Source organism: Actinosynnema sp. NPDC053489, assembly GCF_044544865.1.
Taxonomy (GTDB): domain Bacteria; phylum Actinomycetota; class Actinomycetes; order Mycobacteriales; family Pseudonocardiaceae; genus Actinosynnema.
The window spans coordinates 115,344-173,014 of record NZ_JBITXT010000007.1 but is presented as its reverse complement, the minus strand read 5'-3'; the positions used below and the strand labels follow the sequence as shown (position 1 = coordinate 173,014).

The 57,671-nt window shown below is 74.5% G+C and carries 48 protein-coding genes (2 of these 48 cut by a window edge); 29 read left to right on the top strand and 19 right to left on the bottom strand.

Features of this window, described 5'->3' with window-relative positions; genetic code table 11:
* Both ACIGNX_RS18035 and ACIGNX_RS18030 read left to right on the top strand, forming a co-directional pair.
* Positions 1-951, top strand: the 3' portion of a protein-coding gene (locus ACIGNX_RS18035) for a serine/threonine-protein kinase (RefSeq protein ID WP_396541360.1). The gene continues 633 nt to the left of window position 1, outside the view; the window shows 951 of its 1,584 coding nt (coding positions 634-1,584); the start codon falls outside the window, past its left edge; the stop codon is at positions 949-951.
* A gap of 117 nt (positions 952-1,068) precedes the next feature.
* Complete coding sequence (locus ACIGNX_RS18030; RefSeq protein WP_396541358.1) at positions 1,069-1,254, top strand: hypothetical protein; 186 nt, start codon at positions 1,069-1,071, stop codon at positions 1,252-1,254.
* A gap of 10 nt (positions 1,255-1,264) precedes the next feature.
* Here the strand turns inward: ACIGNX_RS18030 and ACIGNX_RS18025 are convergent, their stop codons facing one another.
* A complete protein-coding gene (locus tag ACIGNX_RS18025; RefSeq protein WP_396541356.1) occupies positions 1,265-2,206 on the bottom strand; it encodes a GNAT family N-acetyltransferase in 942 nt (313 codons plus the stop codon).
* Between the two features lie 65 nt (positions 2,207-2,271).
* On the opposite strand from ACIGNX_RS18025, the gene ACIGNX_RS18020 reads away from it, so the two are divergent.
* Complete coding sequence (locus ACIGNX_RS18020; protein ID WP_396541354.1) at positions 2,272-4,485, top strand: M20/M25/M40 family metallo-hydrolase; 2,214 nt, start codon at positions 2,272-2,274, stop codon at positions 4,483-4,485.
* 8 nt (positions 4,486-4,493) lie between these two features.
* Here the strand turns inward: ACIGNX_RS18020 and ACIGNX_RS18015 are convergent, their stop codons facing one another.
* Together ACIGNX_RS18015 and manD are read right to left on the bottom strand one after the other, a co-directional pair.
* Positions 4,494-5,078 (bottom strand): dihydrofolate reductase family protein, encoded by a 585-nt coding sequence (locus ACIGNX_RS18015; protein ID WP_396541352.1) that lies wholly within the window; start codon positions 5,076-5,078, stop codon positions 4,494-4,496.
* On the bottom strand, positions 5,075-6,304 hold the full coding sequence (gene manD, locus ACIGNX_RS18010; RefSeq protein WP_396541350.1) for a D-mannonate dehydratase ManD: 1,230 nt from the start codon (positions 6,302-6,304) through the stop codon (positions 5,075-5,077). The genes ACIGNX_RS18015 and manD overlap by 4 nt, the downstream gene beginning before the upstream one ends.
* Positions 6,305-6,413: 109 nt before the next feature.
* On the opposite strand from manD, the gene ACIGNX_RS18005 reads away from it, so the two are divergent.
* A complete protein-coding gene (locus ACIGNX_RS18005) occupies positions 6,414-7,286 on the top strand; it encodes an NAD-dependent protein deacetylase (RefSeq protein WP_396541348.1) in 873 nt (290 codons plus the stop codon).
* A gap of 6 nt (positions 7,287-7,292) precedes the next feature.
* Here ACIGNX_RS18005 and ACIGNX_RS18000 read toward each other — a convergent pair whose 3' ends face one another.
* Positions 7,293-7,916 carry an SAM-dependent methyltransferase gene (locus ACIGNX_RS18000; RefSeq protein WP_396541346.1) on the bottom strand — a complete coding sequence of 208 codons (624 nt, stop codon included), beginning with the start codon at positions 7,914-7,916 and terminating at the stop codon, positions 7,293-7,295.
* Between the two features lie 284 nt (positions 7,917-8,200).
* On the opposite strand from ACIGNX_RS18000, the gene ACIGNX_RS17995 reads away from it, so the two are divergent.
* From ACIGNX_RS17995 to ACIGNX_RS17955, 9 genes are read left to right on the top strand one after another with little or no spacing between them, the layout of a single operon-like run.
* Positions 8,201-9,025 carry a hypothetical protein gene (locus ACIGNX_RS17995; protein WP_396541344.1) on the top strand — a complete coding sequence of 275 codons (825 nt, stop codon included), beginning with the start codon at positions 8,201-8,203 and terminating at the stop codon, positions 9,023-9,025.
* The gene (locus ACIGNX_RS17990) at positions 9,022-9,975 is read left to right on the top strand and encodes a polysaccharide deacetylase family protein (RefSeq protein ID WP_396541342.1); all 954 of its coding nucleotides are present in this window, start codon (positions 9,022-9,024) and stop codon (positions 9,973-9,975) included. Before ACIGNX_RS17995 ends, ACIGNX_RS17990 begins: the two co-directional genes overlap by 4 nt.
* Complete coding sequence (locus ACIGNX_RS17985) at positions 9,972-11,138, top strand: O-antigen ligase family protein (RefSeq protein ID WP_396541340.1); 1,167 nt, start codon at positions 9,972-9,974, stop codon at positions 11,136-11,138. Before ACIGNX_RS17990 ends, ACIGNX_RS17985 begins: the two co-directional genes overlap by 4 nt.
* Position 11,139: 1 nt before the next feature.
* Complete coding sequence (locus ACIGNX_RS17980; protein WP_396541338.1) at positions 11,140-12,183, top strand: glycosyltransferase; 1,044 nt, start codon at positions 11,140-11,142, stop codon at positions 12,181-12,183.
* A gap of 2 nt (positions 12,184-12,185) precedes the next feature.
* Positions 12,186-13,157, top strand: a complete 972-nt coding sequence (locus ACIGNX_RS17975) for a hypothetical protein (RefSeq protein ID WP_396541336.1) — start codon at positions 12,186-12,188, stop codon at positions 13,155-13,157.
* Positions 13,151-14,413: a glycosyltransferase 87 family protein gene (locus ACIGNX_RS17970; RefSeq protein ID WP_396541334.1), complete on the top strand. Its 1,263-nt coding sequence runs from the start codon at positions 13,151-13,153 to the stop codon at positions 14,411-14,413. The genes ACIGNX_RS17975 and ACIGNX_RS17970 overlap by 7 nt, the downstream gene beginning before the upstream one ends.
* Positions 14,410-15,816 (top strand): oligosaccharide flippase family protein, encoded by a 1,407-nt coding sequence (locus ACIGNX_RS17965; RefSeq protein WP_396541332.1) that lies wholly within the window; start codon positions 14,410-14,412, stop codon positions 15,814-15,816. The genes ACIGNX_RS17970 and ACIGNX_RS17965 overlap by 4 nt, the downstream gene beginning before the upstream one ends.
* Before the next feature lie 11 nt (positions 15,817-15,827).
* Positions 15,828-16,901 (top strand): glycosyltransferase, encoded by a 1,074-nt coding sequence (locus ACIGNX_RS17960; protein WP_396541330.1) that lies wholly within the window; start codon positions 15,828-15,830, stop codon positions 16,899-16,901.
* On the top strand, positions 16,898-17,995 hold the full coding sequence (locus tag ACIGNX_RS17955) for a glycosyltransferase family 4 protein (RefSeq protein ID WP_396541328.1): 1,098 nt from the start codon (positions 16,898-16,900) through the stop codon (positions 17,993-17,995). Before ACIGNX_RS17960 ends, ACIGNX_RS17955 begins: the two co-directional genes overlap by 4 nt.
* On the opposite strand, the gene ACIGNX_RS17950 is transcribed toward ACIGNX_RS17955, so the two are convergent.
* On the bottom strand, positions 17,976-19,391 hold the full coding sequence (locus ACIGNX_RS17950; RefSeq protein ID WP_396541326.1) for a putative glycoside hydrolase family 15 protein: 1,416 nt from the start codon (positions 19,389-19,391) through the stop codon (positions 17,976-17,978). The genes ACIGNX_RS17955 and ACIGNX_RS17950 overlap by 20 nt on opposite strands.
* Positions 19,388-20,803, bottom strand: a complete 1,416-nt coding sequence (locus ACIGNX_RS17945) for a sugar transferase (RefSeq protein WP_396541324.1) — start codon at positions 20,801-20,803, stop codon at positions 19,388-19,390. Before ACIGNX_RS17945 ends, ACIGNX_RS17950 begins: the two co-directional genes overlap by 4 nt.
* A gap of 333 nt (positions 20,804-21,136) precedes the next feature.
* Here ACIGNX_RS17945 and ACIGNX_RS17940 point away from each other — a divergent pair, with 333 nt between their 5' ends.
* Positions 21,137-21,964 (top strand): glycosyltransferase, encoded by an 828-nt coding sequence (locus tag ACIGNX_RS17940; protein ID WP_396541322.1) that lies wholly within the window; start codon positions 21,137-21,139, stop codon positions 21,962-21,964.
* Positions 21,964-23,271: an FAD-dependent oxidoreductase gene (locus ACIGNX_RS17935; protein WP_396541320.1), complete on the top strand. Its 1,308-nt coding sequence runs from the start codon at positions 21,964-21,966 to the stop codon at positions 23,269-23,271. The genes ACIGNX_RS17940 and ACIGNX_RS17935 overlap by 1 nt, the downstream gene beginning before the upstream one ends.
* On the opposite strand, the gene wecB is transcribed toward ACIGNX_RS17935, so the two are convergent.
* Complete coding sequence (wecB, locus tag ACIGNX_RS17930; RefSeq protein WP_396541924.1) at positions 23,189-24,361, bottom strand: non-hydrolyzing UDP-N-acetylglucosamine 2-epimerase; 1,173 nt, start codon at positions 24,359-24,361, stop codon at positions 23,189-23,191. The two genes, ACIGNX_RS17935 and wecB, sit on opposite strands and share 83 nt — an antisense overlap.
* Before the next feature lie 210 nt (positions 24,362-24,571).
* Between wecB and ACIGNX_RS17925 the strand changes: the two genes are divergently transcribed.
* Positions 24,572-25,519 carry a lysyl oxidase family protein gene (locus ACIGNX_RS17925; protein WP_396541318.1) on the top strand — a complete coding sequence of 316 codons (948 nt, stop codon included), beginning with the start codon at positions 24,572-24,574 and terminating at the stop codon, positions 25,517-25,519.
* A 148-nt stretch (positions 25,520-25,667) separates the two neighbouring features.
* Positions 25,668-26,516 (top strand): serine/threonine-protein kinase, encoded by an 849-nt coding sequence (locus ACIGNX_RS17920; RefSeq protein WP_396541316.1) that lies wholly within the window; start codon positions 25,668-25,670, stop codon positions 26,514-26,516.
* On the opposite strand, the gene ACIGNX_RS17915 is transcribed toward ACIGNX_RS17920, so the two are convergent.
* Positions 26,513-27,295: an alpha/beta fold hydrolase gene (locus ACIGNX_RS17915; protein ID WP_396541314.1), complete on the bottom strand. Its 783-nt coding sequence runs from the start codon at positions 27,293-27,295 to the stop codon at positions 26,513-26,515. The genes ACIGNX_RS17920 and ACIGNX_RS17915 overlap by 4 nt on opposite strands.
* 95 nt (positions 27,296-27,390) lie before the next feature.
* Here ACIGNX_RS17915 and ACIGNX_RS17910 point away from each other — a divergent pair, with 95 nt between their 5' ends.
* Both ACIGNX_RS17910 and ACIGNX_RS17905 read left to right on the top strand, forming a co-directional pair.
* A complete protein-coding gene (locus ACIGNX_RS17910) occupies positions 27,391-28,701 on the top strand; it encodes a PLP-dependent aminotransferase family protein (RefSeq protein WP_396541312.1) in 1,311 nt (436 codons plus the stop codon).
* 9 nt (positions 28,702-28,710) lie between these two features.
* Positions 28,711-29,682, top strand: coding sequence for a squalene cyclase (locus tag ACIGNX_RS17905; RefSeq protein ID WP_396541310.1), 972 nt, complete (start codon positions 28,711-28,713; stop codon positions 29,680-29,682).
* A gap of 3 nt (positions 29,683-29,685) precedes the next feature.
* Here ACIGNX_RS17905 and ACIGNX_RS17900 read toward each other — a convergent pair whose 3' ends face one another.
* Together ACIGNX_RS17900 and ACIGNX_RS17895 are read right to left on the bottom strand one after the other, a co-directional pair.
* Positions 29,686-32,289, bottom strand: a complete 2,604-nt coding sequence (locus ACIGNX_RS17900) for an ABC transporter substrate-binding protein (RefSeq protein WP_396541308.1) — start codon at positions 32,287-32,289, stop codon at positions 29,686-29,688.
* Between the two features lie 80 nt (positions 32,290-32,369).
* A complete protein-coding gene (locus ACIGNX_RS17895; RefSeq protein ID WP_396541306.1) occupies positions 32,370-32,639 on the bottom strand; it encodes a hypothetical protein in 270 nt (89 codons plus the stop codon).
* A gap of 120 nt (positions 32,640-32,759) precedes the next feature.
* Between ACIGNX_RS17895 and ACIGNX_RS17890 the strand changes: the two genes are divergently transcribed.
* Positions 32,760-33,407, top strand: a complete 648-nt coding sequence (locus ACIGNX_RS17890; RefSeq protein WP_396541304.1) for a dienelactone hydrolase family protein — start codon at positions 32,760-32,762, stop codon at positions 33,405-33,407.
* A gap of 115 nt (positions 33,408-33,522) precedes the next feature.
* On the top strand, positions 33,523-34,722 hold the full coding sequence (locus tag ACIGNX_RS17885; RefSeq protein WP_396541302.1) for a cysteine desulfurase-like protein: 1,200 nt from the start codon (positions 33,523-33,525) through the stop codon (positions 34,720-34,722).
* Here ACIGNX_RS17885 and ACIGNX_RS17880 read toward each other — a convergent pair.
* Positions 34,719-35,336, bottom strand: coding sequence for an acetoacetate decarboxylase family protein (locus ACIGNX_RS17880; RefSeq protein WP_396541300.1), 618 nt, complete (start codon positions 35,334-35,336; stop codon positions 34,719-34,721). The two genes, ACIGNX_RS17885 and ACIGNX_RS17880, sit on opposite strands and share 4 nt — an antisense overlap.
* 153 nt (positions 35,337-35,489) lie before the next feature.
* Between ACIGNX_RS17880 and ACIGNX_RS17875 the strand changes: the two genes are divergently transcribed.
* On the top strand, positions 35,490-37,574 hold the full coding sequence (locus ACIGNX_RS17875; RefSeq protein ID WP_396541298.1) for an acyltransferase family protein: 2,085 nt from the start codon (positions 35,490-35,492) through the stop codon (positions 37,572-37,574).
* 1 nt (position 37,575) lies between these two features.
* On the opposite strand, the gene ACIGNX_RS17870 is transcribed toward ACIGNX_RS17875, so the two are convergent.
* Both ACIGNX_RS17870 and ACIGNX_RS17865 read right to left on the bottom strand, forming a co-directional pair.
* A complete protein-coding gene (locus ACIGNX_RS17870) occupies positions 37,576-41,322 on the bottom strand; it encodes a DEAD/DEAH box helicase (protein ID WP_396541296.1) in 3,747 nt (1,248 codons plus the stop codon).
* A 209-nt stretch (positions 41,323-41,531) separates the two neighbouring features.
* Entirely contained in the window at positions 41,532-41,687 is a 156-nt protein-coding gene (locus ACIGNX_RS17865; protein WP_396541294.1) for a hypothetical protein, read from the bottom strand.
* 47 nt (positions 41,688-41,734) lie between these two features.
* On the opposite strand from ACIGNX_RS17865, the gene ACIGNX_RS17860 reads away from it, so the two are divergent.
* Together ACIGNX_RS17860 and ACIGNX_RS17855 are read left to right on the top strand one after the other, a co-directional pair.
* Positions 41,735-42,241 (top strand): DinB family protein, encoded by a 507-nt coding sequence (locus ACIGNX_RS17860; protein ID WP_396541292.1) that lies wholly within the window; start codon positions 41,735-41,737, stop codon positions 42,239-42,241.
* Positions 42,242-42,298: 57 nt separating this feature from the next.
* Positions 42,299-44,380, top strand: a complete 2,082-nt coding sequence (locus ACIGNX_RS17855; protein ID WP_396541290.1) for an ATP-binding protein — start codon at positions 42,299-42,301, stop codon at positions 44,378-44,380.
* On the opposite strand, the gene ACIGNX_RS17850 is transcribed toward ACIGNX_RS17855, so the two are convergent.
* Positions 44,381-46,732 (bottom strand): HAD-IC family P-type ATPase, encoded by a 2,352-nt coding sequence (locus ACIGNX_RS17850; protein WP_396541288.1) that lies wholly within the window; start codon positions 46,730-46,732, stop codon positions 44,381-44,383.
* 618 nt (positions 46,733-47,350) lie between these two features.
* Here ACIGNX_RS17850 and ACIGNX_RS17845 point away from each other — a divergent pair.
* Positions 47,351-49,684 (top strand): phosphoketolase, encoded by a 2,334-nt coding sequence (locus tag ACIGNX_RS17845; RefSeq protein WP_396541286.1) that lies wholly within the window; start codon positions 47,351-47,353, stop codon positions 49,682-49,684.
* A gap of 1 nt (position 49,685) precedes the next feature.
* Positions 49,686-50,759, top strand: a complete 1,074-nt coding sequence (locus ACIGNX_RS17840; protein ID WP_396541284.1) for an acetate/propionate family kinase — start codon at positions 49,686-49,688, stop codon at positions 50,757-50,759.
* 154 nt (positions 50,760-50,913) lie between these two features.
* Here ACIGNX_RS17840 and ACIGNX_RS17835 read toward each other — a convergent pair whose 3' ends face one another.
* The 3 genes from ACIGNX_RS17835 to ACIGNX_RS17825 form a co-directional block, all read right to left on the bottom strand.
* The gene (locus ACIGNX_RS17835; protein ID WP_396541282.1) at positions 50,914-51,321 is read right to left on the bottom strand and encodes a hypothetical protein; all 408 of its coding nucleotides are present in this window, start codon (positions 51,319-51,321) and stop codon (positions 50,914-50,916) included.
* Positions 51,322-51,837: 516 nt separating this feature from the next.
* Positions 51,838-52,806: a pirin family protein gene (locus tag ACIGNX_RS17830; protein ID WP_396541280.1), complete on the bottom strand. Its 969-nt coding sequence runs from the start codon at positions 52,804-52,806 to the stop codon at positions 51,838-51,840.
* Positions 52,807-52,838: 32 nt separating this feature from the next.
* A complete protein-coding gene (locus tag ACIGNX_RS17825; protein WP_396541278.1) occupies positions 52,839-53,669 on the bottom strand; it encodes a peptidoglycan-binding protein in 831 nt (276 codons plus the stop codon).
* Positions 53,670-53,913: 244 nt separating this feature from the next.
* Here ACIGNX_RS17825 and ACIGNX_RS17820 point away from each other — a divergent pair, with 244 nt between their 5' ends.
* Positions 53,914-54,177, top strand: a complete 264-nt coding sequence (locus tag ACIGNX_RS17820) for a hypothetical protein (RefSeq protein ID WP_396541276.1) — start codon at positions 53,914-53,916, stop codon at positions 54,175-54,177.
* Between the two features lie 106 nt (positions 54,178-54,283).
* Positions 54,284-54,484, top strand: coding sequence for an antitoxin (locus ACIGNX_RS17815; protein ID WP_396541274.1), 201 nt, complete (start codon positions 54,284-54,286; stop codon positions 54,482-54,484).
* 191 nt (positions 54,485-54,675) lie between these two features.
* On the opposite strand, the gene ACIGNX_RS17810 is transcribed toward ACIGNX_RS17815, so the two are convergent.
* Positions 54,676-55,062, bottom strand: coding sequence for an ATP-binding protein (locus ACIGNX_RS17810; protein WP_396541272.1), 387 nt, complete (start codon positions 55,060-55,062; stop codon positions 54,676-54,678).
* A 169-nt stretch (positions 55,063-55,231) separates the two neighbouring features.
* Here ACIGNX_RS17810 and ACIGNX_RS17805 point away from each other — a divergent pair, with 169 nt between their 5' ends.
* A complete protein-coding gene (locus tag ACIGNX_RS17805; RefSeq protein WP_396541270.1) occupies positions 55,232-55,555 on the top strand; it encodes an STAS domain-containing protein in 324 nt (107 codons plus the stop codon).
* Between the two features lie 67 nt (positions 55,556-55,622).
* Here ACIGNX_RS17805 and ACIGNX_RS17800 read toward each other — a convergent pair whose 3' ends face one another.
* Positions 55,623-57,671: the final stretch of a HAMP domain-containing protein gene (locus tag ACIGNX_RS17800; protein ID WP_396541268.1), read on the bottom strand. The gene runs 2,394 nt beyond the window's last position; the window shows 2,049 of its 4,443 coding nt (coding positions 2,395-4,443); the start codon falls outside the window, past its right edge — the gene reads right to left on this strand; its stop codon occupies positions 55,623-55,625.

The following is a 57,671-nucleotide window of genomic DNA, read 5'->3' as shown; positions in this document are numbered from 1 at the left end:
GTGGACGGCAACACCATCGCCCTGCTGCACCGCATCGCCGACGGCCGGTTCCCGCCGCCGCGCAACGCCGGGTCGTTGACGCAGGTCATCATGCGCCTGCTCGACCCGAACCCGGAGACCCGGCCGACCATGGCCGAAGCGGCGGACATGCTGCGCACCGTCCGGCTGGACGGCGCGGCCCCGCCCCCTCCGCCGCCGACGCCCGCGCCGACGGCGATCCTCGCCGCGCCGCCGGCCGCCGACCCCGAACCGGAGCCCGAACCCGAGCCGGTGCGGCGGGAACCGGCGAGGCCGGTCCCGACCCCGGCACCCCAGCCGGCGCGCACACCCCCGACCGGTGAGACGCGCACACCCCCGGGCGACGAGAAGCGGGGCGACCGCAAGGCGCTCGTCGCGCTCGCCGTCGTGGCCCTGATCGCCATCGCCGCCGTGGCCTACCTGCTCACCCGCGGCGACGACGGCTCGCCGTCGGCCGGGACCACCACCGGGACCACCGCCCAGCCGACGTCCGAGACCGCCGCCCAGAACCCGCCGGCCCAAAACCCCCCGGCCCAGACGACGCAGGAAGCGCCGCCCAACGCGACCACCACCACCGAGGCCACGACGACGGAGCCGGCGAACCCCACCCCGCCACCGCCTCCCGCCGACGTGAGCCCGGACCGGGCGGTGAGCGACTACTACGGCCTGCTGCCGAACGACCTGCAGACCGCCTACTCCCGCCTCACCGACCGCTTCAAGGCCACGCGGGCACCCAGCTTCGCCGACTACCAGGCGTTCTGGGGCCAGATGAGCGCGGTCACGGTCGGCAACGTCCGCGCGGTCGGGCCGGAGCAGGTGGCGGCGACCGTGTCGTACACGTTCAAGTCCGGCGGCACGCAGACCGAGCAGCACGTCTACACGTTGGCCAAGGTCAACGGCCAGTGGGCGATCGACAGCCAGCAGAACGGCTAGGGCGCGAGGACCAACCACAACCCGGCAGGTCACGGCTCCACACCGACGTCGACGCCACCGACGTCGACGCCACCGGCCGCGACCGGGGCGCCGAGCCGTGACCCCTCCTCGCGCCCGGTGCGCGTCAGGCCGACGCCGGTCGGACGGGCCGGGAGCCGCGGCACGTCCTCGCCCGACCCCGAGGGCAACGGGTCCTGCCTGCTCGGAGTCGGCCTGCTCGGAGTCGGCCTGCTCGGAGTCGGCCTGCTCGGAGTCGGCCTGCTCGGAGTCGGCCTGCTCAGGGCCGGCCTCGACCCGCTGTGACGCCCGCCGGTCAGGTGAGCCGGGCGCGCCACACGTCGATCACCAGCACCGGGCGCATGCCCACCGACTCGTAGAGGTCCAGCGCGGGCGTCGGGTTATTCGAGTCGACGTGCAGGACCGTGCCCACCCGCCCGGCGGCCGCGTCCCGGTGGAACGCGTACCGCAGCAGGTGCCGGGCCACCCCGCGCCCGCGCGCGCCGGGCAGCACGCCGAGGTGGCCGACGTACCCGCGGTCCTCGTCGGCGAACTGGTCGGTGCACTCCAGGAACCCGGCCGGCCGCCCGTCCAGCTCGGCCAGCCACAGCCCGGTCCAGTCGAAGATCGACTTGCGGTCGAGCGCCTCGTGCCAGTCCTCGAACGCCTTGGGCACGAACCCGAACTGCCCGGCGAACGACGCGTTCCACACCTCGTGCACGACCCGCCGCACGTCCGGGTCCACGCCCTGCCGCAGCACGAGGCCGGGCACCGGCGCGGGCGGCGGCACGTCGCCGTCGTGGTCGACCCGCATCCGGTGGAACGTGGTCGCGACCTCGAAGCCCCGCGCCGCCACCCGCTCCCGCAACGCCGTGTCGTCGCGGTAGACGCCCTGGTCGACGGTCACCCCGTCGTGCCCGCCCTCGCGCCCGATCTCCCGGGCCCGCTCCAGCACCCGGTCGAAGAGCCAGTCCGCGACCACCGGGTCCGCCGACACCACGTCGAGGTCGACCTCGTCGCTGCCGCTCTTGCCGTTCGCCGTCGCGTACCCGACCGGCCCGCCCGCCGGGTCGAGCACCAGCCACGCGTCCCGGTCCAGGTCGAAACCGGGTCGCCGCAGCTCGTCGCACATGTCGTCGAGCGTGTAGTCGGCGAACCCGATCACCTCCGCGGTGTAGGCGTGCACGAGGCCGAGGATCAGCTCGGCGTCCTCCGGTCGCGGCGGTCGGACGGTGTGACCGGCGGGCAGGGCGTTCATGGCGCACATCGTGCGCGGCGGTCCGGGGCCTGTCGACCGGGTTTCCGCCGGCTTAGGGTCTGCGGATGATCGAGGGCTCCCGTCGGCTGGTCGTGCTGCTGCTCGCGGTGATCGCGGGGGTGGGTGCGCTCGCCGTGCTCGCGTTCCGCCCGCCCGCCCCCGCGGCGGACGCGCCGGCGGACGGGTTCGCCGCCGGGCGCGCCGAGCGGCACCTCGCGGCCGTCGCCCAGCGGCCCCACCCGATCGGGTCGGCGGACAACGCGCGGGTCCGCGACTACATCGCCGACACCGCGCGCGACCTGGGCGCGCGGGTGTCGGTCGAGTCGGACGACGTGGTGCTGCCGTGGCGGGGCGTGGTGCGGCTGGCCACCGCGCACAACGTCGTGGCGCGCGTGCCCGGCACGGACCCGTCGGTGAGCGGCGGGAAGGCGTTGCTGCTGGTCGCGCACTACGACTCGGTGCCGACCGGTCCGGGCGCGGCCGACGACGGGGCGGCGGTCGCGGCGATGCTGGAGACCCTGCGCGCGGTGGCGGCCGGCGCGGTCCGCAACGACGTGGTGTTCCTGTTCACCGACGGCGAGGAGGCCGGGACGCTCGGCGCGGAGGCGTACGTGCGGCGCAACGGGGTCGACGGCGTCGGCGCGGTGCTGAACTGGGAGGCGCGGGGCAGCGGCGGACCGGTGTGGATGTTCCAGACCGGTGCCGACAACGCGCCGTTCGTGTCGGCGTTCGGCGGGGCGAGCAGCAGGCCGATCGCGAACTCGTTCGCCTACGAGGTCTACCGGCGGATGCCGAACTACAGCGACTTCACCGTGTTCCAGAGGGCCGGCGCGCGGGGGTTGGACAGCGCGTTCATCGAGGACGTGCGCGACTACCACTCGCCCTACGACGACGTGGCGCGGTTGGACCGGGGGAGCCTGCAGCACCACGGCGAGACGATGGTCGGCCTGGTCCGGGCGCTGGGCGACCGCGACCTGCGGGCGGGTGGCGGGGACGCGGTGTACTTCGACCTGTTCTCCCGCGTGCTGGTCCGCTACCCCACGTGGTCGGCGGTGGTCCTGGCGGTGGTCACGGTGACCGCGCTGGTCGTGCTGCTGGTCCTGGGTGTCCGGCGAGGACGGCTGCGGTGGCGCGGGGTGGCCGCGGTCGCCGGGGTGGCGCTCGGCGCGGTGGTCGTGGCGGGCGCGTCGGCGTTCGGGCTGTGGGCCCTGGTGGCGGCCGTACGGCCCGGGTTGGCGTTCCTGGCGCTGTCCGAGCCCTACGAGCGGGGGTGGTTCGTCGCCGGGTTCTGCGCCCTGGGGCTCGCGGTGCTGCAGGCGGCGGCCCGGGTGGTGCGCCGGTGGTCGTCGGCGGAGGTGGTCGCCGGGGTGCTGGTGGTGACGGCTGTGCTGCTGGTGGCCGCGACGGCGGCGGTGCCGGGTGCCGGGTTCCTGTTCCAGTGGACGTTGCTGCTCGGCCTGCCCGCGCTCGTGACGACCCGGCTCGCGTTCCTCTCGCCGCTGGTCGCGGCGGCGATCTTCCCGCCGCTGGTCGGCACGATGATGGTGGCGCTGGGGATGCCGTTGAGCGCGGTCGCGGTGGTGTTCGGCGTGCTCGCGGGCGTGCTGCTGCTGCCGCTGCTGCCGTCCGGCTCGTGGTGGCCGGCGCTCGGCGCGGCGGCGGTGGCCGTGGCGCTGCTCGCGGTGGGCACCGCGCGGTTCGGCTTCACGGCGGACCAGCCGCGCCCCGACGCGCTGGTCTACGTGCAGGACACGTCGACCGGCCGGGCGAGCTGGCTCTCCGCCGACCCGGCTCCCGACGAGTGGACCTCGCGGGTGCTGGGGGAGACCCCGGAACGGGTGCCGTCGACCGACCTGCACCCCGCGCCCGCGCAGCCGCCGATGCGCGCCGACGCGCCGGACCTGCGCCTGCCGGCGCCCGCCGCCGACCTGGTGTCCGCCACCGACGCCGCCGCGCGGACCGTGACGTTCCGCGTCACCCCGGCGGAGCGGGCGTGGCGGACGCACGTCACCGTGCCGGACCGGGGCGTGCGCGGCTGCCGCTCGGGCGCCCTGCCGCTGCCCGGCGCGGTGCTGGAGCTGTACGGCCCGGCGGCCCGCGAGATCACCTGCGAGCTGGACCCGGGCACCCCGCTGGAGGTCTCGGTGGCCGACCAGTGGGCCGGCCTGCCACCGGAGGCGGAGTCCGTCGTCGGCCCGCGCCCACCGGGCACCATGCCGGTCCAGTCCGGCAACCGCCCCTTCGACGCCGCGATCGTGCGCGCCGCGTTCCGCTTCTGACCGGTGACCTAGCCCTCCGAGCCCCGGACGTCGTAGTGCAGCAGCACGACGCCGTTGCCGAACGCCCTCGTCCCCACCAGCTCCAGGTCCGCCCGGTCGTCCTCCGGCGCGAGCCACGGCCGGCCACGACCCAGCAGCACGGGGTGGACGTAGACGCGGTACGAGTCGAGCAGGCCCAGGCGGCGGAAGGTGGCGGCCAGGTCCGGGCCGCCCAGGGCCAGGTCGCCGGTCGCCGAGGACTTCAGCGCCCGCACCTCCTCCGGCACCACCGAGCGCACCACGGTCGAGTTCCAGCCCGCCGACCCCAACGTCCGCGAGTACACGACCTTCGGCATGTCCCGCCAGATCCCGGCGAACTCCGCGACCGGCGCGGGCGCGTCGGGGTCCTCGTCGGCGGTCGGCCAGTAGTCCGCCATCAGCTCGTACGTGCGCCGGCCCGACAGGAACGCGCCCATCCGCCCCAGCTCGGCGTTGAAGTGCGAGTGCAGCTCCTCGTCCACCCGGTGCCAGTCGATCGCACCGTCCTCCGCCTCGAAGAACCCGTCCAGGGACACCGACAGGGACAGCACGATCTTCGCCATGGTTCCGCTCACCAGTCGTGGAGGGTGCCGTCCGCGAGGCGGTTCACCGGCAGGTAAGCGGCACGGTAGGGGAACGCGGCCGCTGCGTCCACGTCGAGCTCCACGCCCAGCCCCGGCGAGTCGGACGGGTGCAGCAGGCCGTCCGAGAAGCGGTACGACGTCCGGAACACCTCCAGCGCCTCCGCGGTGTGCGGCATGTACTCCTGGATGCCGAAGTTGTGCACGGCCAGGTCCAGGTGCAGCGCGGCGGCCATGCCGACCGGCGAGATGTCCGTCGGCCCGTGGATGCCCGACTTGACGCCGTGCACGGCGGCGTAGTCGAGGATCTTCCGCAACCCCGTCACGCCGCCCGCGTGGGTGACCGCCGAGCGCACGTAGTCGATCAGCCGCTCGCCCAGCAACGCGGTGTAGTCGTGGATCGAGTTGAACACCTCGCCGATCGCCAGCGGCGTGGTGGTGTGCTGCCGGACCAGCCGCAACGCCGCCTGGTCCTCGGCCGGCGTCACGTCCTCCAGCCAGAACAGGTCGTACGGCTCCAGCGCCTTGCCCAACCGCGCCGCCTCGACCGGGGTCATCCGGTGGTGGCCGTCGTGCAGCAGCGGCAGCGACGGGCCGAACTCCGACCGCACCGCCTCGAACACCGAGGGCACGTGCCGCAGGTAGGCGCGCGTGTCCCAGCCCTCCTCCACCGGCAGCGGCGTCGGCCGCGCCGGCTCGTAGTCGTACCGCTCGCCACCGCCGGCCGCCGACGCCGCCACCCCGTACACGCTGCCCAGCCCCGGGATGCCGGTCTGCACCCGGATCGCCCGGAACCCGCGCTCCAGGTGCAGCCGGATCGAGTCGAACAGCTCCGGCAGGTCGCGCCCGGACGCGTGCCCGTACGCCAGGGCGCCGACCCGGCACGCCCCGCCGAGCAGCTGGTACAGCGGCATCCCGGCGGCCCGCGCCTTGACGTCCCACAGCGCCGTGTCGACGGCGGCGATCGCGGCCATCGTCACCGGCCCGCGCCGCCAGTACGCGCCCCGGTACAGGTACTGCCAGGTGTCCTCGACGGCCGAGGCGTCCCGGCCGAGCAGCAGCGGCACGACGTGCTCGCGCAGGTACGCCTCGACCGCCAGCTCGCGCCCGTTGAGCGTCGCGTCGCCCAGCCCGGTGATCCCGTCCTCCGTGATGACCCGGAGCGTGACGAAGTTCCGCCCCGGGCACGTCACCACGACCTCGGCCGCCACGATCCGCACGCCCGCACCTCCGTCCACCGGCCCGACCGGCGTCGAGCCAGGTATAGCGCCCGACCGCCCGCCCGTCGAGGCCCCGGACCACCGCCCGACCGCACGTACAGTGGGTGCCATGCGCACGCGGCCGACGTTGAGCTGGACGCCGACCGGCGCGCCGCTGCCGCGCACCACCAGCCTGGACGAGGTCGTGCCGGTCCTCGCCCGGGGCGGTGTCCTGGTGCTCAGCGGCGCGGGGCTGTCCACCGAGTCCGGCATCCCCGACTACCGCGGCGCGTCCGGCAGCCTGCGCAAGCACACCCCGATGACCTACGACGAGTTCGTCGGCAGCACCGAGGGCAGGCGGCGGTACTGGGCGCGCAGCCACCTCGGCTGGCGCACGATCGCCCGCGCCGCGCCCAACACCGGCCACCGCGCCGTGGCCGAGCTGCACGCCCGCGGGCTCCTCTCGGGCGTCATCACGCAGAACGTCGACGGCCTGCACCAGGCCGCCGGCACGCCCGACGTGGTCGAGCTGCACGGCAGCCTCGACCGGGTGATCTGCCTGGGCTGCGGCGAGGTGAGCGCCCGCGAGGACCTCGACCGCCGCTTCCGCGCCGCCAACCCCGCGTTCGAGGCCACCGCGACCCGGATCAACCCCGACGGCGACGTGGACCTGCCCGACCACGAGGTGCGGTCGTTCCGGCTGGTCGACTGCGCCGGCTGCGGTGACGGGGTGCTCAAGCCGGACGTGGTGTTCTTCGGCGAGAACGTGCCCCGCCCGCGCGTCGAGCGGTGCTACGAACTCGTGGACTCCGCCGACGCGCTGCTCGTGCTCGGCTCGTCGCTCACCGTCATGTCCGGCCTGCGGTTCGTCCGCCGCGCCGCCGCGGCGGGCACGCCGGTCCTCATCGTCAACAAGGGCGAGACCAGGGGCGACGTGCACGCGACCGTCCGCGTCGACCTGCCCCTGGGCCGCGCCCTGACCTCCCTGCTCGACCGCCTCTGACGCGCCCTACCCGCGCCGCAGCCGCAGCACCACGTCGGTGCGGGTGCCGTGCTCGCCCTCCCGGCCGGCCGCGTCGCGCGTCACCGCCTCGTCCACCTCCACCACCCACTCCGGGCCGAGGGGCAGCGAGGCCAGCACGTCGGCGTTGGTGGGGAACCGGTAGTCGAACGGCGGGTGGTCGTGCTGCCACGACGCCCACCCCCCGTGCCCGACGACCAGCAGCACCCCGCCCGGGGCCACCGCACCGGCCGCCCGCGCCAGGATGCCCTCCCGCTCGCCCTCCACCGCCACCTGCGAGTGCAGGAACTGCGCCGAGACCAGGTCGAACTCCCCGGTCGGGAACGAGCGCGCCAGGTCGTGCCGCTGCCAGTCGATCCGCCCGGCCAGTCCCGCCTCGACCGCCCGGGCCGCGCCCCGGGCCAGGGCCGTCTCCGACACGTCGACCGCCGTCACCGACCAGCCCTGCTCGGCGAGCCACAGCGCGTCACCGCCCTCGCCGCAACCCAGGTCGAGCGCGGTGCCGGGGTCCAGGTGCGCGACCTCGCGGACCAGCAGCTCGTTGGGCTTGCCGGTCCACACCTGCCCCCGCTCGCGGTAGAAGTTCTCCCAGTACTCCTCGTTCGCGTCCATGCCCCGATCGTGCGACACCGGTCCGGCGGTTGGCAAAGAAAGTTGCCGGTTCGGCAACACGCCCCGGGAGCGGGGCGACCGAGTGTCCACAGTGGAAGAACGATTACCCGGTCCGGATCGGGCACGCCCGGCCGAAAACCGTTGTGTAGTGAAGAAGTTAACTCGATCAGGTCATCACCTATCGCTCGAACGAGTCGCGAACATTCGGGTTCTACGCTGCCCTTCCGATGTCCGGATCACGCCGACCGCTCCCGCGCGCCGGCTGTCTCAACGGGAAGAGTCGCGTGACTGGTTACCTCGAACTCACCGCCTCGGCGGTGCTGTACGCGCTGGGCATCGTGGCCCAGGCGATCGCCTCCCGGCGCGCCGACGAGGGCGGTGGCGGCCTCGGCCTGCTCGCCCGGCTCGCCCGCGACCGCCTGTACCTGATCGGCTTCGCGGGCCAGGTCGGCGGGTTCGCCCTCGCCTTCCTCGCCCGCGCCCGGCTCCCGCTCTACCTCGTCCAGGCCGGCTCCTCGTGCGCCGTGGGGCTCGCCACCCTGTTCGGCATCGCGGTGCTCGGCTGGCGGGTCCGCGCGGTCGAGGTCGTGGTGCTCGTCGTGATGGCGGCGGGCCTGCTGCTGCTCGTCGCGGCGGCCACCCCGTCGGCCGCGCGCGACGTGCCGCAGGGCCCCGGGATCGTCCTGTTCGGACTCCCCGTCCTCGTGCTCGTCCTGGTGCAGCGACGGGTCCGCGGCGTCGTGCCGCCGGCCGCCGCCGCGGGCCTGGCCTTCGCCGTGGTCGCCATGACCAGCCGCACCCTCGCCGACGAACCGCTGCCCACCCTCCCGCTGTACCCGCTGGCGTGGCTCATGGTCGTCGCCGCGCTCGTCGGCCAGTCCTACCTCGCGCTGGCCCTGCGCCGCGGCTCGGCCACCGCCACCGCGGCCACCATGGACGCCACCACCGTCGTGCTCACCTCGATCGTCGGCATCGCCGCCCTCGGCGACCGGATCGCACCCGGCCGCGAGTGGTGGGTCGCGGTCGGCGTGGCGCTGGTGGTCTGCGGCGTGCTCCTGCTCGGCTACGCCGACCGCTTCGCCCGCGCGGCCGCGGAGGTGACCGGGTGAGCACCGCCAGCGTGTCCCTCGACCTCGACAACCTCTGGGCCTACCTCAAGACCCACGGCGACCCCGGGTGGGAGCGCCTGCCCAGCTACCTGCCCACCGCCGTGCCCCGCCTGCTGGAGGTCTTCGGCGAGCACGGCCTCACCACCACCGTCTTCGTCGTCGGCGCGGACGCCGAGCGCGACGACGGCGCGCGGGCCGTCGCCGACATCGCCGCCGCGGGCCACGAGGTCGCCAACCACTCCTACCACCACGAGCCCTGGCTGCACCGCTACACCCGCGACCGGCTCGAAGCCGAGCTCGCCCGCACCGAGGACGCCATCATCGCCGCGGGCGCGCCCCGGCCGACGGGCTTCCGCGGCCCCGGCTACAGCGTCACCCGCGACCTGCTGGAGCTGCTCGTCGAACGCGGTTACCGCTACGACGCCAGCACGCTGCCCACCTGGATCGGCCCGCTCGCCCGCGCCTACCACAACCGCACCGCGCCGACCGGCGGCGAACGCGACCTGTTCGGCGGCTTCGCCCGCGTCCGCGCGCCCAACGCCGCCTACCGCTGGCGCGTCGGCCCCGGCCTGGTCGAGCTGCCCGTCACCACCATGCCGCTGCTGCGCGTCCCGATCCACGGCTCCTACCTGCTCCAGCTGCACCAGGTGTCACCGCGCCTGGCCCGCGGCTACTTCACCGCCGCGCTGCGGCTGTGCGCGGCCCGGGGCGTGCAGCCGTCCGTGCTGCTGCACCCCACCGACGTGCTCGGCGCGGCCGAGGCACCGGGGCTCGAGTTCTTCCCCGGCATGGGGGTGCCCGGCGCGCGGAAGGTCGAGTTCCTCGGCTGGGTGCTCGGCGCGCTGCGGGCGCACCGCTTCGACGTGGTCGGCACCGGCGAGCACGTCGACCGGCTCGACGCGGGCCTGCGCGAGCACGACACCGGGCTGCTGGCGCGGTGCGGCGGATGACCTGGCTGGTGCGGGTCCTGGCGTGCGCGACGGTGTTCACCGCGCCGCTGGAGGGCTACCTCTTCCAGCTCCACGGCCAACTGGCCAAGCTGCCGCCGGCCCTGCTGGTCCTCGCCTGGGCGGTGCTGCGGGTGCGGCAGCGGCGGGCACCCGAGCCGCACCCCGTGCACGTGCCCCTCGCGGCGCTGGCCGTCGTGGTGCCGGCGTCCTGGGCGGTGCACGCGGGCGGGCCGTACGCGGCCGGGTACGCGCTGCGCTGGCTGCCGTTCCTGCTGATCACGGTCGTGCTGGTCGACGTCGTCTCCCGCGAGGTGCCGATCCGGGCCGTCCTCGCCGCGACCGCCGCCGGAGCCGTCGTCGCCGCCGCCGGCGCGCTCGCCGGCATGGCCGTCGAGGGTCAGGCGCGGGCCGCCGGGCCGCTGGAGGACCCGAACGACCTGGCCTACTTCCTGGTCGCCGCGCTGCCGCTGCTGGTGGCGCTGCGCCACCGCGCGCCGGCCGCGCTGGCGGCCGTGGCGCTGACCGCGGGCGCGGCGGCGACCTTCTCCCGGGGCGGCGCGCTCGCCCTGACCGCGGCCCTGGCGTGGCTGCTGGCCCGCCGCGCCCTCCCGCTGCGGGCGCTGGTCGGCGCGGTGGCCGCGCTGGCCGTGCTCGGCGTGGCCGCCGTCCTGTTCGCCGGACCGGAGCTGGACCGGGCCGTGCGGGAGAAGAACCACGTCGCGGCCCTCAACGTCGACACCCGGGAGCTGCGCTGGCAGGCCGCCGCGCGCATGGTCGCCGACCACCCGGCCCTCGGCGTCGGGCCGGGCGGGTTCCGCGCGGACTACCCCGCCGCCTCCAACAACGCCGAGATCGACGAGCAGACCCCGGTGGCGCACAACACGTACCTGGAGGTCGCCGCCGAACTGGGCGTGCCCGGCTTCGCGCTGTTCGCGGCGCTGCTGGTGCTCACCGCCGTCGTCAGCGAACGCGTCCGCCGCACCACGCCCGACCCGCTGCCGATCGTCGCCGCGCAGGCGTCCCTGATCGCGGTCGTGGTCGCCTCGACCTTCCTGTCCCAGCAGTACTACCTGCCGTTGTGGTCGCTGGTCGCGGTCGTCGCCGCGGCCGACCTGCGTCTGAGGAGGGCGAACGACGTTGCGTGTGCTCCACGTGATCAGTGAGATGGGTACCGGCGGCGCCGAGGCGCTCGTCGCCGGGATGGCCAGGACCGGTGAGCAGTTCGGCTGGCAGTCGGCGGTGGCCAGCGGTGGCGGGCACCGGGCGGAGGCGTTGCGCGCGTGCGGCGTGCCGACGTTCACCGTGCCGGTGGCCCGGCGCCGGGCGACGGGCGTGCTGCGCGCCACCGCGGCGACCAAGGCCGCGATCCGCGACTTCCGGCCGAACGTCGTGCTGGCGCACAACGTGTCGGCCAGCCTGGTCGCGCGGCTGGCCGTGCTGCCGCGCCGGCTGCCGCTGCTGACGGTGTTCCACGGCGTCGCGGAGGCCGACTACACCGGCGCGGCCCGCATCCTCAAGCGCACCTCGCGCACCGTGGTCGCGGTCGCCGACGTCACCGCCGACCGGCTGCGCGCCGCCGGCGTGCCCGACCCGGTCGTCATCCCCAACGCGGTGTTCCCGCAGGTCGAACGGGTGGACCGGAACGCGGTGCGGGCGGTGCACGGCGTCGCGCCCGACGTGCCGGTCGCGCTGTGCCCGGCCCGGCTGGAACCGCAGAAGCGGCACGACGTGCTGCTGGAGGCGTGGGCGCGGCTCGACGGCGGCGCGGTGCTGTGGCTCGCGGGCGACGGCAGCCTCCGCGACGTGCTGCGCCGCCGCGCCGCCGAGCTGGGCGTCGCCGACCGGGTCCGGTTCCTCGGCAACCGGTGCGACGTGCCCGACCTGCTGGCCGCCGCCGACGTCACCGTCCTCACCAGCGACTGGGAGGGCATGCCGGTGGCGGTGCTCGAGTCGCTGGCCGCCGGCCGTCCCGTGGTGGCGACCGACGTGGACGGGGTGCGGCAGGCGCTGGCCGGCGGCGGCGGGCTGCTCGTGCCGCGCCGCGACCCGGGCGCGACGGCGCGGGCCCTGCGGTCGCTGCTGTTCGACCCGCGGGCCCGCGCGGAACTCGCCGGGGCGGGCCTGGAGTCCGTGCGCCGGCAGCACGACCCGCGTCTGCTGATGCGGTCCTACGACGAACTGCTGCGCACCGCGATCGGAGCGTCATGAAGGTGTTGAGCGGGCCCCGGGACGTGCGCGTCCCCGCCGGCCTCAAGAGCGTCCCCGCGGCCCTCGGGCGGGTCCTCGCGGCCCTGGGGCGGGTCCTCGCGGCCCTGAAGCGACCGCTGGCGCTCAGCGTCGGCATCGCCCTGCTGGTCGCGGCGGTCGTGGTGGTGGCCGTCGAGGTGGCGGGCAAGCAGTACGAGAGCCGCGTCGGCGTGCTGGCGGTGCCCGCCACCGGCGACCCGGAGCAACCCCTGGAGGCGAGCTTCGGCGAGGTCGTGGCGTTGTCGCTGCCCGCCCTGGTGGAGGTGTCCCGCAGCCCGTCCGTGCTGCGCGGCCCGGCGACCGACCTGGGCACCACGCCCGACGACCTGGCCCGCCGGGTGTCCGTCGAACTGGTGCCCGCCTCGGGCCTCGCCCGGCTGTCCGTGCGCGCCGAGACCCCGGACCGGTCCGCCCAGGCCGCGCTCCGCATCGCGCAGGCCGTGGTCGACGCGGACCTGCTCGCGCCCGTCGCCCGGCTGCGCCTGCTCGACCGGCCCGAGACCACGCGGGTCGCGCCCGACCGGCCGCTGGCCTACGGCCTCGCGCTGATCGCCGGCGTGCTGGCCGGCCTGGTCGCGCACGCCGTCGGCCACCTGCGCCGCACCCGCCCCCGCGACCTGGTGCGCGCCGCGCTCACCGCGGGCGGCGTGCGGCGCCCGGTGGCCGTGCTGCCCGACGACGACCCCGACCTGGCGCAACGGCTCGCGCTGCTGTGCGAGGCCGCCGCACGGCCCGCGCGCGTGGTCGCCGTGGTCCCGGCCCTGGCCGACCGCGCCGAGGAACTGGCCGCCGAACTGCCGGACAAGACCGGCGAACCCGCCGACGGCGACTCGGTGATCGCCGTCGTCCCCGGCGGCGGCCCCCAGGAGGAGTTGGCGACCGTGGTGGGCGCGCTGCCCGCGACGGCGACCGTGGTGGCGGTGGTGACGTGCTGAAGACCGTCGCGACGAAGGACGGGGTGCGGCTGCTGACCGCACTGGCGGTGCTGGTCGGCGTGGCGGCGGCGTGGCGCGCGCTGCGGCCGGCGTGGCAGGTGCCGCTGCCGACGTGGGAGAACCTGCCCGAGGAACGACTCCAGGACTTCCGCGACGCGCTGTACTTCCCCGTCCGCGAGTTCCTGGCGGGCGGCAACCCCTACCTGCCGGACACGATGTTCGACCACTGGCCGGTGCGGCAGGCGTTCAACCTCTACCAGCCCTACCACCTGCTGCTGCACGCGCCGTTCGCGCTGCCGGGGTACCGGGTCGGCGCGGTGGCGTTCACCCTGGCGTCGCTGGTGCTGCTGGTCGCCCTGGCGCTGCTGGCGGCGGGCCGGTTGCGCCCGCACGTGCCGGTGGTGCTGGGCACGGCGGTGGTCGCGACGCTGCTCGTGCTCAGCCAGGTCGGCAAGGCCCAGCTGTACGTCGGCCAGGTCAACCCGCTGATCGCGGTCGGCGCGGCGGGCGCGCTGCTGGCCCGCCGGGACGCGCCGCGGTGGGCGGCGGTCGCGCTGGCGCTGGCGTGGCTCAAGCCGCAGTTCGGCCTGCCGCTGGCGGTGCTGCTGTTCGTGCGCGGCTCCCGGCGGGTGGCCCTGGGCGGGACGGCGATCGCCGCGGCGGCGAGCCTCGTCGTGGTCGTGCCCCTGGTCGCGCGCGGTGGCGGCGTCGGGCCGTTCCTCGACGCGATCGCCGCGAACCTCGCGCACGCCGAGGGCACGACCTACGGCGCGGTGGACTCGATGACGGCCCAGCGCGTCGACGTCGCCGCCGTGTTCTACCGCGTCACGGGGTGGGTGCCCGCCGGCGCGGAACCGGTCGTGCTGATCGGCGTGCTCGCGGTGAGCGCGGTGCTGGCGCGGCGGCTGGACCGGATGGGCCAGCCGGCCGCCGCGGACCTGCTCACGTGCCTGGCGGTGGTCGCGGGCGTCGTGCACCAGCCCGGCGACGTGCTGATCGCGGTGCCGTCGCTGGTGGCGGTCGGGGTGGTGTGGTGGCGGCGCGGGTGCGAGCGCGACTGGCGGCTCGCCCTGGCGGTGGCGCTGCTCCTCGTCCCGTTCGCGCACCTGCACTTCGTCAGCCGGGTGGTCCGGGCCGTCGCGAGCGCGCGGGCGGACGTGACGGTCGACGGCGTCGCCGTGGTGGCGGCGTGGGCGCTCGCCGCGGCCTTCGCGGCCACCCGCCGCTGCTCGGGCGTCGGCACGGTCCGGACGTGACACCGGTCGGCCGGCGGGCCGTGCGGGGCTCGCTGTGGCTCTTCGCGGTCAACCTCGTCAGCAAGGGCAGCCAGATGGCCGTCACGCTGGTGCTGGCCGCGTTCCTGACCGAGGAGGGGCTCGGGCTGGTGGCGCTGGCCGTGGCGCTGGTGAACATCGGCCAGGTCGTGCAGTCCATGGGCGTGTACGACGTGGTCAGCCGCACGGAGCGCGACCCGGGCCGGGTGGCGGGCACGCTGCTCGTGCTCAGCGCGGGCGCTGGTGTCGTGCTGGCCTCGGCGCTGGTGCTCGGGGCGGACGCGGTCGCGGACGCCCTGGACTCGCCGTCGGCCGCGCCGCTCGTGCGGCTCGCGGCGCTGAGCCTGCCGTTCTCCGCGGTGGCCGGGGTGCAGATGGGCCTGCTGCACCGGCGGCTCGACTTCCGCCGCCGGCTGCTGCCCGACGCGGGCGGCGCGGTCCTCGGCGCGGTGGTGGCGATCGCGCTCGCCGCGGCGGGCTGGGGGCCGCACTCCCTCGTGGTCGGCCTGCTGTGCACGGCGGTCGCGCAACCCGTGCTCGCCGTCGCCGTCGGCGTGCGGGTGCGGCCGGTGTGGGACGCCGACGCGGCCGCCGAGGCGGTGCGGTGGATCGCGGTGGTCGGGCCCGGGGCGCTCGTGGCCGTGCTGCTGATCAACGTGGACTACCTGGCCATCGCCCGCGTGCACGGCCCGGAGGCGGTCGGCGCGTACTCGTTGGCGTACCGGATCGCCTGGGTGCCCTACATCCTCGTCGCCGTGGTGCTCGGCGGTGTGGTGCTGCCGCTGTGCGCCGAACTGGTCCGCGAGGGCCGGGGACTGTCCGAAGTGGTCGGTCGGTTCACCTCGGCCGTGCTCGTGGTGACCGGCGGCCTGTACGCGGTGACGGCGGCGCTGGCCGACCGGGTCGTGGTGTTCGGCGCGCGGTGGGCGGACGCGGCACTGCCGCTGGCGCTGCTGTGCCTGTACGGCCTGGGGATCAGCCTGCTGCACCTGTGGTACCAGGTGCTCAAGGCCGCCGGGCACGCCCGCCGCTACCTGGCGCTGGAGGTGACCCACCTCGCGCTGCTCCTCGCCGGCCTGCTCATCGCCACCCGGCACGGCGTGGTGGCCGTCGCGCTGGCGCAGGTCGCGGCGGCGTGGCTGGTCGTGCCGTGCACGTGGTGGGCGTTGGCGCGGCGGGGGATCGGCCCGCCGCTGCCCGCCCTGGCCCGCGGCGCGGCCGGCGTGGTCGGGGCGGCGGCGTGCTGCGCGGCGGTGGGGCTCGCGGTGGGTGACGTGTTCGGGCCACCCGGATCGGTGGTGGCCGCGCTCGGTGAAGGGGTCGTGCTGGCGGTGGTGTGCGGCGTGGTCGTGGCGGCGGCGAACCGGGAGGTGGTGCGCCGGTGAGGGTGGTGCACGTGAGCCAGCCCGTGACGGGGGGCGTGGCGGCGGTGGTGCTGGACCTGGTCCGCGCCCAGCGCGACCTGGGGTGGTCGGTGGCGGTGGTGTGCCCGCCGGGACCGCTGGCCGACCGGGCGCGCGGGCTGGGCGTGGAGGTGCGCGACTGGCCGGCCCGGCGGCACCCCGGGCTCGGGACGCCGGGGGAGGCCGCGCGGTTGCGGCGGGTGCTGCGGGACCTGCGTGCGGACGCCGTGCACCTGCACAGCTCCAAGGCGGGCCTGGTGGGGCGGCTGGTCGTGCGCGGGCGGCGGCCGACGCTGTTCCAGCCGCACATGTGGTCGTTCCAGAGCGTCAGCGGGGTCGTGGGCCGGGCGGCGCGGGTCTGGGAGCGGCTGGCGTCGCGGTGGACGCACCGGCTCGTGTGCGTGAGCGACGACGAGCTGGTGGCCGGGCGCGCGGCGGGGGTGCGGTGCCCCGCGGAGGTCGTGTGCAACGGCGTGGACGTCGACCGGTTCCGACCGGACGACCGGCTGGCGGCGCGGTGGCGGCTGGGGCTGCCGGACGTGCCGACCGCGGTGTGCGTGGGGCGGCTCGTGCCCTACAAGGGGCAGGACCAGCTGCTGGCGGCGTGGCCCGCGGTGCGGGCGCGGGTGCCGGACGCGCGGCTCGTCCTGGTCGGTGACGGCCCGATGGCGCGGCGGTGGCGGGAGGCCTGCGACGACGAGTCGGTGCGCTGGTGGGGCGAGGACGACGGGGTGACCGACTTCTACGCCGCCGCGGACGTCGTCGTGCTGCCGTCGCGGGAGGAGGGGATGGCCCTCGTGCCGCTGGAGGCGATGGCGTGCGGGCGGTCCGTGGTGGCGTTCGACGTGAACGGGGTGCGGCAGAGCGTCGGCGAGGCGGGCGCGGTGCTGCCGGTCGGTGACGTCGGGGCGCTGGCGGAGGCGGTCGCGGTGCGGCTCGCCGACCCGGCGGCGGCGGACCTGGAGGGCGCGTGCGGTCGCCGCCGGGTGGAGCTGCTGTTCGACCGGCGGCAGATGGCGGACCAGGTCGCGGCCCTGGTGGACGAGCTGCTGGTGGGTGCCCGGTGACGCGTCGGCTGCGGGTGGCGTACGTGCTCACCCAGGACAGCGGAGGGCCGGTCGACGTCACCGTGCGGCTGGCCCGGGCGCTCATCGCGTCCGGGGAGGCGGACGTGCGGCTGTTCGGGCCGGTGCCCCGGCGCGGCGCCGAGGTGGTGCACGGCCACCACGAGCACGTCGAGGTGGGCGACAAGGCCGACGTGCGGGCCGGGCGGCGGGCGCGGGCCGTCGTGCGGGCCTGGCGGCCGGACGTGGTGCACGCGCAGGACCGGCGGGCCGGGCTCGTCACGGCCGGGCTGCGGTGGCGGCACAAGGTGCTCCAGACCTACCACGGCGTGCCGGACGACGTGGGGGAGGAGTGGTTCCGGGGCGTGCCGCGGTCGGCGAGGCCGTCGGTCTACACGCGGACCGTCCTGGCGGCCGACGCCGTGGTGGCGCGGGCCGTGCACCGGACCGTCGTGCCCGCGCCGGAGATGGGCCGGTTCCTGTCGGCCAGGCTGAGGGTGCCGGCGGCCCGGTTGGCGCACATCGACAACTGCGTGGAACCGGCGCACGCGCAGCCGCCCACCGGCCCGGTCCGCCGCCTGGTGTTCGTCGGGCTGCTGGTGCCGCGCAAGGGGCTGGCGACGTTGCTGTCGGCGTTGGCGCTGCCCGGGGTGATGCCCGCGGACGCCACGTTGACCGTGGTGGGTGACGGGCCGGAGCGGGAGCGGGCCGAGGAGTTGGCGGGCGCGCTGGGCGGGCGGGTGCGGTTCTTGGGCTTCCGGGCCGACGTGCCGGACGTGCTGCGCCACCACGACGCGCTCGTGCTGCCGTCCACGATGGAGCAGCAGCCCCTCGTCGTGGCCGAGGCGATGGCGGCCGGCAAGCCCGTGGTCGCCACGGACACCGGCGGGGTCGCCGACATGCTGGGTGGCGCGGCGCTGGCCGCGCCGGGCGACGTCGACCAGTTGGCCGCCCGGCTGTGCGCGTTGTTCGCCGAACCCGACCCCGCCCGCATCGGCCTGGCCCTCGCGGCCCGGGCGCGGGAGCGGTTCGCGCCGCACGTGTGCGCGCGGCGGCACCTGGACCTCTACCGGGAACTCATGGGCTGGGCGACGTAGGGCCCGCAGTCGTGCTCGTCGTGCTCGTCGTGCCCGCGGTCGTGCTCGTCGTGCCCGTGGTCGTGCCCGTCGTGCCCGCGGTCGTGCTCGTCGGCCCGGTCGTGGTCGTGGTGGGTGTCGTGGTGCGCGCGGTGCCCGTAGTGCCCGAGGGGTTGACCAGGACCACGGCGTCACCGGACGCCAGCTCGATGGAGTCCGGCGCGGCGACCCCGCCGTCCACGTTCACCAGACCCGGCGGCGGCGACACCCGGACGGCCTTCCCCGTCGGGTTCACCGCCACGTACCCGCCGGTGAACCGCCGGTCCCACACGCCCGACGGCAGCCGGTTCGCCGTCTCGGTCGCCTCGCCCAGCTTTGCGTCCTGGTACTCCGACCAGTCCGGGTTGCGGTAGTCCTTCGTGCTCGCGCCCGACCAGCACGTGTAGGGGCCCGCGAGCAGGGCGGCCGTGGCGTACCCGAGGCGCTCCTCGCGCGCGCCCTTGGTGTGGGTGATCAGCAGCAGCCAGCTCTCGCCGAGCGCGGCCTGCGACCGCAGCTCCTTCCACTCGTTGCCGGTGAAGGTGAGCAGCTCGCCCGTGCCGTTGTCGCGCAGGCCGAAGTTCTCCTCCATCGCGCCGTCGTACCGGGAGTGCGCCGTCCACCGGCCCGCGGTCAGGTGCGACTCCGACACGTTCGGGATGAGCATCTTGCCGGCCCTGTGCAGCGCGTCACCGGCCGTGGTGAGGAACCGGTCCATGCCCTCGCGGATCATCCGGTCGGACTCGTCGGCGCTCAACGTGCCCTTGAGCACGGCCGGCGAGTAGTACCGCAGGGAGCTGAAGTCGTTGTCCGCCAGCACGCCGTCCCAGCCCTCGTGCACCACCTCGGTGACGACGGCCTCGCTCCACGCCTTCTGGTACGCCGGGTCCCACACCGTCATCTGCCAGTGCTTCGGGTAGGCGGTCCACTCGATCCGGTGGTTGCGGGCGTCCACGGCGAACCACTGCGGGTTCTCGCGCTCCGCCTTGAAGTAGCCGATGCCGGTGGGCAGCAGCGGCGCGTCCGCGTCGCCGACCACCGTGCCGGGGTAGTTCCGCGCGCTGGCGAAGTCCTTGTAGACCAGCACCTTGACCTTAGGGTTGAGCTGCCTGAGCCGCCGCAGCGCCCACGTCTCGGTCGCGTTGAGCACCACGAGGCCGTAGTGCTCGGCCGCGAACGCCAGTTCGCGGTTGGTCGGCGGCTCGCCGATGCCGTACCACCAGCCGCACGGGGCCAGCGGCTTGGGCAGCGGACCCAGCGGGTCCTGCGGCGGGACCGGCCGGCCGAGGGCGAGGCCGCTGGTGCACGCGGTGCTCGACACCAGCAGCGCGGCGGCGCACAACAGCCCGAGGACGCGCCCGGCGCGTCGGCGGTTCACCGGTTCCTCCGGCACAGCAGCTCACCCACCGTCTGCAACAGGATTTTGACGTCCAACCACAACGACCAGTTGGCTATGTAGTAGTTGTCGTAGCGCGACCGGTCGACAATCGAGGTGTCGCCCCGCAGCCCGTGCACCTGCGCGAGCCCGGTGAGGCCCGTCGGAACGCGGTGGCGGGCCCAGTACAGCTCGTGGATCGCCGAGAATTCGCGCACGAAACCCGGGCGTTCCGGGCGCGGTCCGACGATGGACATGTCACCCCGGAGGATGTTCCACAACTGCGGCAGTTCGTCCAGCGAAGTGCGCCGCAGGAATCGTCCCACTGGTCCGACCCGGCGATCCCCGGCCACCGACCAGGTGACTTGGGAATCGTCTTCCCCGGTCATTCTCACGCTGCGCAACTTGTAGAGCACGAACGGCTGGTCGTCCATGCCGACCCGGACCTGGCGGAAGACCACCGGCCGGCCGCTCTCCAGCAGCACGGCCAGCGCGCACACCGCGATCACCGGCGACAGCACCACCAGCGCCACCGCGGCCAGCAGCACGTCCATGGCGCGCTTGACCCACCAGCTCGGCCTGCTGGTCGGCGCGGTGCCCAGCCGCATCAGCGGGTAGCTGCGCAGCCGCTCGATGTCCGGGCCGTCCTGGTACAGCTCGAACATCCGCGGCACGACCAGCGTGGTGCAGCCGAGCCGGTGCGCGGTGATCGCCGAGTCGACCACCGACGACTCGCGGGCGTGCGAGAACGCCAGCACCACCGTGCCGACACCCAGGCGGGTGATCGCGTCGGCCAGGTCCTCGTCCATCAGCGCGACGGGCAGCGCGGCGCGGTCCAGCGCGGGCTCGGGGTCGACGAACCCGACCGGGCGCAGGCCGAACTCCGGGTGCGCCAGCATCGCCCCGACCAGGTCGACCCCCACCTTCCCGGCGCCGACCACGATCGTGCGGTCGCAGCGGTGGAACCGGCGGCGGCACCAGCGGCCGAAGGCGAACACGAACAGCCGGGCGGGCTCGGTCAGCGCGGCGAACGCCAGCACGGCCCACTGCGCGGGCGCCGCGCCACCCGGCGGCGCGCCGACCAGCCCGACCAGCCCGACCGTGGCGAACGCCACGGCCGTCGCGCCGATCGAGCGCGGCAGGTCGTGGAACCAGGACAGCCACAGCCGCCGCCGGTACAGCCGGCACGCGGCCCGCGCGCCCAGCAGCGCCACCGCCACGACGGTCGTCCACCACGCGCCCAGCGAGTACCGCGCCGCCACGACCGCGACCACCGCCACGTCGGCCGCCACCAGCAGCACGGCGACCGCGTTCACCCGCCGCAGCAGGTCCGGGCCCGCCTCCTCCCGCGACCCCGGGTTGAGCCACCGCGACACCAGGGTGGTCGGGGTGGTCGCCGAGCCGACCCCGCTCACCTCGGACCGCCCTTGTCAGGGACCGAGCGCGTCCCGCCCACGCCACACCACATCCGGACGACGTCCTTCCCACCATGAACCGATAATTGGTCACCCGTTCGAGACCATCCGAACGGGACTCTCTGCTCACTCGGTGTGCATCGAGTGTGATTCATTGGCGCTATTTCACTCTCTGGATGAACATTCTTCCCCTTTCCGGTGGTACGCGCCTCCGCGACCGGCGGAAATTCATCCGGACGTGCGACGGGATACCGGCGGGGCGGTCGAATCCCCTCGTCGCCCGGAGGCGAATAATTCTGGACCGTCATACGCCATCCAGTGAAATGGGGCCCATTGAGCGTCGACGAAGGCGACGTGCGCACCGCGTCGGAAGAGGGCGGGCCGGCCCTTTCCGGTGACGTGCGCACCCACGCCCGTGCCCATGTCGTGCTGCCCGCCTACAACGAGGCGGCCTCGCTGCCGCCGCTGCTCACCCGGCTCGCCGAGGTCGCCCTCACCGAGAAGCTCACCGCCTGGGTCGTGGACGACGGCTCGTCCGACGGCACCGCCGACGTCGTCGCGGCCGGCTGGCCCGGCCTGGACGTGCGGCTGGTCCGCCACCGCGTCAACCTCGGCCTCGGGCAGGCCGTCCAGTCCGGGCTGCGGGCCGTGCTCGCCGAGGCGTCCGGCGACGACGTCGTCGTGGTCATGGACGCCGACGACACGCACGACCCGGCGCTGATCCACCGGCTGGAGGACGAGATCGCGGCCGGCGCGGACGTGGTCATCTGCTCCCGGTTCGTCGACGGCGGCGACGACGCGACCGCGCCCCCGCTGCGGCGGCTGCTGTCGCGCGGTGCCGCGGCGCTGTTCCGGCGCGTGCTGCGGTTCGCCGACGTCCGCGACTTCACCAGCGGCTTCCGCGCCTACCGGGTCAGCCTGCTCGCCCGCGCCCAGCGGCACTGGGGCGAGCGGCTGATCGAGGAGCGCGGCTTCGCCTGCATGGTCGAGCTGCTGCTCAAGCTGCGGCACTGCCGCCCGGTCGTCACCGAGGTGCCCCTGGCCCTGCGCTACGACCGCAAGCGCGGCCCGAGCAAGATCCGGATCGCCCGCACCGTCGGCCAGTACGCGCGGCTCCTGGTGCGCGACCGGCTCTCGCCCGCGCCCCACCGGGCCCTGTGATGCGGCCCGACCCCGGGCACGTGGTGGTCGTCGGCGGCGGCATCTGCGGCCTGGCCACGGCGCACCGGCTGGTGCGCGCCGGCAGCCGGGTGACGGTGCTGGAGGGCAGCGACCAGCTCGGCGGCCTCGGCACGTTCTTCGCCTGGCGCGACCGCTGGGTGGAGCGCTTCTACCACTGCGTGATGCCGACCGACGACCACCTGCTCGACCTGCTCGGCGAGCTCGGGCTGCGCGACGCGATCACCTGGCGGCCGACCACGATGGGCATGGTGGTCGACGGTCGCGCGTTCCCGTTCAACACGGCCCTCGACCTGCTCAGGTTCACCCCCCTGGGTGTCCCCGACCGGCTGAGGTTCGGTGCGGTGTCGGTGCTGCTGCGGCGGTTGGGGCGCGGCAAGGACCTCGACGGCACCCGCACCGAGGACTGGTTGCGCGGGCTGTACGGCGACCGGGTGTGGGAGCTGCTGCTCGCGCCCCTGTTCGGGGCGAAGTTCGGCGCGCGGTTCGGCGACGTGCCCGCGCTGTACCTGTGGCAGCGCCTCGGGCGCGAGGGCGCGGTGTCCGTGCGCGGCTACCCCCGCGGCGGCTACCGGGCCGTGATCGAGGCGCTGCGGGAGTCGATCGAGGCGGGCGGCGGCTCGGTGCGGCTGAACGCGCCCGTGCGGCGGGTCTCGCTGAGCGGCACCGGCGCGCGGATCACCCTCGGCGGGGGCGAGGTCGTGGCGGCGGACCGCGTGGTGTCGACGCTGCCGCTGCCGCTGCTGCGGCAGCTCGCGGACGAGGACCTGGCCGCGCGCCTGCCCGACGTGCGGCTGCCGTACCAGGGCGTGGTGAACGCGCTGTTCTTCCTGCGCCGACCGCTGTCGGGCCACTACTGGACCCCCGTGGTGCGGTCCGGCACCGAGTTCGACGGCCTGGTCGAGATGACGCCGCTGGCCGGCGTCGAGCCCTACGACGGCCGGCACCTGGTGTACGCGATGCGCTACACCGACCGGGAGTCGCCGCTGTTCGCCGAGGACGAGTCGTCGGTCGCCGCGCGGTGGACGGCGCAGCTGCGGGAGCTGCACCCCGCGCTGTCCGCCGACGACGTGGAGGACGTGCGCGTCTTCAAGGCACCGTTCGTGGAGCCGGTGTACCCGCTCGGTTACCTCGCGCGGCGACCGCCCGTGGTCGTCGCGGGCACCCCGGTGCTGCTGGCGACCACCGCGCACGTCTACCCGGACGTCACGAGCTGGAACTCGAGTGCGGGACTGGCGCGGCGGGTAGCCGCGACGCTGGCGGGGGCACCACAACCCGTTCCGGGCTGAGCTGCCGGGCGCGCACCGGCTCGCCGCGGACCAGCTGCCGCAGCGCGGCGGCGATCCGGGCCGACGGCGAGCCCGTGCCGTACGGCGACGGGATGTGCTCCAGGCGCTCGCGGTGGCCCGGCACGTCGTCCAGCCACCGCAGCACCTCCTCGCACACCCGCGGGCCGGGCGGCACCAGGGTGCCGAACGTGCCCTCGATCTCGGGGCGCTCCGTGCTGCGGCGCACCACGACCACCGGGCGCTTGAGCACGCTGACCTCCTCCTGGATGCCGCCGGAGTCGGACACGACCACGGCCGCGCAGCGGGCCAGCGCCAGGAACGCCGGGTACGCCTGCGGTTCCACGACCCGGAGCCGGCGCAGCAGCGGGGTGAGGCCGAACGCCTCGACCCGCTTGGCCGTGCGCGGGTGCAGCGGCAGCACGACCGGCAGCGGCAGGCGGTTCAGCTCCCGCAGGATCGTCTCCAGGTTCACCGGGTCGTCCACGTTCTCCGGCCGGTGGACGGTGGCCAGCACGTAGCCGTCGCGCCGCAGCTCGTGCGCGGCCAGCACGACGGCCTCCTCGTCCCGCCCCGGCAGCGCCGTCACCAGCGCCTCCACCACCGTGTTGCCGGTGATCTCGATGCGCTCCTCGGGGACGCCCTCGGCCAGCAGGTTGGTGCGGTTGAGGGGCGTGGGCGCGCAGCACAGGTCGGCGAGGTGGTCGATCGCCACCCGGTTGTGCTCCTCGGGCATGGCCCGGTCGAAGCTGCGCAGGCCCGCCTCGACGTGCACCAGCGGCACGTCGTTGGCGTTGGCGGCCAAGGCGCCGGCCAGCGCGGAGGTCGTGTCGCCCTGGACGATGACGGCCCTGGTGGGGTGCTGGGCCAGCACCCCGTCCACGGCGGCGATGGCCGCGCCGAGCTGGCCGCCGCGCCTGCCGCCGCCCACGGCCAGCTCGTGGAACCGGCCCGGCCTGCCGATGTCGCGCCGGATGCGGTGGTACATCGCGGTGTCGTAGTGCTGCCCGGTGTAGACGACGGCCGCGCCGGCACCCAGCACGCGGATCAGGGGGGCGAGTTTGATCAGCTCGGGCCTGGTGCCGCACACCATCGTGACGGTGCCGGTGACTGCCTGGTCTATCGGACCCACCTCCAGTCGCGGGTGACGCGCCCCGGGGCGCGATCGCGGTGAAGGTTAGAGTCCTGGCGCGGGATTTCCCTTGTGCCTCAGTCGATCGAGTGAACTTGGGCGTTCACGGCCCGAATTGCCGGTGCGGCTCACTAGGTTGGTCCGTGGATCATTCCGAGTGGACGGACTCCCATGGTGCGAAGACACGCGATCCTGCTCGCGTCGGTGGTGCTCGCCTCGGTGGCGGTGGGCCCGTCGCCGGCGTCGGCGAGCGGGACGGTGCTGCTGCCCGACCTGCGGCAGGCCCCGGTGGGCTGCGCGGGCGGTTACACGGGCGACCCGAAGCGGTGCGTCGACTGGGACCTGTGCCCGGTGGCCGACGCGACCGCGCCCAGCGGCGAGTGCGCGTGGTCCGGCCCGATCGGCGCGGTGCGGCTGCGGTTCACCACCTCGGTGGACAACGTGGGCGACGGCCCCCTGCTCATCCACGGCAGCCGGGGGGACCGGGGGCAGCCGCGGATGACCGCGCGGCAGGCGTTCCAGTCCGCTGTGGACGGTTCGATCCCGATGGCGTTCGAGCAGGCGCAGCGCGACCTGCCCACGACCCTGTACTACGAGCCCGCCGCCTCGCACCAGCACTGGCACCTGCTCGACTTCGAGCACTTCCAGCTCCGCACCCCGTCGGGTGAGGCGGTGGTGACGGACCGGAAGACCGGCTTCTGCCTGGGCGACCGCTACGCCACGGCGGACCGCCTGGCCAACCGCCCGACCGACGGGGCGAGCGCGCAGGGGCGGCTGGCGGCGTTCCTGCGGGAGAACCGGTGCGGCCACCGCACGCCCGACGCGCTGACCGTCGCCGAGGGCATCTCGGTGGGGTACGGCGACGACTACCTGCACACCGTCGACTTCCAGTGGCTCGACATCAGCCGGGTGCCGTCGGGCCGCTACGACGTCGTGAACGTCGTCAACGAGGACCGCTCGCTGCTCGAGAAGTCCTACGCCAACAACGCCTCCTCGATCTCGATCTCGATCCGCTGGCCGGACGGCGCCACCACCCCGCCGGCCACGATCACCCACCCGCCGGAGATCCGCCTGCTCCGCGCGTGCCCCGGCACCGACCGCTGCACCACCCCGCGCTGAGCCGGGAGGTGTGCCGCGGGCGCGGCCCTGCTCGGCGACGAGGAGGTCGCGACTCGCTGTGATCAGACCGCGACCTGTTCCGGCGTTTGGGTGACGAGCGGCTCGGGAACTCGGGTACGTCCGCACAGGCGACCCGAAGGGTGGGGCCATGGCTTTGGCCACCGAGGACCGCGTGCTCGCCGGCCGCTACCGGTTGACCGGCCGGCTCGGCGTCGGCGGGGCGGCCGAGGTGCACCGCGGGTGGGACGTGCTGCTGCGGCGGTTCGTCGCGGTCAAGGTGTTCCGCGGTGGTGAGGTCGAGGCGCGCCGGTTCGACAACGAGGTCCGCACGTTGGCCGCGTTGTCGCACCCCGGGCTGCTGTCGGTCTACGACGTCGGCACGTGCGACGGGACGTCGTTCGTCGTGCTGCAGCTGGTCGACGGCACGACGCTGCGCGACCGGCTGTTCGACGGCGTGTTCACCCCCGCCCAGGTCCGCGCGCTCGGCCACCAGGTCGCCGACACCCTCGCCCACGTGCACGGGCAGCGCGTCGTGCACCGGGACGTGAAGCCGGCGAACATCCTGCTCGACGGCTCGGGCACGACCTACCTGGCCGACTTCGGCCTGGCCCGCTCGCTCGACGCGGCGCGGGTGACCACCACCAACGTGGTCGTCGGCACCGCCTCCTACCTCGCGCCGGAACAGGTGCGCGGCGAGGAGGTCGGCCCGGCCGCGGACGTCTACGCCCTCGGCCTGGTGCTGCTGGAGTGCCTCACCGGCTACCGCGAGTACCAGGGCGACCGGGTGGAGGCCGCCGTCGCGCGCCTGCACCGCCCGCCGTCGATCCCCCACCACGTGCCCGCGGGCCTCGCCCGGCTGATCAGGGCGATGACCGCGCTGTCCCCGGACCGCCGGCCCACGGCCGCCCACGTCGCCGACCGCCTCCGCCCCGCGCCCGCCGCGCTGCCGCGCACCCGCCTGCTGTGCGGGGTCCGGCCGGTCGCGCGGCCCGCCTAGAGCCGCGCGAGGAACCGCTCCAGGACGTCGGTGAACTCGTCGGGCCGCTCCAGGTTCGGCAGGTGCGCCGCGCCCGGGATCACGGCCAGCGCCGAACCGGGGATGCCCTCGTGCAGGCGGCGGGCGACGGCGACGGGCGTGTACTCGTCCTCCTCGCCGACGACCACGAGTGCCGGCACCGCGACGCGGGCCAGCGAGTCCCGGTAGTCCGGCCGCTCCGCGCGCCCCCGCAGGGCCGCCGGCGCGCCCTCCGGCGACGTGGACCGCATCATCCGCAGCACGTGCGCCGCCACCTCGGGCAGCGCGCGGGCGTTGTGCGGCGAGATCATCCTGTCCAGCACCTCGTCCGCGTACGGGCCCATGCCCTCCCGCAGCAGGCGGTCCGCCGCCCCGCGGCGCGCTTCCCGCCCGGCCGGCGCCTCCGCTTCCGGGAACGTGTCCGCCAGCACCAGCGCGCGGACCCGGTCCGGGTGCGTCCGGTGCAGTTCCATGGCGATCTGCCCGCCCATGGACAGCCCGCACAGCACCACGCGGCCCAGCCCGAGGCGGTCGAGGAGCCCGACCAGGTCCCCGGCGAACGCGCTCAGCGGCGTGGTGCCCGCGACGACCGTCGTCCCGCCGTAACCGCGCAGGTCGGGCGCGATGACCCGGTACCGGTCGCGCAGCCGGGCCACCTGCGGCCACCACATCGACCGGTCGAACGGGTGGCCGTGCACGAACAGCACCGGGATGCCGTCGCCGTGGTCGTCGTAGGCGATGTCGATGTCGTCGATCCGCACGCGTCCCCCCGAAGCCGTTGACGCGGGCAGCCTAGGAACGCCACCCTGCTCGGTGCAATGAAAACAATGCTCTCGGTGCAATGTGGGGTGCCGGTGTGGTCGACTACCGCGTGATCGCCGACCGGCTCGCCGCCGACATCGCCACCGGCCGGCTCAAGCCCGGCGACCGCCTCCCGCCGCAACGCGCGTTCGCCCGCCGCCACCGCATCGCGGGCTCCACGGCGGCCCGCGCCTACGGCGAGCTGGTCCGGCGCGGCCTCGTGGTCGGCGAGGTCGGGCGGGGCACGTTCGTGCGCTCCGCGCGGCCCGTCGACCCCGCGCCGACCGACCCGGGAGGCGCCCGGGTCGACCTGGAGCTGAACTTCTGCGCCCTGCCCGACCAGCCCGACCTCCTCGCGCCCGGCCTCGACCGGCTCGTCCGGCACGGCCTGGCCGACGCCCTCACCCCGGTGGGCGTCCGCGGCACCCCCGAGGCCCGCGCCGCCGCCGTCCGCGCCCTGGGCCGGGGCGGTTGGGCGCCGGACCCCGACCGGGTGCTGTTCACCGGCAACGGCAGGCAGGCCATCGCCGCCGCCGTGTCGGCGCTGGTCCCCGTCGGCGGCCGGCTCGGCGTCGAGGCCGTCACCTACCCCGTGGTGAAGGCCGTCGCGGCCAGGCTCGGCATCACCCTCGTGCCGCTGGCCACCGACGAGCACGGCGTGCTGCCGCACGCGATCCGCGCGGCCGACGTCCGCGCCGCCTACCTCCAGCCGGTGCTGCACAACCCGCTCGGCACCACCATGCCCGAACACCGCCGCGCCGAACTCGCCGACACCGCCCGCGACCTCGACGTGCAGCTCGTCGAGGACGCCATCTACGCGTTCCTCGGCCCCGACCTGCCCCCGCTGGCCCCCGAGCGCACCACCGTCGTGGACAGCCTGTCCAAGCGACTCGCCCCCGGCCTCACCACCGGCTTCGTCGTCCCACCCGGACCCCTGGTCGACCGGGTCGCCGCCGCCGCCCGCGCCGGCGGTTGGGGCGTCGGCCACTTCCCGCTCGCCGCGGCCACCGCCTGGCTCACCGACGGCACGGTCGACGCGGTGGTCGAGCGCAAGCGCGCCCTCGCCGCGCGACGCCAGGTCCTCGCCCGCCGGCACCTCGCCGGGTTCGACGTCCGCGCCGACCCCGGCGCGTACCACTGCTGGTGGCGGCTGCCCGACCACTGGCGCGCCGAGACGTTCGTGGCCGCCGCCGCGCGGCGCGGCATCGCCGTCACCCCCGCCGCCGCGTTCGCCGTCGTGCCCGGCCACGCGCCCAACGCCGTCCGCCTCGCCCTCGCCGCCACCCCGGAACCCGTCCTCACCGCCGCGCTGGACGTGCTCGCCGCCCTCGCCGCGGGCAACCCGGAGGACGAACCGGTGGACTAGGGTCACGCCATGACGAGCAAGGACACCTGGCTGCTCGACTCCGACCCGGCGCTGCGCTGGCAGGTCGAGCGCGACCTGCTCCGCGAACCGCCCGAGGTGTGGGAGGCGACCCGCGCCCGGATCGCCACCGAGGGCTTCGGCGCACGCCTGCTCGCGCTCCAGGACCCGGACGGGCGGTGGGCCGGCGGCGCGTACTTCCCCGCGGGCTTCGACTTCCACGGCCCCGAGGCGGCCGAGGGCGCGGGCCAGCCGTGGACGGCGACGACGTGGACGCTGAACACGTTGCGCGAGTGGGGCATGGACCCGACCGTGCTGCGCGAGCGCCGCACGGCCGAGCTGCTCGACCGGGACTGCCGCTGGGAGTACGACGACCTGCCGTACTGGGGCGGCGAGGTCGACTGCTGCATCAACGCGTGGACCGTCCAGAACGGCCTGTGGCTCGGCGCGGACATCGCCGGCATCGTGGACTGGTTCGTCGAGCACCGCCTGCCCGACGGCGGCTGGAACTGCGAGTGGGTCGAGGGCTCCACCAGGTCGTCGTTCCACTCGACCCTCAACTCCCTCAAGGGCCTCCTCGACCACGAGATCGCGACCGGCGGCACCGGCGCCACCCGCGCCGCCCGCCGCGCGGGGGAGGAGTACCTGCTGGCGCGCGGCCTGTTCCGGCGGCTGTCCACCGGCGAACCGGTCGCGTACTGGGTGGACCGCTTCGCCTACCCGTTCCGCTGGTTCTACAACGTGCTCAACGCCGCCGAGTACTTCCGCAACGCCACCCGGCTGGACGGCGTCCCACCGGACCCGCGCATGGCCGACGCGATCGAGCTGATCCGCGCCGCCCGCCGGCCCGACGGCACCTGGCTCCAGGCCCGCAGGCACCCCGGGCGCGTGTGGTTCGAGGTCGACGTCCCCGCGGGCGAGCCGTCGAAGTGGCTGACCCTCTACGCCACGAGGGTCCTCGACTGGTGGGACGCCCGCGCCTAGGCGTCAGGCGAACACCACCAGGTACGTGGCCAGCACCGCGAGCAGGTAGGCGGGGTAACCCACCCGCGCCGCGCGCGCCAGCCGCCGTTCCCCGTCGTCGTCGCGCACCGACGCCAACCGCTTGCGCAGCATGGCGACCAGCACGCAGCCCACCGCCAGCAGGATGAACGCGTAGTAGCCCCACTCCAACGCCACCGTGTAGCTGACCGACGGGAGCTGCGAGGTGACGTTGTTCAGCAGCACGGCCGTGCTGAGGATCGCCGTGACGCCCATCGACACCGGGGCCGCGCTCTCCGAGCCCTTGAAGAACAACGACAGGTAGGTCACGCAGATCAGCAGCACCAGCGGCAGGAGGTTCTTCAGCAGGAACGGCAACGTGTCCCGCACGATCTCCACGTCGCCCTCGTACTGGCTGTAGTAGATGCCCGCCGCGGTGCCGACCGCCGAACCGTCACCCAGCGCGTCGCTGCTGCCGACCGTCCGCTGCGCGAACCGCGCGGAGGTGGCCAGCCAGTTCGGGATGTCGTTGATCGACGCCTCCGCGTCCGCGCCGCTGCGCAGGTGGTGCTCCGGCGGCTGGTCCAGGATCTCCTTGTCCGTCACGTACACCACCTCGTCGGCGGTCCGCGCCCGGTTCTGCAGCACCACCTTCAGGTGCTGGTGGTCGAACGGGAAGCTGCGGAACTCGAAGCCGTTCTTGAACCGGTCGGCCACCCGGTACAGCCGGTAGGTGGCCCCGTCGCGGACCACGTCCCGCAGCGGCTCGCCCAGCTTGAGGTCCGGCTTGACGGCGTTGACGAACTGCACGTCCGCCGCCGAGTCCGGGCCGGTGTACTTCAACCACAGGAAGAAGTCCACGAAGTACGTGCCGTCGCGGGTGTCGAGGTCGCGCACCTCGTTCAGGTTGATGCCCGTGGCCACGACCTGGCGGCGGGTCAGGTACCGGTCGCCGATCGCGATCACCGTGCCGTCGGCCAGCCCGGCCGCGAGCGCCCGCGGCGACGGCGGCTCGTAGGTCGTCAACTGCACCGGCGCGGACACCAGCCGCGAACCGTCGCTGGTCACGAACGACACCGGCATCTGCGCCGAACCGGTCGGCGTGAAGTACAGCGGGCCCAGCAGCGCCGGGAACGCGTTCTTCTTGTCCTTCAAGGAGGCCAACCCGTCCCGCAACCGCTTGCGGTCGTCGGCGATCGACGCCGGGTCGAGCCGGGTGCCGTTGGTGGTCACGACGTGCAGGCCGACGTTGAGCGCCTGCCGCGCGGTGGCGGCGTGCCAGCGGGGGTGCTCGCCGTACCGGCGCCGGAAGTCCTCCGCCCACGCCAGCGCCTGGCCGGACAGCGAGTCGTGCGCCATCGGCGTCGCCAGGTGCAGGTCGCGCGTGGCACCGCCCAGGGCGTCGTGGAACGACTCGGTGCCCAGGGCGGCCGTGCCCAGGATCGGCGCGGTCAGGCCCGCCGCGCGCAGGCCCCGCACCAGCGGGACGCCGGTGCGGTCCTCCGCGGCCAGCAGCACCGGCACGCCCAGCGGCGCCACCCGGTCGACGGCCGCTCGCGGGTCGCCCGTGACGGGCACGGTGGTGACGACCTCGCCGAACCCCCGGAACGAGTCGGCGAACGCGGCCTGCGCCGAGCGGCCCGAGTCGTTGTCGTCGTAGACGACCGCGACCTTGGTGAGGCCGAGGACGCGGGAGGCGTAGGCGGCCAGGAAGTCGCCCTGCGTGCGGTCGCCGAACGTGCTGCGGAAGTACCAGTCGCTGCTGTCGGTGACGGCCGACCCGCTCGCCGACGGCGTGATGGCCGGGATGTTCGCGGCGCGGTAGACCGGCGCGGCGGCGAGGGAGGTGGCGGTGACGCCGTGCCCGATCACGTAGAGCACCTTGTTCTCGCGGGCGATCCGCTCGGCGATCCCCCGCGCCCGGTCGGGTTGGTCGGCGTCGTCGTAGACCCGCAGTTCGACGGGGTGGCCGTTGATGCCGCCGTCGGCGTTGACGTCGTCCACGCGCATCCGCACGCCGCGTTCGAGGGCGGTGGCGGCGGCCGGGTCGCGCCCCGTCAGGCCGGCGACGAGGGCGATGTGGACCGGGGGTTGCGTGGCCCGGCCCGTGGTCGTCCACACGCCGAAGGAGGCGAGGGCGATCAGCGCCACCACGCCTGCCGCGACCAGTGGCCGGTGCGCGCGGTGGCGGCGTGCCGGGTTGGTCGCGGTGCCCGGGGTAGTGGTGCTTGTGGTCGCGGTGTCCGGGGTCGCGGTGTCCGGGGTCGCGGTGTCCGGGGTGTCGGGTCGTGGCGGTTCGATCACGTCCCGCGCTTCGGGCGGGGGAGCGGGGGTGAGGTGGCGCAGGGCGCGTCGGGCGCGCCGCGTGCCCGGGTCGGCCTTGACCGCGTAGGCGCGGTCGAGGCAGAACAGCCGCTCGGCGTCGTCGGTCACGAGTTCGGCGAGCCAGCGCCAGGCCGGTTCGTAGCCGGCGTCGTCGGCGAGGGCGACGCCGAGCAGCGCGCGTGCCGTTCGCGGGTCCTCGGCGCGGAGGGCGATGGCCCGGTGCGTGAGGGTGACCGCCGTGTCGGGCTTGGCGGGGATTTCCGGCCTCGGGGGCGTCTCGGACACGCTCGGAGGCTAGGGAGGGTGGCGTTTCCCCGACCGAGAATCCCTCGACCGTGCAAAGTCCGCCTGATCAGGTGGTGGAGTTACTCCTCGAAGTCACGGAACTCGTCCCCGGGCCCGCTGTCGTCCTCGATGTGCATGGCGGCGTCCTCGGGGCCGAGCAGGTGGCCGGGCCCGGCGATGTCGGCGACGGGATCGGGCTCGTCGTCGGTGAAGTCACCGTGATCACCCGGCACGGTGAACTGCATCCCCGCGTTGCCCCCGACCGCCCCGCCGCGCACCGCCCCCCGACCGGGCTCGAACCCCTCCTGCTGCTCGGACACCGGCCCGCCGTCACCGCGTTCCCGCTCCATCACCCACTCCTCACCGCCCGCTCGGCGCGCCGCCGCCGAAGCACACCGACGGGTTACCCGTGCCCCCCATCCGGGACACGACCCGTTTCCCCCCGACCGGGCGCGAGAACCCCCGGTGGCATGACCACGAGCGGCACGACGGCGGTGTCGGTCGACGTCGGGGGCGTGGACCTGGCCGCGGACCTGGGCGTCCCACACGACCCGGCCGGCGTGGTCGTCTTCGCGCACGGCTCGGGCAGCTCGCGGCACAGCCCGCGCAACCGCGCCGTCGCGGGGTCGCTGCGGCGCGACGGCTTCGCGACGCTCCTGCTCGACCTGCTGACCGAGCGCGAGGAGCGCGAGGACCGCGCCGGCGGCCGGTTGCGGTTCGACATCGGGCTGTTGGCGGAGCGGGTGGCGGCGTCGGTCGAGTGGGTGTCGCGGGCACCGGCGACGCGCGGGCTGCCGATCGGGCTGTTCGGGGCGAGCACGGGCGCGGCGGCGGCGCTGGTGGCGGCGGCCGGGACGCACCTGGTGCGGGCGGTCGTGTCACGGGGCGGGCGGCCGGACCTGGCGGGGCGCGCGTTGGCCCGGGTGCAGGCCCCGACGCTGCTCGTGGTCGGCGGTCGGGACGCGGAGGTGCTGGAGCTGAACCGGGCGGCGGCGCGGCGGTTGCCGGCGTTGTGGCACGTGGAGGTGGTCGAGGGGGCGACCCACCTGTTCGAGGAGCCGGGGGCGCTGGAGGAGGTCGCGCGGTTGGCCGGGGCGTGGTTCCGCGACTTCCTCTGATCATCGGAGCTGGGCGCACCCTTCCGCAGGTTGTGCGGTGGTTGGACCACCGACAGGACGGGAAGGTGATCCGCGCCACTGGAGTCCGGTGTGGAGGAGCGACCAGAGTGGTGGCATGACCTTCGACGTCGAGTCAGTCCGCGCCCGCTTCCCGTCCCTGGCCACCGGCACCGCCCACTTCGACGGCCCGGGCGGCTCGCAGGTGCCCGCCGCCGTCGCGGACGCCGTGCGCGACGCGATGACCTCGTCCCTGGCCAACCGGGGCGTGGTGACCGCCGCCGAACGCGCGGCCGACGCGATCGTGCTGGACGCCCGGCGCGCGATGGCCGACCTGCTCGGCGCGCCGCCCGGGGGCGTGGTGTTCGGGCGCAGCGCGACGCAGCTGACCTACGACTTCGCGCGCACGCTGGCGCGCACCTGGCGGCCCGGTGACGAGGTGGTCGTCACCAGGCTGGACCACGACGCGAACGTGCGGCCGTGGGTGCAGGCCGCCGAGGCGGTGGGCGCGGTCGTGCGGTGGGTCGGGTTCGACCCGGCGACCGGCGAGCTGGACGACGTGGCCGACGCGCTGTCGGAGCGGACCCGCCTGGTGGCCGTCACGGCGGCGTCGAACCTGATCGGCACGCGCCCGCCGGTGTCGGCGATCGCCGACGCCGCGCACGAACGCGGCGCGCTGGTCTACGTGGACGGCGTCCACCTGACCGCGCACCACCCGGTGGACGTGGCGGCGCTCGGGGCGGACTTCTTCGCCTGCTCACCGTACAAGTTCTTCGGACCGCACTGCGGTGTGCTGGCCGGGCGGCCGGAGGTGCTGGCGGACCTGCGGCCGGACAAGCTGCTGCCTTCGTCCGACGCCGTGCCCGAGCGGTTCGAGCTGGGCACGCTGCCGTACGAACTGCTGGCCGGCTGCACGGCGGCGGTGGACTTCATCGCCGACCTGGTGCCGGGGACGGGGACGCGGCGCGAGCGGGTCGAGGCGTCCCTGACGGCGGTGGGCGAGCACGAGGACCGGCTGCGGGAGGAGGTCGAGGCCGGCCTGGCGCGGCTGCCCGGGGTGGTCGTGTGGTCGCGGGCACGGCTGCGGACGCCGACCGTGCTGCTGACGTTCGCCGAGCGCTCGGCGGCGGACGCGTACCGGTACCTGGCCGGGCTGGGCGTGAACGCGCCGGCCGGCTCGTTCTACGCGATCGAGACGTCCCGGTGGCTCGGGCTCGGCGACGCGGGCGGCCTGCGGGTCGGGCTCGCGCCGTACTCGACCGACGAGGAGGTGCGGCGGCTGCTCGACGGGCTGGCGGCGTTCCTGCGGTCGGCCTAGGGCCTGCGGCGCGGTCCGAACCGCAGGCGGAAGCGGTCGACGGCGACGCCGAGCAGCGGCCGGTGGGGCAGCAACCACGCCAGCGGGCCGGCCGGGTCGACGTCCCAGGTGGCACGGACGGGTGACACCCGGGCGGTGGCGCGCAGGGGTGTGCGGGCCACGCCGTCACCGCCACCGCCGTCGAACGCCTGGAACGTCGAGGTCGCCACCGGCAGCCGTACGCCGAACCGGGGCGACCGCGCCCGCACCGCCGCGATCGGACCGCGCTCGTCGCGGGCGGACGCGACCAGGCCGGCGCCCCACTCGAACCGGGCCGACTCCTTGGGGATGCCCCACAGCTCGCGGCCGCCGGCGCGCGAGGCGGCGCTGTCCACCCAGATCCGCGCGATCGACACGCCGAGCCGCGCGCCCCGCCGCACGAGCACCGCGGCCAGCACCTCGTGGTAGGCCAGGCCCGGAGGCCGGTAGTCGACGAACGCCGTGCCGACCACGGCCCGCCCGAACACCGTCACGGGTCGAGCGGGCAGCGCCGGCAGTGCCGCCGCCGGCACCGACCACACCGAGACGCACCCCCGTCCGCGCAGGTGCCAGGGTTCCGGCGGGTAGTCGACCATCGCGAGCACCTCCACCCTGTGGCTGTCGGTGACCATTGTCGTCCGGGACGTCGAGCGACGGGGGTCGCCACGTGAGGCGGGGTTCCCGCGCGGCCCATCGGGTACTGTGCCGCGCCAACACCCTGTAGTCGCAACAGCCCGAGTGAGGTACGCGTGAACACGATCGTGGAAGAGCGCGTGCCCACCCGCCCCCGAAGACCGGCGGCGTTCCGCACCGACATCCAGTCCCTGCGCGCCGTCGCGGTGCTGGCCGTGGTGGTCAACCACCTCTGGCCCGGCGGCCTCACCGGCGGTTACGTCGGCGTCGACGTCTTCTTCGTCATCTCGGGCTTCCTCATCAGCTCCCACCTCGACCGGGAGATCACCGACACCGGCCGCGTCCGCCTCGGCCGCTTCTACGCCCGCCGCGTCCGCCGGCTGCTGCCCGCCGCGTTCCTGGTGCTCGGCGTCAGCGTGGTCGCCGCCTACCTCCTGCTGCCGTACCCGCGCTGGGAGGCGACCGCCACCGAGGCGGTCGCCGCCGCCCTGTACTGGGAGAACTGGCTGCTCGCGGCGAAGTCGGTCGACTACTCGGCGGTCAACGCGGCGGCCAGCCCCGTCCAGCACTACTGGTCGCTGTCGGTGGAGGAGCAGTTCTACCTCGTCTGGCCGCTGCTGCTGGTGCTGCTGGTCAAGGTGCGGCGACGCCGGGCGCAGGTCGTCGGCGTCGCCCTGGTCGGCCTGGCCTCGCTGGCGTTCAGCGCCCACTACACGCAGGTGGAGCCGAGCCAGGCGTACTTCGTCACGCCCGGCCGCGTCTGGGAGTTCGCCCTGGGGGCGCTCGTCGCGCTGACCGGGTTCGGCCTGCCCCGGAGGGTCGCCGGCGCGGCCTCGGCGGTCGGGTTCGCGATGATCCTCGGGTCGGCGTTCCTCTACGACCACTCGACGCCGTTCCCCGGCTACGCGGCCCTGGTGCCCACCCTCGGCACGGCGCTGGTCATCGCGGCCGGGCAGCGCCCCGGCCGGCAGTGGCACGCGCCGGTGACCGCGTCGCGGCCGGTGCAGTTCCTCGGCGACATCAGCTACTCCCTGTACCTGTGGCACTGGCCGCTGGTCGTCGTCGCGCCCTTCGCGTTCGGCGCGCTGGGCGTCGGCCGGACGACCACGCCGCACCTCCTCGTCGTGCTCGCGGTGTCGGTCGGGCTGGCGCACCTGTCCAAGGTGCTGGTCGAGGACCGGGGCATCGCGCTCCGGCTCGGGACCGGGCGCACGTTCGCCGCGATGGCGGTGGGGCTGGTCCTCGTCACGGCCGCCGCGGGCGGGCTGGGCTGGACCTACGCCCGGCACGTCGCCCAGGGCGAGCGCGACGCCGAAGCGGCCGCCCGGCGCCTCGCGGACGAGCGGGCGAGCGCCTGCGCCGGCGCGCGGGCGATGATCCCGGGCAACGACTGCGCCGACCCGTTCGGCCCGGCCGAGGTCGTGCACATGGGGCCGGCCAACGAGTACTTCAAGGCACCGCCCGGGTGCGTCGCCGCCGAGGGCTCGGACGAGGTGTCGGTGTGCGACTACAGCGGGGGAGCGGCCTCCCCGCGCGTGGTCTGGCTCGTCGGCGACTCGCACGCCCAGCAGTGGCAGCCGCCCGTGGCCGACCTGGCCCGCGCGCGGGGCTGGGTGCTCAAGTTCGCCTACCTCGGCGGGTGCCCCTTCGCGGACGTGCGGTTCGTCGGCTACCGCGGCACCGCGACCGACGAGGTCAGGCGCGAGTGCGCCGACTGGTCCGCGCGGCTGACCGACGTGATCGCGCGGGACCGGCCGTCGGTGGTGCTGACCTCGTTCTACGCGCGCAGGGAAGTCGTGGACGACGGCAGCGGCCGGTCCCAGACCGAGCAGTACCGCGACGGCCTCGAACCGCGCTGGAAGCGGCTGACCGACGCCGGGGCGCGCGTGGTCGTGCTCGGCGACCCGCCGCTGAACGGCGAGGTGCGCGACCACCAGTGCGTGGCGCTCAACCCCCGCGACCCGGCGGCGTGCGCGGTCGACCGGGCCGTGGCGCAGCCGGCGGACCCGTTGGCGGAGGTCGCCCGGACCAGCGGCAACCCGGACGTGTCGCTGGCCGACTTCACCGACTACTTCTGCGACGAGCGCAAGTGCCACGGCGTGGTCGGCAACGTCGCCGTGTACTACGACCCCGACCACCTCAACGCCGCGTTCAGCCGCACCCTCGCGCCGATGGTGGAGGAGGCGCTGGACGGGGAGTAGGTCACCGCCCGAGGCCGCGGCGCGTGCGGACCGGTGGTGGCGGGGTGTCGTCGGTCGTGGTGCCGAGGCTCGTGTAGGCGTCGAGCCACCCCGTGGCGCGGTAGTCGCCGCGCCGCGTGAACACGGCCACACCCGCCTCGGTCGAGTCGTCGTCCTCCACCGGTGGGTACGCGACGGTCGCGGTGGTCGACGGCGCGGTCCAGGCCCGACCCCGCCAGGCGACCGCGATCGCGGCCGGACCGCCCGTGACGGTCGCGTGGTCGGCGTGCGCGGTGACGGTGTGGTTGGTGGTCCGCTCGCGCAACAACGCGGTGTAGCCGGCGTGGTCGAGCACGCAGCCCGCGGGCGACCGCCCCGGCGGCCAGTCCGGCGCGCGCAGGCCGCGGGCCACCGCCGACCGCCACAGGCCCGGCACGACGTCCCGCAGGTGGGCGCGGGTCGCCATCTCCTCGCACATCCACAGCAGCCGACCCGCGCCGCGACCCGGCACGAGCGCCCGCCAGCGCACCCGGTGGTCCAGGTCGGCGGCCACCACGGCGATCCACGGGTGCACGGTGCCCAGCACGCCCTGGGCCGCCAGCCACGCGAGGAACCGCGGTGCCTGCTCGTACACCGGGTGCAGCGTGGTGATCGGGATGCCACCCGCCACCCGCCGCCTGGCCGAGCCGAACAGGTGCGGCGACCGCGCGGCCAGCAGCAGCGCCGCCCAGGCCAGGTCGCCGGGCGCGGTCGTCGCCTGCGAACCCAGGCCCTTGACCGACGTCGTGTTCGTGATCTGCGACGTCCTGCCACCCGCCTTGATCACCGTCGCCACCGCCGGCCGCACCGGCTCCGGCACCGGGATGCCCGCCAGGTCGCGCACCGCCACCGACAGCACCAGGCTCAGCGCGTTCTCCGCCTCCTCCGGGTCGTGCGGCACGGGCAGCAGGCCGAGCGTGCGGCGCAACCGGTGACCGGTGTGCGTGGACACCATCATCCGCGCGGTCAACCGGCCCAGCTCGGTGATCGCGAGCCGACCGCCGGTCGACGTCAGGTGCCCCTCGTCCACCAGGAAGTCCACGGCCTCCTGCACCGGCTCCAGGTCGTCGTCGCCCTGCGCGTGCGCCAACGTCTCCACCCACCACGCCTGCGCGTCGTCCACCGTGCCGATGCGGCCCTGCAGCACCTCGGCCAGCACGTGGTCGGGCAGCGAGTCCCGGATGCGGGAGTAGACCGAGTACCCGGCCACCAGCCGCGTCTGCCAGTCGGCGCGCTGCGTCTCGTCGACGACCAGGTACGACCAGCCCTCCGCCTCGCCCGCGCCGATGCGCCCCGCCCGGCCGAACATCTGCAGCACGGTGGAGGTGTCGATCGGCTCGCCGCCGATCGACACGTCCCGGACGACCACCGCCCGGGCCGGCAGGTTCACGCCCGCCGCGACCGTGGACGTGGCCACCAGGACGTCGGCCTCGCGGGCGCGGAAGGCCCGTTCGGCGGCGTGCTTGTGCTCGTAGTCCGCGTAGTGCAGGCGCACGCCGACCTCCGCGCACACCTTCGTGAGGCCGTCGACGTCGTCGGGCGCGACGGTGTGCACCGGCGCGCCCCGGTCGGCGGCGATGGCCATCGCGGTCGAGCGGACGTTGCGCTTGGAGCCGCAGAACACCAGCACGCTGCCGCCCTCCGCGGTGTGGCGGTGGGTCAGGTCCAGCACGACCTGCTCGCGCAGCCGGTTGTTCGCGGTGAAGCCCGAGGCGGCCGGGATCGTCGGCAACTGCCACGTCACCTTCGACGGCCGCCACGTCGTGGCGACGAGTTCGGCCTCCAGCCACTCGGCGACCTCGGCGGCGTTGGACACCGTCGCCGACAGCCCGACGATGCGCACCGGCGAGTCCGCGCCCCGGACCCGGGCCAGGAGGGCTTCCAGCAGCGCGCCGCGGTTGGGGCTGCCGAGCAGGTGGATCTCGTCCACGACCAGGCAGCCGACCTCGCCGAGCGCCGCCTGCAGGGAGCTGGCGCGGCAGATGGCCTCGAACTTCTCCGTGGTGGCGACCCAGAGGTCGGCCGCCTTCACGGCCTCGACGTCGACCGCGTACTCGCCGGACAGGCGTTCGACGCGCAGGCCCTCGTCGCGCCAGGTCTCGAGTTCCCGGTCCAGCTCGTCGGTGAGGGAGCGCTGGGGGACGAGCCAGGCGGCCTTGCGACCCTCGTGCAGGATGGCCTTGAGGACGGCGAGCATGCCCATCGCCGTCTTGCCCGCGCCGGTCGGGGCGGTGATCAGGACGTGGGAGTCGCCGTCCACCAGGTGGGGTGCGGCCTGGGCCTGGGCGGGGTTGAGGACGGGGAAGGGCAGGAACCGGGACCAGTCCGGCGGCACCAGGTCGGTGACCGGGACGGGGTCGGGGGTGGTGTGGTCCGCGGGTGGCGGTTCGTGCAGGTCCCAGAGCATCTCGAAGGCGAGCCGGGCGGCCCGGGCGCCCTCGCCGGCCACCGACTCGCAGCGTTCGGGGACCACGCCGCCGACTTCGGAGAGCCAGGCGGTGGCGGTGGTCGCGGAGATCTCCTCCTGCTCGAGCCAGTGGGAGAGGGAGCGGTGGGGGACGTCGGCGGCGGTCAAGCGGTCGCGGAGGGCGTCGAACTCGGGCGAATCGGGCAGGACGACCCGAACGTCGGTGCCGGGCGGCGCGGCGGGCGGCTGGAACCCGGGGTCGACCGTCTTGCACCACCACACCGGTCGTGCGTCGAGCGCCGCCAACGCCGGCGGCAACACGGGAACCACCGCCTCGCGTGCCGCGGGTGCGCCCTCGGAGCCGCTGAGGATGGACCTGATGCGCGCGGCCATGGCGACCGTCGACACCCGTCGCGCGGGCTTGCGCGCGGTGTCGGTGGTGCCGGTGCCGGTGTCGGTGGTGGCGGTGCCGGTGGTGGCGGTATCGGCAGTGTCGGTGGGCGATTCGGTGTCGGTGGGGGAGGTTGGGTCGAGGTCGGTCGAGGGGGTGTGACCTGCGTCTTCAGGCTCGGCCACTGGCTCCGGCTCCGCCGCGCGTCCCGGGTCCGCCGTGCGTCCCGAAGCCGTCGCGCGTCCCGGATTCGCTGCCCGTCGTGAGCCTGCTGCCCGTCCCGATCTCGCCGGCCGTCCGGGACCTGCTCCCGCCGCCTGGTCCGAACCTGCCGCCTGGTCCGAACCCGCCACGCGGCCCGGCTCCGCGTCCGGCCGTGCCGGCGAGCCCGACCCGGGGTTGCGTGCCGTCCCGCCCGTCCGCCGCGCACCCCGGCGCGGCGACCCGTCGCCCGGCTCCAGCGCCAGGTCGAGGCTCGGCTCGGCGGACGCCGGTGGGCGGACGGCGCGCGCGTTCCGGGCCAGGGCTTCCAGCTGGGCGTCCTCCGCCAGGCGGCGGCTGACGGCTTCCGGGCGCAGGTCGCCCAGCACGGACCGCTGCGCGAGCTTCAGCTCCCGCAGCGTGAACGTCGCCGGGCACGCGGGGCAGGCGACGGCGGCCTGGAGCTGGTGCCTGCCGCGGTCCGGGTGGGCGCGGTAGAGGCCGTGGAGCTCGCCCTCGCAGGTCGGGCAGCGGCGGTCGACGGGGACTGGCGAGAGCTGCCAGCCCGGCTCCGCGTAGCGGGCGATCGCGGGCGCCGGGCGGACGCCCCACCTGGCCTCCACGACACCGGCCACCGACGTGTCGACACCGGCCACCGACGTGTCCGCGCCTGCTGCCGACCTGTCGACGCCGGTCGCCGACTCGTCCACGGCGGGCGGCACCTGCTCCACTCGTCGCCTCCCGTCCCGACCGCGGTCATCGGCTCGTGCCGCCGCCTCCGCGGCACCGGCCCGGCACGCGCGTCCGCCGGCGGCCGACACGTGATGCTATGCCGAACCCCGTCCGCTCGGCCGGTGCGGTGACGGAGTGGGGCTGGTCGGCGCTCGGTCAATCCAACCGATGTACGAGAACAGTGTTTCCGTACATCTCCGGCCCATGATCACCCGATCGTGTCCAGGCGGCACTTCCTGCCCTCCGCCGCCAACGACCCCTTCGCCGTCACGACCACCCCGTGGCCCGCCGTCACGACCAGCGCCGCACCAGCCGGTGACGACGGCACGACGTCGGCCGGCGAACCGCTGCCGCAGCGGGGCACGAGCGGGTCCGCGGGATCGACCTCGGCTCGCCGGGGAGGATGGACCGGTGACCACCGAACGCATCGGTCCGCCCCTGCGCGCGGGCGAACGGGAGACGCTGCGCGCGTTTCTCGACTACCACCGCGCGACCCTGGCCCTGAAGTGCGACGGCCTGTCCACCGAGGAGCTGCGCCGCCGCTCCGTCCCGCCGTCGGCGCTGAGCCTCCTGGGCCTGGTCCGGCACCTGGCGGAGGTGGAGCGGACCTGGTTCCGGCGCGTGATCAACCACGAGGACGTCCCGCTGGTGTGGTCGCCCGACGGTGACTACCAGGTCGCCTACGACGCCTCCACCGCGACCAGGTCGGAGGCGTTCGAGGCGTGGCGGGAGGAGGTCGAGCACTCCCGCCGCATCGAGCGCGAGGCGGAGTCGCTCGACGTCACCGGCCACCACGCGCCATGGGGCGAGGACGTGTCGCTGCGCCTGGTCATGCTCCACCTGATCCACGAGTACGCCCGGCACAACGGCCACGCCGACCTGCTGCGCGAGGCCGTGGACGGAACGGTCGGGGCCTGACACCGCTGTCCGCAGGACTGCGGTGCGCTGCGGCCTGCGGTGGAGGTGGATGGACGGGTGGACGCGCAGCACCCGAACGTCATCTCCGGTGAGGTCGGCGGGTGGGCGTTGCAGGCGGGCGCGGTGCACGGCGGCATCCACCTGCACCACCTGCCACGACAACGGCCCGTACCGCGGCAGCTTCCGCCCGACACCGCGCGGTTCACCGGTCGGGACGACGAGCTGGCCTGGCTGGACGAACATGCCGGCGCGCCCGTACTGATCACCGGCACGGCGGGGGTGGGCAAGACGGCACTGGCCGTTCGCTGGGGGCACCGCCGTCGCGACCGGTTCCCCGACGGGCAGTTGCACGTGGACATGCGCGGCTACTCGCCACGCGGCCCGCTCACGGTCGGGCAGGTGCTGGAGGGCTTCCTGCACGCGCTCGCCGTCGACCCCGGGCTCGTGCCCGTCGACACGGAGGCCAAGGCCGCGCTGTACCGGTCGGTGACCGACGGCCGCAGGCTGCTCGTGCTGGTGGACAACGTCTCCGACGCCGACCAGGTCCGCCCGCTGCTCGCCGCGTCGGACACCGTCACCGTGGTCGTCACGAGCCGCAACCGCCTGCCCGGGCTGGTTTCGCGGGACGGCGTCGCCCGGCTCGGCCTGGACGTGCTCCCGCCCGACGAGGCGATCGACCTGCTGCGTGCCGCCGCCGGTGGTGACCGGGTGGACGCCGACCTGACGGCGGCCGCCCGTCTCGCCGAGCAGTGCGCGCGCCTGCCGCTCGCGCTGCGGATCGCCGCCGAGCACTGCGCCGACACGCCGTTCACCACGCTCGCGGACCTCACCGAGGACCTCGCCGCCGAGCAGGACCGCCTCGACGTCCTGTCTTCCGGCGACGACCCCAGCGCGGCCGTGCGCGCGGTGCTGTCCTGGTCGTACCGGGCGCTGCCGCCGGACACCGCCGCCGCGTTCCGCGCGTTCGGCCTGCACCCGACGTCCGAGGCGTCGCTCGACGCGGTGGCCGTGCTCGTGGACGCGCCGAAGGCGATCGCCCGCCGCTTGGTCGACGGCCTGGTCACGGCCCACCTGGTGGAGCAGATCGCCCGCGACCGCTACCGCCTGCACGACCTGCTGCGCGCCTACGCCGTGGAACGCGCCAGGGACGAGCAGCCGCCAGAAGAACGCGCGGCGGCCGTGCGCAGGGTGCTCGCCTGGTACCTGCGCACCGCCGACGCGGCCGACCGGGTGCTGCTGCCGCTGTACCGGCGCAGGCCGTTGTCCGTCGAGGGCGCCGAGCCGCCGGCGTTCACCGATCGCGCGGCCGCGATGCGGTGGTGCGAGGTCGAGCGGGTGAACCTGGTCGGTGCCACCCGGACAGCGGCCGAGGCCGGGCACCACGACCTCGCCGGCAGGTTCCCGTCCGCGTTGTGGAGCTTCTTCGACCTGCGCAAGCACTGGGCCGACTGGTTCGCCGTGTTCCGGATCGGTCTGACCAGCGCGCGCTACACCGGCGACCGGCACGCCGAGGCCTACATCCTGACCTGGCTCGGCGTGGCGTTCAGCGACACCGGTGGCTACGACCGGGCGATCGACCACTACGAAGAAGCGATGGCGGTCAGCCGGGAGATCGGTGACCACTGGGCCGAGGCGGGGGCGTTGGCGAACCTCGCGACCGTCTACCGGAGCCTCGCGCGCTTCGACGAGGCGCTCGACTGCCTGCACCGGTCGTTGGCGATCCGGCACGGCAAGGGGGACCACCGGGGCGAGGCCATCACGCTGAACCGGCTCGGTTCGGTCTACCGGGATCTGGGGCAGCTCGACAAGTCACTCGACCACCTGCACCGGTCGCTGGAGCTGCGCAGGAACATCGGCGATCGGCACGGCGAGGGGTTCGCCCTGCTCAGCCTGGCGGCGACGTACCAGGAGCTGGAGCGCCTGGACACCGCGGTCGAGCTGTACGGGCAGGCAGTCGACCTGCACCGCGAGGTCGGCAACCTGTCCGGTGAGGCGCGGGCGCTGGACTGCCTCGGGCGGTTGCTGCACCGGACCGGGGACACGGCGGCCGCGAAGGTCGTGTGGGAGCAGTCGTTGGCGATCTACGAGGGCATCGGCAGCCGCGAGGCGAAGCCGGTGCGCGACCGGTTGCTCGGCTGATCAACCCTCGTGCGCCCGCACCAGCCGGGCGGCCAGCTCCACCAGCCCCGCGGCCACCGCGCCGACCACCAGGCCCACCAGCAGCCGTTGCGGCGTCACGTCCAGCAGGAACACGCCCTCGCCCAGCACCGGCACGGCCAGCACCACGGCGGCCGCCGCCGCCAGACCCGCCAGCAGCGCCACCTTCCACCCGGTGAACGGCCGGGCCAGCAGGGACAACGTCCACAGCGACGCCACCAGCACCACGACCGCCGCCGCGGTCTGCCCGCCCTCCCGGCCGCCCGCCCCGTCCAGCGAGCGGCCCAGCAGGTCGCCGCCGAACGCGGCCAGTCCGATCACCACGCCGGTCGGCACGGCGAACCGCAGCACGCGCCCCAGGAAACCCGGCACGTAGCGCCGCCGGTTCGGGCCCAGCGCCAGCACGAAACCCGGGATGCCGATCGTCAACGCCGAGATCATCGTGAGCTGGATCGGCTCCAGCGGGTAGGCCAGGCCGCTCACCAGCACGACCAGCGCCAGCACCAGCGAGTACACGTTCTTCACCAGGAACAGGTTCGCCGCGCGCTCGATGTTGGCGATCACCCGCCTGCCCTCCGCCACCACGTCGGGCAGGTGCGCGAACCGGCTGTCCAGCAGCACGAGCTGCGCCACCGCCCTGGTCGCGGCGGCCCCGTTGCCCATCGCCACGCCGATGTCGGCGTCCTTCAACGCCATCGCGTCGTTGACACCGTCGCCGGTCATCGCGACCACGTGCCCGCGCCGCTGCAGCGCCCCCACGATGGCCCGCTTCTGCTGCGGCGTCACCCTCCCGTACACCGCCGAGGTCTCCAGCACCTCGGCCAGCTCGTCGGGGTCCTCCGGCAGCGAGCGGGCGTCCACCGCCTCGTCCGCCGACGAGATGCCGGGCACGCCGACGGCCACCGCGACCGCGCCGACCGTGCGCGGGTTGTCGCCCGAGATCACCCGCAGGGTCACGCCCTGCTCGGCGAAGTACCGCAACGTGTCGGCCGCGTCGTCGCGGATGCGCTCGGCGAGCACGACCAGCGCGCGCCCGGTCAGGTCGGCCGGCAGCGACGTGCCGTCACCCGCGGCGGGGGCCGAGGCGAGGACCAGCACGCGCTTGCCGTCCGCCGCGATGCCGGCGGCCCGCTCGGGCAGCGGACCACCGTCGGGGAACACCATCTCGGGCGCGCCCAGCACCCACGTGCCGTGGCCGTCGGTGTCCACCGAGGACCACTTGCGGCTCGACGAGAACGGCACGCCGCCCGTGCGCCGCCAGCCGGTGGAGGTGAACTCCTCGGCCAGCGCGGCGGCGGTCGCGTTGGCGTCCGGCGCGGACGCCAGCAGCGCGAGGGCCTGCCGGACGTCGTCGGCACCGTCGGGACCGTCGGCGGCGACGAGCGAGTCGAAGACGATGTCGCCGTGCGTGAGCGTGCCCGTCTTGTCGAGGCACACCACGTCGACCCGGGCCAGCACCTCCACGGCGGGCAGCTCCTGCGCCAGTGTCTGCTTCCGGGCCAGCGCCACCGCGGCCACCATGAACGCCAGGCTGGTCAGCAGCACGAGCCCCTCGGGCACCATGCCGACCAGCGCCGCCACCGCGCCGGTCATCGCGTCCTGCCAGCCGTGGGTGTCGGGGCTGCGCCACTGGCTCCACAGCAGCAGCGGGCCGACCACCAGCATCATCAGCGAAATCCAGCGCAGCAGCCGGTTCGTGCCGGTGACCAGCTCCGACCGCACCACGGTGAACCGGCGGGCCTCGGCGGTGAGCCGGGACGCGTAGGACTGCGCGCCCACCGCCGTGGCCTGGAACCGGCCCGACCCCGCCACCACGATCGACCCCGACCGCACCTCGTCGCCCGCGGCCTTGTGCACCGGGTCGGACTCGCCGGTCAGCAGCGACTCGTCCACCTCCAGCCCGTCGGCGGCGGTGAGCGCCCCGTCGGCCACGACCTGGTCACCGGTGCGCAGCTCGACCAGGTCGTCGGCCACCACGTCGGCGACGTCGACCTCGGACGCCGCGCCCTCCCGGATCACCCTGGCGCGGGGCGCGTTGAGCACGGCGAGCCGGTCGAGGGTGCGCTTGGCGCGCACCTCCTGGAACACCCCGATCGCCGTGTTGGCCAGCACCACCAACCCGAACAGGCCGTTCTGCCAGCGACCGGTGGCCGCGATGACCAGGAACAACGCGGTCAGCAGGCCGTTGAACGGCGTGACGACGTTCGCCCGGACGATCTGCCCGACGCCGCGGCTGGTCCCGGACCGGACGGCGTTGGTCCGCCCCTCCTCGACCCGTCGCGCGACCTCCGCGGCGCTCAGCCCGACCGCCCGCACGTCGGTGACCTCGGACATCGGCACCTCCCACGCGACCGGCACCCATCCTCGCCCGAGGCGCGGCGGCGCGCCCGTCCGGACGCGCGGGCCAGACGGTGGCGGGCCAGACGGTGGCGGGCCAGACGGTGAGCAGCGCCTTGACGGCCCGCCGCCCGTCCACGGCGCGGTAGCCCTCGGCGGCCCGCTCCGGCGGCAGCGCGAGGTCGGACACCTCGCCGGGGTCGATGCGGCGGTCGCAGATCAGGTCGGCCGGCTCGGGCGGTTAACGGCGCACCGGCGCGGGACCGCCGTGCGGGTGGGCGTGGGAGCGGCTCATCGCGATGATCCGCTCCGCGTCGGGTGTGCCGGGGGGCGACGAGGGTGCCGGCGGCACGCGCAGGTACCGCCCTCCTCACGGGCGGAACCGCCCACCGGTACGGGCCGCGGCGCCGGTTCACGCGATCCGGGAACGCGGTGTCACCCGGTCGTGGTCCGCGGCGGGGCGGGTCGGTCGGTGCCCGGACACCACCGCCGGTGGTGGGCGGGGGAGTCCCCGCCGAGAGGTGTACCCGCGGGGCACCCAACCGCCATCGGCGAGCCCGCGGGGTGGCCGCCGTTCGAGTTTCGGCACCCGGTGATCACGGCTAGCGTCGGGCCATGCCCACGACCGAGCGGACCGCGGCCGACCTCGACCTGCTGGACGCCTACTGGCGTGCGGCCAACTACCTCTCGGTCGGGCAGATCTACCTGCTCGACAACCCGCTGCTGCGCGAACCCCTCCTGCCCGAGCACGTGAAACCGCGGCTGCTCGGCCACTGGGGCACGACACCGGGCCTCAACCTGCTCTACGCGCACACCAACCGGGTGATCAAGGAGCGCGACCTGAACGCCCTCTTCGTCACCGGACCGGGTCACGGCGGGCCGGGGCTGGTCGCCAACGCCTACCTGGAGGGCACCTACAGCGAGGTGTACTCGGGCATCGGGCAGGACGAGGACGGCCTGCGCGCGTTGTTCCGGCAGTTCTCCTTCCCGGGCGGCATCCCGAGCCACGTCGCGCCGGAGACGCCCGGCTCGATCCACGAGGGCGGCGAGCTGGGCTACGCCCTCGTGCACGCCTACGGCGCGGTGTTCGACAACCCGGACCTGCTCGCGCTGTGCGTGGTGGGCGACGGCGAGGCGGAGACCGGGCCGCTGGCCGCGAGCTGGCACTCCAACAAATTCCTCGACCCGACCCGCGACGGCGTGGTGCTGCCCGTGCTGCACCTCAACGGCTACAAGATCGCCAACCCCACGGTCCTGGCGCGCATCCCGGACGACGAGCTGGCCTCGTTGATGCGCGGCTACGGCCACACGCCCCACTTCGTCGTCGGCGACGAGCCGAAGGCCGTGCACGAGCAGCTCGCGGCCACCCTGGACCGGGTGCTGGACGACATCGCCGAGATGAAGTCGGCCAAGGGCCGCCCGCCGTGGCCGATGATCGTGCTGCGCACCCCGAAGGGCTGGACCGGCCCGCGCGAGGTCGACGGCCTGCCGGTCGAGGGCACGTTCCGCGCCCACCAGGTGCCGCTGGCCGCCACCCGCACCGACGCGGACCACCGCGCCCGGCTGGAGGAGTGGCTGCGCGGCTACCGGCCCGAGGAGCTGTTCGACGCCGACGGCCGCCTGGTGCCGGAGCTGCGGGCGCTGCCGCCGACCGGGGACCGGCGGATGAGCGCCAACCCGCACACGAACGGCGGACGGCTGCTGCGCGACCTGCGCATGCCCGACTTCCGCGAGCACGCCGTGGCCGTGGACCGGCCCGCCGTGGGCAGCAGCGAGGCGACCAAGGTGCTCGGCGGGTTCCTGCGGGAGGTCCTGCGCCGCAACCCCGACAACTTCCTCGTCCTGGGCCCGGACGAGGTCGCCTCCAACCGGTTGTCGGCGTTGTTCGAGGTGACGGGCCGCAAGTGGCAGGCCGAGACGGTGCCGGGCGACGAGCACCTCGCCCCGGACGGCCGGGTGCTGGAGGTGCTCTCGGAGCACCTGTGCCAGGGCTGGCTGGAGGGCTACCTGCTCACCGGCAGGCACGGCATGTTCACCAGCTACGAGGCCTTCATCCACATCGTCGACTCGATGCTCAACCAGCACGCCAAGTGGCTGAAGACCACGCGCGCGATCCCGTGGCGCGCGCCGCTGGCCTCGCTGAACTACCTGCTGTCGTCGCACGTGTGGCGGCAGGACCACAACGGGTTCAGCCACCAGGACCCGGGGTTCCTCGACCACGTGGTGAACAAGAAGGCCGAGATCGTCCGCGTGTACCTGCCGCCGGACACCAACACGCTGCTGTCGGTGGCCGACCACTGCCTGCGCAGCAGGCACTACGTGAACGTCATCGTGGCGGGCAAGCAGCCCGCGCTGACCTACCTGGACATGCCGGAGGCGATCGCGCACTGCACCCGCGGCCTGGGCATCTGGGACTGGGCGGGCACCACCGAGGGCGAGCCGGACGTGGTGCTGGCGTGCGCGGGGGACATCCCGACGCTGGAGACGCTGGCCGCCGCCAAGCTGCTGCGCGAGCACCTGCCGGAGCTGAAGGTGCGCGTGGTCAACGTGGTCGACCTCATGCGCCTGCAACCGGACACCGAGCACCCGCACGGCCTGTCCGACCGCGACTTCGACGCGCTGTTCACCGTCGACAAGCCGGTGATCTTCGCGTTCCACGGCTACCCGTGGCTCATCCACCGCCTCACCTACCGCCGCGCCAACCACGCCAACCTGCACGTGCGCGGCTACAAGGAGGAGGGCACGACCACCACCCCGTTCGACATGGTGATGCTCAACGACCTCGACCGGTTCCACCTCGTCATGGACGTCATCGACCGGGTGCCCGCGCTGGGCGGCGCGTCGGCGTCGTTGCGGCAGCGGATGGCGGACGCGCGCCTCGCCGCGCGCCAGTACACCCGCGAGCACGGCGAGGACGACCCGGCGATCGCCGGGTGGACGTGGGCCTGACGTGCGGGTCCTCGTGGTCAACGCGGGCTCGTCCAGCCTGAAGCTGCGCCTGCTGGACGCCGACGACCGGGTCGAGCGCACCGCCGACGTGGAACCCGACGCGGGGCGGCTCGGCGACGTGCTGGCCGACTGGCCGACCCCGGACGCCGTCGGGCACCGCGTCGTGCACGGCGGCACGCGGTTCACCGAGCCGGTGGTGCTGGACGACCTGGTGCGGCAGGCGCTGGCCGACCTGACGGCGCTCGCGCCGCTGCACCAGCCGAAGTCCCTGGCGGGGCTGGACGCGGTGCAGCGGCTGCTGCCCGACGTCCCGGCGGTCGCCTGCTTCGACACCGCCTTCCACACCACGATCCCCGCCGCCGCGGCCACCTACGCCGTGCCCAAGCGGTGGCGGGACCGGTACGCGATCCGCCGCTACGGCTTCCACGGCCTGTCCCACGCCTACTGCGCGCGGCGGGCCGCCGAGCTGGTCTCGCCCGGCCCGCGGCTCGTCGTCACCTGCCACCTGGGCGCGGGCGCGTCGCTGGCGGCGGTCGCTGACGGCCGGGCCGTGGACACCACCATGGGCTTCACCCCGCTGGAGGGACTGGTGATGGCGACCAGGTCGGGCACCGTGGACCCGGGCCTGGTGCTGTGGCTGGAGGAGCACGAGCGGCTGTCGCCGCACGAGGTCGCCACCGCGCTGGAGCGGGAGTCCGGGCTCACCGCCCTCGCCGGCACCGGTGACCTGCGCGAGATCGACGCGGCGGCCGCGAAGGGCGACCCGGACGCCGTGCTGGCGCTGGACGTCTACACCCACCGGTTGGTCGCCGGCGTCGCCGCGATGGCCGCCGCGCTGGGCGGGCTGGACGCGCTGGCGTTCACCGGCGGCGTCGGGGAGAACTCGGCCTCGGTGCGCCGCCGTGCCGCCGAGCGGTTGGCGTTCCTCGGGGTGGAAGTCGACCCGGACCGCAACGAGCACGTGGCCGGCGACACCGACGTCACCGGTCGGGGCGCGCGGGTCCGCACCCTCGTCGTCACCGCCCGCGAAGACCTGGAAATCGCCCGCGGCACGCGTGCCGCCCTGCGCGCCTGACCGTTCCCGCCGGTGCTGGTCCGGGCACGCCGAAAGGCTCCGCGTGCCACCCCTCGGTGTGGGGTGGCACGCGGAGCCGGGCACCTTTCGTTTTGTGACTCGGGTGCGGTTCGGGCTCGTCGGGAACGACCCGGGTGAAACCTCTCGCCAGGTGTCAGAGCACGTCGACGAAGATCTTCGAGACGTCGATGTCGTCGATGATGTCGGCGTTGTTCAGGGCGTCCACGACGGCCTGCTTGAAGACCAGGTTGTCCTCGACGTTCACGTCGTCGATGACGTCCTTGATGGTGACCTCGACCGCGTCCAGCTCGGCGCCGTTCAGCACCTTGACGGTGTTGCCGCTGGCCACGTCGCCGATCGTGATGACGGAGTCGTGCAGGTCGATCGGGAACTGCACGGTGGTGTTGATGGTGCACACGACGACGTTGACCAGGCCCGTCGGGTCGGAGTTGATGCACGACGCGTCGGGAACGGTGGTGGCCTGCGCGGCGGAGGAGCCACCGAACACCATCGCGCCGGTCATGGCGGCCAGCGCGACACCCGAGGCAAGACGCTTCAACACGAGGTCTCCTTGGTAATGGAATCCTGCTCGATTTCGCCGGGATCGGCGATGCACAAATGAAAGCAGAACCGCACCGCATTCCGCACCCACCTCGTCGCCGCATCGGACGATCAGTTGGCCCTGAATTGCTCCGAACGTCCGAGGGTGCGAAAGGCGAAGAATTGGGGACAAATAAGTTCAGCTTCACGGATCGTGCAGGGGATTGCCCCGGGCGGGTGGTTGTCGCCCGGTTAAACACCGAGTTTCCCGAATGTTGCTCACCTCGGCCCGCAAGCGGGTGTGAGGGCCGCTCGGAGAAGCTGGGAGCGATTCCGGGGCGATGCTCCGGCAGGGTGGCCCCCGGGCTTTCAAACGTGCCGTTGCGGCGAATTCGGGGGAAGTCCGATGGGTGAGAAGGTGGTGTTCTGCGTCACACCGACGTGGAATGTCGGGATGGCCGATCCGGCTGTAGTCCGATCGGCCTCAACGGGGGGCGAACCGCTGGGCGGGACCGGACCGGAGAGGTGGAGGGCGGGGTCAGGCGGGCGGGTTGCCCCGCGGGCGCAGTCGGCCGCCGGGCAGGGGCGGCGCGGGCAGGCGTGCGCCGGGGTAGCCCTCGACCCGACCGAACCGCTCGGACCCCGCCTGCCACTGGTCGCGGAACCGGGCGATCTCCTCGTGGCTGCGGCCGACGAAGTTCCACCACATGACCAGGTCCTCGCCCAGCGGTTCGCCGCCCAGCAGGACCGCGCGCGCCGGGGTGTCGCCGGTGTTGGCCAGGCCCAGCGACGTCGCGCCCGCGCCGAGGTAGCCGAGCGCGCCGGGGGCGAGCGCCGTGCCGGCCAGCTCCACCTCGCCGACGTCGACCAGCACGCCGTGCTCGAACGACGGGTCCACGTCCAGCGCGAGCCGCGCGCCCGGTTCGAGCACCACCTCCGCGCCCAGCAGCGGCGTGAACGTGGTGACCGGGGACGTCCGGCCGGCCGCCGAGCCCAGGAACACCCGGACCGTCGCGCCGGGCAGCTCCACCGCCTCGGGCACGTGGTGCTGGAAGTCGCGCGGCGCGTCCCGGTGGGCGTCGGGCAGCGCGATCCACAGCTGCACGCCGTGCAGCACGGTCGTGCCGGGCGTGGACACCTCGGAGTGGCAGATCCCGTGGCCTGCCGTCATCAGGTTCAGCTCGCCCGGCCGCACCAGCGCGTGCACGCCCAGGCTGTCGCGGTGCTCGATCTCGCCGCTGAACAGCCAGCTCGCCGTCTGGAGCCCGGTGTGCGGGTGCGGCGCGACGTCCATGCCGCCGGTGACCGAGACGTCGTCGGGGCCGTAGTGGTCGGCGAAGCACCACGCCCCGACCATCGACCGCGACCGCTGGGGCAACGTCCGCCGCACCGTCATCGCCCGAGGCCCGCCCAGGGGGACGTCCCGCGGCTGGAGCACCTCGACCACCGCCGGTCCGGACGCGCTCTCGCAGACCAGCTCGGCCGGCTGGGCCTCCACGTTGCTCATCGCGACCTCGTCGGGGCGGTCATCACCCCATCCTAGAGGCGCTGGTACTCCTCCCACGTCAGCTTGGGCGTCACCACCGGGCCGTCGTCCGCGCCCCGGTCGGCCAGGCCGTTGAAGCCGAGGTAGTAGTCGCCCGCCTGGTGCTGGGCCCCGGTGGACAGGTCCGGGTCGCCCAGCGCGATGGCGTGGATGTGGTAGTCGAAGCCCTGGGCGGGCGTGCGCACCCAGGCCGCGAAGCCGACCTGCCGCAGGACGCGCGCCACGGTCGTGCGGGTGGCCGCGGTCATGCCCGACACCGAGACGTCCAGCGCGCCGCCGCCGTCGTGGGTGCCCGCCGAACCGGGCACGCCACCCGGGTTGTACGAGCCCTGGGTGATGCCCAGCGACCGGCCGAGCAGCCGTTCGGCCTCGACCAGCATGGCCTTCGTGCGGGTGTTCATCGACGCGCTGCGGTAGGTCACCCGGCTGCCCGCGGACACCACGCGCGTCACCGCGTAGGTCGTCTCGCCCAGCAGCCGCAACGACGTCGGGCCGGGCAGGCCGGAGGCGTCCAGGCCGGTGTAGCCGAGCGAGCGCTGGTAGGCCGCGTAGGCGTCGACCGTGCGGGTGCCGAAGTGGCCGTCGACGTAGGTGGCGGCGAGCAGGCCCCGGTCGGCGAGCGCCCGTTCCACCAGCCGGACGCTCTCGCCGCTGCCCGGCGTGATCGCCGAATCGGCCCTGCGCGGGTCGATCTGGGCGGCCTTGAGCACCGCTTCCATGTCGACCGCGGGCAGCGCGACCGCCACCGGTCGGGCCGCGGCGGGCGTGCCCAGCCCGACCAGCGCGAGGACCGCGCCGGCGACGGCGACTCCGACGTTGACCACGTCCACCTCCGGTCGACCCGATGGGACCGGCGCCAGTCAAGCGCGGGTTGGTGGAGGTTGGCAAGGCTCGGGTTCGGTTGGTTGGGGTTTCACCTACCCGGTCGCGGGGCGCCGACGTGCCGTAGAGTCCTCCTGGAGCGGCCGAGCTGTCCGCTGACCGGGACCGGGCGCACCGACTCGCCCGTTCACACCCATCCACCCCCGCGGGCCGCGTTGCCCTGCGGTAGGGGAGGCATGATTTTCCATGACGCACACCGAAGCAGGCCGGACGGGGACGGCGGTGGGGTTCGCCGACGCGCGCGCCGCCGCGAACCGGGTCGAGGCCGTCCGGCGCGACCAGGCCGCCCGCACCGTGGCCGGCAACGCCGTGGACGCCGACGACTGCCGCGAGCTGCTGTCGATGCTGGGCCTGGCACCCGCCGGGGAGGCGGGCCGGGAGCTGCTGGTGCCGCCGCCGTGGTCCGCGTCGCGAGTAGACGGTGCCCCCGGGGCGCGGTGGAGCGACTAACTCGTCCGGGTGACTTGCCGGTGCCGGCGCATCAACCTCGCCGGGGCGCGGGTAGCCCAGGACGCGGAGTGTCCACGAGGGACACCCGGAGGAGGTTCGAGCGCACATGGGCATTGGCGACAAGTTCGACGAGCTGAAGGACAAGGCCAAGGACGCTCTCGGCCAGCACGGCGACAAGGCCGACCAGGGCATCGACAAGGCCGGCCAGTTCGTCGACGAGCGGACCGGTGGACAGCACTCCGAGCACATCCGGACCGGGACGGACAAGGCCAAGGAGGGCCTGGACCGCTTCCGCGAGCAGCAGTAGCACCGACCACGGCGAGGCCGCCCCCGACCACCGGTCCGGGGGCGGCCCGTCACGCGTCTTAACAGGCGGTGCGCCGCCGGCGCCGTCTGCGCTGTCGGCGGGAGGGCTCCGGTCGGGGTCCCGGCCCGAGGGCGCGACCGGGCCCAGGGCGTCAAGCCCCCGGGTGTCCGAGCCCCTAGATGTCCAAGCCCCTAGATGTCCAGCTCCGCCCACACGACCTTGCCGTCGGCGGTCGGTTCGGTGCCCCAGGCGCGGCTCAGGGCGGCCACGATGATCAGGCCCCGGCCGCGCGCCGAGTCGACGCGCACCGGCCTCGGCTCCGGTCGTGCCGGTGACTGGTCGGCCACCTCGATCCGCAGGCCCGACTCGGTCCGCGCGAGCGTCAGCCCGATCGGCCCGGTGGCGTGGTCCACGGCGTTGGACACCAGCTCGGTCACCACGAGGGCGGCGTCGTCGGCGACGTCGGCCGACAGCCCCCACGCCGTCGCCACGTCGCTCAACGCCTGTCGCGCCTGCGCCGATGAGCCCGCTGACGCGGGCAGCGTCACGGCCACCGGCGCTGCTGGCTCGTTGCGCACATCCGCTCCCCGTTGATCGGCCGTCACCGCATCGTCGCACATCCTCCGGTCGGGCCACCGGGCGGTCGCGCCCACCGGTGCCCCGGCGTCGTCCGGCGGCACCCGGGTGACCCGTGCGCCGGACCGGGGTGTCGGCATCCGGCGGGTCCGGTGACTAGGCTCGGGCACCATGGAGTTGCAGGTGCGCAGTGAGCTGCGGGGCGGCTGGACGGTCGTCGCGGTGTCGGGCGAACTGGACGCCGACACCGTTCCCGTGCTGTCCGACCGCCTCGAGGAGAGCCCGGGAGCGCACGTCGTGGTGGACCTGAGCGGCGTGCCGTTCATGGACACCACCGGCCTGTCGCTGATGCTCGACTGGCACCGGAGGCTGGACGGCGAGGGCGGGCAGTTCCGGATGGCGTCGATGCAGCCCGCCGTGCACAAGCTGTTCCGGCTGACGGAGCTGACCGAGGTCATGCACATCCACGACACCGTGGAGTCCGCCACGACGTGACCCCGCCCGGGTCCCCCCTCGCGAACGGGTGATCTTTCGCGCGGGGAGGACCACTGGCAGTAGAACGTCAGTCCTGCTCGACCCCCAGGTAGAACGCGATCAGCCGCAGCAGGTGCTCGGTGTCCACGGGCTTGGTCACGTAATCGGTCGCGCCCGAGGCGAGCGACTTCTCCCGGTCGCCCTTCATCGCCTTCGCCGTCACCGCGATCACCGGCAGGTCGGCGTAGCGCGACATGGCCCGGATCGCGGCGATCGTCGCGTTGCCGTCCAGCTCCGGCATCATGATGTCCATCAGCACCAGCGTCACGTCGTCGTACTGCTCCAGCGCCCGCACGCCGGTGATGCCGTTGTCGGCGTAGATCACCTGCAACCCGTGCAGCTCCAGCACGCTGGTCAACGCGAACACGTTGCGCAGGTCGTCGTCGACGATCAGCACCTTCTCGCCGTGGAAGCGCATCGGCGCGGGCGGCAGCGCCGCGGGGGCCGGGAGGGGGTGGGGCGCGACGTCGGCGGGCGTGAGCAGCTCCGGCACGGCCTCCGGCTCGACCGACACCGGCGGCACGAAGCCCTGCTGCCCCAGCGGCAGGTAGAGGGTGAACGTGGAGCCGACGCCCGGCTCCGACCGCACGTCCAGCCGGCCGTCCAGCAGCGTCGCCAGCTCCCGGCTGATCGACAGGCCGAGCCCGGTGCCGCCGTACTTGCGCGAGGTCGTGCCGTCCGCCTGCTGGAACGCCTCGAAGATCACCGACAGCTTGTCGGACGGGATGCCGATGCCGGTGTCCTGCACGTCGAACGCGACGGAGCCCTCGACCACCCGGATGCGCAGCTCGATCTCACCGTCGTGGGTGAACTTCACGGCGTTCGACAGGAGGTTGCGCAGGATCTGCTGCAACCGGTGCTCGTCGGTGTGCAGGGTCGACGGCACGTCCGGGTCCACCACCACCCCGAACGCCAGGCCCTTCTCCGCGGCCAGCGGCGTGGTCATCGCCTCGACGTACCCGACGACGTCCGACACCCGCACCGGGTCCGTCTGCACCTGCATGTGGCCCGCCTCGACCTTGGTCAGGTCCAGGATGTCGTCGATGAGCTGGAGCAGGTCGGTGCCCGAGGAGTGGATCGTCTTGGCGAACTCCACCTGCTTGGGGTTGAGGTTGCCGTCGAGGTTGTCCGCCAGCAGCTTCGCCAGGATCAGCAGGCTGTTCAACGGCGTGCGCAGCTCGTGCGACATGTTCGCCATGAACTCCGACTTGTACTTCGACGCCGACGACAGCTGGCGCGCCCGCGCCTCCAGCTCGACCGAACCGGCCCGCAGCTCCTCGGTCAGCCGCTGCGACTCCACCAGCAGGCTGTCGGTGCGGGCGTTGGCGAGCATGGTGTTCAGGTTGACGCCGATGTTCTCCTTCAACTGGTCCAGCAGGTCCAGGTGCACCTCGGTGAACTCGCCGAACGACCCCAGCTCGATCACGCCCAGCGTCTCGCCCTGGAACACGATCGGGATGATCACCAGGTTCGCGGGTGGCGCGGAGCCCAGCCCCGAGCCGATCTCGATGTAGCCCGGCGGCACGTCGGTGACCAGCACCGTCTTCTTCTCCACCGCGACCTGCCCGATCAGCGACTCGCCGCGCGGGAACCGGGTCGGCCGCCCGCCGCGCGGCGAGTAGCCGTAGGACGCGGTCAGCTCCAGCGCGCTCGACTCGGGGTCGGCCAGGAAGAACGCGCCGTGCTGCGCCGACACCAGCGGGGTCAGCTCGCTGATCACCAGCGACGCCATCGCGTTGAGGTCGCGGTGGCCCTGCATCTGGCCGGACAGCCGGGCCAGGTTGGTCTTCAACCAGTCCTGCTCCTGGTTCGCGCGGGTGGACGCGCGCAGGTTGCCGATCATCCGGTTGATGTTGTCCTTCAGCTCGGCGACCTCGCCGGACGCCTCGACGGTGATCTGCCGGGTCAGGTCGCCCGCCGTCACGGCCGTCGCCACCACGGCGATCGCGCGCACCTGCCGGGTCAGGTTCCCGGCCAGCTCGTTGACGTTCTCGGTGAGCCGCTTCCAGGTGCCCGAGACGCCCTCCACCTCGGCCTGGCCGCCGAGCTTGCCCTCGGTGCCGACCTCGCGGGCCAC

What these genes read in the sequence shown, in the direction of transcription:
- ACIGNX_RS18025 (WP_396541356.1), bottom strand. Translation starts at nt 2,206, where the DNA reads ATGAACGCCCTGCCCGCCGGTCACACCGTCCGACCGCCGCGACCGGAG.
- ACIGNX_RS18020 (WP_396541354.1), top strand. Translation starts at nt 2,272, where the DNA reads ATGATCGAGGGCTCCCGTCGGCTGGTCGTGCTGCTGCTCGCGGTGATC.
- ACIGNX_RS18005 (WP_396541348.1), top strand. Translation starts at nt 6,414, where the DNA reads ATGCGCACGCGGCCGACGTTGAGCTGGACGCCGACCGGCGCGCCGCTG.
- ACIGNX_RS18000 (WP_396541346.1), bottom strand. Translation starts at nt 7,916, where the DNA reads ATGGACGCGAACGAGGAGTACTGGGAGAACTTCTACCGCGAGCGGGGG.
- ACIGNX_RS17985 (WP_396541340.1), top strand. Translation starts at nt 9,972, where the DNA reads ATGACCTGGCTGGTGCGGGTCCTGGCGTGCGCGACGGTGTTCACCGCG.
- ACIGNX_RS17980 (WP_396541338.1), top strand. Translation starts at nt 11,140, where the DNA reads ATGGGTACCGGCGGCGCCGAGGCGCTCGTCGCCGGGATGGCCAGGACC.
- ACIGNX_RS17935 (WP_396541320.1), top strand. Translation starts at nt 21,964, where the DNA reads ATGCGGCCCGACCCCGGGCACGTGGTGGTCGTCGGCGGCGGCATCTGC.
- wecB (WP_396541924.1), bottom strand. Translation starts at nt 24,361, where the DNA reads ATGGTGTGCGGCACCAGGCCCGAGCTGATCAAACTCGCCCCCCTGATC.
- ACIGNX_RS17925 (WP_396541318.1), top strand. Translation starts at nt 24,572, where the DNA reads ATGGTGCGAAGACACGCGATCCTGCTCGCGTCGGTGGTGCTCGCCTCG.
- ACIGNX_RS17920 (WP_396541316.1), top strand. Translation starts at nt 25,668, where the DNA reads ATGGCTTTGGCCACCGAGGACCGCGTGCTCGCCGGCCGCTACCGGTTG.
- ACIGNX_RS17905 (WP_396541310.1), top strand. Translation starts at nt 28,711, where the DNA reads ATGACGAGCAAGGACACCTGGCTGCTCGACTCCGACCCGGCGCTGCGC.
- ACIGNX_RS17895 (WP_396541306.1), bottom strand. Translation starts at nt 32,639, where the DNA reads ATGGAGCGGGAACGCGGTGACGGCGGGCCGGTGTCCGAGCAGCAGGAG.
- ACIGNX_RS17890 (WP_396541304.1), top strand. Translation starts at nt 32,760, where the DNA reads ATGACCACGAGCGGCACGACGGCGGTGTCGGTCGACGTCGGGGGCGTG.
- ACIGNX_RS17885 (WP_396541302.1), top strand. Translation starts at nt 33,523, where the DNA reads ATGACCTTCGACGTCGAGTCAGTCCGCGCCCGCTTCCCGTCCCTGGCC.
- ACIGNX_RS17880 (WP_396541300.1), bottom strand. Translation starts at nt 35,336, where the DNA reads ATGGTCGACTACCCGCCGGAACCCTGGCACCTGCGCGGACGGGGGTGC.
- ACIGNX_RS17850 (WP_396541288.1), bottom strand. Translation starts at nt 46,732, where the DNA reads ATGTCCGAGGTCACCGACGTGCGGGCGGTCGGGCTGAGCGCCGCGGAG.
- ACIGNX_RS17845 (WP_396541286.1), top strand. Translation starts at nt 47,351, where the DNA reads ATGCCCACGACCGAGCGGACCGCGGCCGACCTCGACCTGCTGGACGCC.
- ACIGNX_RS17830 (WP_396541280.1), bottom strand. Translation starts at nt 52,806, where the DNA reads ATGAGCAACGTGGAGGCCCAGCCGGCCGAGCTGGTCTGCGAGAGCGCG.
- ACIGNX_RS17820 (WP_396541276.1), top strand. Translation starts at nt 53,914, where the DNA reads ATGACGCACACCGAAGCAGGCCGGACGGGGACGGCGGTGGGGTTCGCC.
- ACIGNX_RS17815 (WP_396541274.1), top strand. Translation starts at nt 54,284, where the DNA reads ATGGGCATTGGCGACAAGTTCGACGAGCTGAAGGACAAGGCCAAGGAC.
- ACIGNX_RS17805 (WP_396541270.1), top strand. Translation starts at nt 55,232, where the DNA reads ATGGAGTTGCAGGTGCGCAGTGAGCTGCGGGGCGGCTGGACGGTCGTC.